This window comes from Shewanella sp. Sh95, assembly GCF_001308045.1.
GTDB classification, from domain to species: Bacteria; Pseudomonadota; Gammaproteobacteria; order Enterobacterales; family Shewanellaceae; genus Shewanella; species Shewanella xiamenensis.
Genome location: NZ_LGYY01000002.1, coordinates 1 through 55905, shown reverse-complemented (window position 1 = coordinate 55905; position 55905 = coordinate 1). Strand labels below are relative to the sequence as shown.

The following is a 55905-nucleotide window of genomic DNA, read 5'->3' as shown; positions in this document are numbered from 1 at the left end:
CTTTACCTGTGAGGCTTTTACCTGATTGCAGATCTTTAAGGGCTTGTTCGAAGTTAAAAGGTTGGGTCATGTGTCATTCCTGTTTTTGAATATTTTACTGAAATGACACAGAATTATGAACACTACCTTTGCCACCTTTATTACATTTAGTCTTCTCCTTAGTAATGGAACTTCAGCTCAGCCTCGTTAAATAAAGGCTGTGGCTGTTGTTTTTGCGCTTCGTAAATCAAGCGATAACTTAACACGGCTTGTACATATTCACGGGTTTCGGTGAAGGGAATAGACTCGATAAAACTCATCGCATCGAGTTGACCATTTGATTCCGATAACCAGCGGCGAACCCTTGATGGGCCTGCGTTATAAGCGGCTGTGGCTAATACGCGGTTTTGATTGAACTCCTTCAATAATTGGGCGTAATAGGCGCTGCCTAAGTTTAAGTTAAGTTCGGCACTGTAGAGATCTTTTGGATCGTTGTATTTAGCACCGTGTTTTTTTGCTGTGGCCTTGGCGGTCGCGGGCATAATCTGCATTAAACCGCGGGCACCAACGCCAGACGTTGCATAGAGGAAAAACGCACTTTCGCGTCGGCTAATGGCGCGGATTTCATCGATATTAACCTTGTGCTTTTTGCTCGCATGTTCAAAGCCCGATTGATGCGCCATTGGGAAGCGTAGGGGGATGTCGTCCCAAAGTTTGCCTTGAATACTGGCTTCGACGCCAAAGTCATACCAGCCTTGATCATGGGCATAACGGCCATAACGAGCACGCATGTCATTATTGCTGCGTTTGAGCAGTGCCACCCATTCATAACGGGCATCGAAATAACGATCGAGCGCCATCAGCTCCTGTACGCGCACAAAACCCAAATCATCTTCGAGTTTTGGACTGTTCCCATTGATAACCGGCTCAGGACTTTGATTTAGCGATACGGGCTTATTCAATAATTGTGAGGCGGCAAAACCGTAAAAGCCGCGCTCATTGCTAACGGCCGCTAGGGCTTTGGTGGCGCTTTCTGGGGCATGTTTGGCATTGGTGCGATACAGCCAATATTGCCAGCGTTCTTTGGCTTGAGCTTCAGGTGATAATAAATCTAAGTAGCGGGCAATATGGGTGCTGTCCTGCTCGCGAATCGCCCAACGTAAACGACGTTCGAACATATCGTCGCTTTTCATCTCTGGCAGCAGATTATCGGCCCAGTCTTTAAAATTATCATCCTGCTCAATCAATACTCGGCGCACCAGATACTTTTTCAGCTGTAGATCTTGCGCGGGACTAAAACGTTTGGCTTTTTGATACCGAGTATATAAATCGATGGCTTGGTCGAGATCTTTACGGGCAAGGCGTTTTAACCCAGCAGCAACGATATCGCCAACAATAGGATTTTTGTCTTTAAATTTTTCAGTATGGCGCAGGCTATTGGGATCTTTAAATACGGCGACTAAGCGTTTGGCTTCGGCGCTATGGACCGTAATTTTTTGCGATAGAAAGCTCAAAAGACTGGTTTGGCCTTCATCGAAGCTCACTAACATCCGTGCCCAAATTACCTCTTGAGTGCGCTTGCCTGCTTTGGTCCAGGCATTGAACAGAGGGTCACATTCTTTCGGACGGGAATCACCATAGACCCATAGCGACTGCGCGGCGGTATAGGCGGTTTGGGTTTCACCTTTGGCAAGTTTAGCCTCATAAAAATAACACTGTAGCCTGACATCGGTTGGCGCATCTTGAGCCAGCGTCAGAAAATCGTTCCAGCGCTTTTGGCTACCAGCATTCAATAAATATTTCGAACGCAGTCTTTGGTACATTGGTGTTGTTTGATATTTATCTATCAAAAACTTAGCGTCATTACCGCGTAAATCATTGAGCCGACCTATATCGATATCATGGTCTAAGTAGATCGCCAGCGGATATTCACCTAACTTAGCACGCAGGGGCTTATAGGTTGCATAGTCTTGTTTCTTCAAGGCTTTTTCAGCCTCAAGAAAAGTCTTTTGGGTCGACGTTAAAGCAAAAGCCGCAGAGGCATTAAATGCACCTGCGATAATAATTGCGCTGGATAACACCATCTTTGTGAATGGGTTGCACATGCAGAACTTGCCTCCGGGCATCAAGGTTACAATCGATTTTTCCTTATCGATTCAGGATTAATAGTGATTTAGGCGTTTTGCTGCGTTTGGGTGTTGAGTTGTTCGAGTGCGGTGGCATCCTCAATTTTTGTTACCCTGGTTTGGTGTTCAGTTGTTTTAGCTGAGCTATCGTTTTCGAACTCGCTGGTTTCATCAATATCACTGTCGTCTAAGGCTTCATTGAGCGCCTTCTCAAGTAACATCTTATCGAGTTGTTTGCTGGTATCAACACCCAGTTGCTGCATTAAATGCGCTTGACGCACCAAATTGCCTTTGCCAGAGGATAATTTATTCATGGCACTGTGATAGGTTTTCTCGGCGTTATCTAAAGCACGGCCAAGTTTTTCCATATCGTCGAGGTAGCCGCAGAGTTTGTCGTAGATCCGGCCTGCTTGTTTGGCAATGGTTTGGGCGTGTTGGTTTTGATACTCGTAACGCCAGATATTATTGATGGTACGCAGGGCAACCAAGAGGTTGGTTGGGCTGACCAGCATAATATTTTGCTCAAGGGCAAAGTTAACAAGGCTTGGGTCATGCTCTAAAGCCAGCAAAAATGCGGGCTCGATAGGGATAAACATCAGCACATAATCTAAGCTTTTAAGCCCGTGTAAGCGCTGATAATCCTTTTGACTCAATCCCTTAATATGATTTCGGATCGATAAAACGTGCTCATTGATGGCTTGCTCACGCACCAGCGGATCTTCACTATTAAAATAACGCTCGTAGCTGACAAGCGACATTTTAGCATCGATCACCACGTCTTTATTTTCAGGCAAATGCACGATGACATCGGGCTTGAAGCGTTTGCCGCTGTCATCTTTGAGATCCTGCTGGGTGTGGTACTCGTGGCCTTCGCGCAGGCCGCTTTCTTGCAGCACGCGGTCTAAAATCACTTCGCCCCAGTTGCCTTGCTGCTTATTATCGCCTTTTAAGGCTTTGGTCAGGTTAATGGCATCCTGGCTCATTTTTAAGTTGAGCTCGCGCAAGTGCTCTAATTGATGTTTAAGGGCGCTACGCTCGGATTGCTCATGGTTATAGGATTCGCGGATTTGCTGCCTAAAACCTTCTAACTGTTGCTTTAACGGCCCAAGTACGCCTTCTAATTGATTGGCGTTTTGGTGTTTAAAGTTTTCGCTGCGCTCTTCGAAAATACGGTTGGCGAGATTTTCAAATTGGGTTTGCAGACGTACTTCGGCACTTTCAAGGGTGGCGATCTTTTCCCGCAGTGATTCTTGCTGGGCATCCGCTTTGGCCTGAATGGTTTGTTGTAGGGCATTGGATTTAGACAACGCCAGTTGTAATTCGAGTTGACGGCGATGACTATCGTTTAATTGCTGCTCTAAACTCGGCACTCGCTCGGCTAAGGACTCGGCTTTGCCTAGATGTTCGATTTTTTGCTCTAGGCGCTGCTGGCATTGACGGAGTTGGCTATCTTTATCATCCACTAAGATTTGCTGCTGCGCGAGGGAAAGCTCTGCATCTTCGTTCACTTGGCGCATTTCTTGTTCTAACTCGTCCTTAAACTGTTGCCAGCGAGAACGGGTGAGACGTTGATTGAGTAGGGCACCGATTAACAGTCCTAAAAAGGCCACGGCGATTAGGCCGATGATCTGGGCGAGGGAAAAAGATTGAGAAAATGGCATCTTACTAGCACTCCTTTTGCGATGGCGCCTAGGGTCGCATGCCCCTAGAAAGGCTTCAAGTGCTTTAATAAACAATCTGTTTAGCTGATGACTCAAATGAGCAAGACTTAGTCGCTTAGGTTGATATAGTGTGAGGGATGAAATTTTTTTGCGGTTTTCTGTGTCTATATCCCTAAGCTTATCAACACAGGTTAATTTACCTGAGCTTTATGGGTGAGAGCTTAGCGTTAGCAAAAGGCGGTACATAACATTTTATTTCTGCAGAGGTGTCCATTGGCTAATCAATCACGTTTTACACCGGGTATTTTGAAAAAAGCACGCTGGCATATACAAGACAATCAAGTTACTCCTGAGTCGGTCTTTAAGGCACGCCGCCACATAGTGAAAGCCATGGGGTTAGGTGCGATTGGTGCCAGTATCCCAGGTTATGTGCAGGCTGGATTATTCGATCTGTTTGGTGATCAGCCCAAAACCAGCTTTATCACCACGCCACTGACTTTTGAGGCCAATGCGCGCTTTGGTCAGGGTGAGGTGCTTACACCATTTGATAAGGTCACAACTCATAATAACTTTTATGAGTTTGGTACCAGCAAACAAGACCCGTCTGATAATGCGCAGCAGTATAAAGTCGACCCTTGGCAATTGCGTATTGAAGGGGAAGTTGAGCGCCCCATGACACTTGATTACCAGGATCTAACCAAGCTGTTTCCGCTTGAAGAGCGTACTTATCGACTGCGCTGTGTTGAAGCTTGGTCGATGGTGATCCCTTGGGTAGGGTTTCCTCTTGCGGCGTTATTGAAAAAAGTGGGCGTAACCAGCAAGGGAAAATATGTCGCTTTTGAGACCGCCTTCGATCCCGAGCAAATGCCAGGACAAAAAAGCCGTTTAATGGGCGGTGGCATTCATTATCCCTATGTGGAAGGCTTAACCATTACCGAGGCGATGAATGAACTGACGCTGATGTCCGTCGGGCTGTATGGTAAAACCCTGCCGCCGCAAAATGGCGCGCCAATTCGGTTAGTGGTGCCGTGGAAATATGGTTTTAAGAGCATTAAATCGATTGTGCGTATTCGGGTGATGGACAAGCAGCCACCCACCAGCTGGAATCAACTCGCACCCCATGAGTATGGGTTTTATGCCAATGTGAACCCAGCTGTCGATCATCCCCGGTGGTCACAGGCGAGTGAGCGGCGCATCGGTGAAGGTGGGTTATTCTCGGCGCAGCGCATCGATACATTGCCTTTTAATGGCTATGGCGAGTTTGTGGCCTCTTTATATGACGGCATGGATTTGAGGCAGTTTTATTAACCCATTCGGCGACCGTATTCTAGGCGCAATCGATTGCGCCAGTTGCAATATCTGTCTAGCGAGATAATGGTTAGCGCCATTAAAGGGGAAAAGAGTAGGAGTCTTATGTTCAACATCACGGCGTTAAGAGTCACGCCAAAACAGCTGCTCTGGGTAAAGTTAGTTTTTCATTTGATTGGGCTTATCCCGATTACTTGGTTGGTTTTTACTGTGCTATCGGGGCGTGCGGGCGGCGACCCTGTGCAGCATATTATCCACTTTACTGGAATTGGCGCACTCAATGCGCTACTGGCAACACTACTGATTTCACCTATTGCCAAGAGATTTAAGTTAGGTTGGTTAATGCAGACTCGCAGGCTTGTCGGCTTGTATGTGTTTGCCTATGCCACACTGCATATTGTTGCGTTTTTCAGCTTAGATCTGCTGTTTGCTTGGGAGTTATTCTTCAGCGAGGTGGCGAAACGGCCTTATATTTTAGTTGGTGCTGTGGCTTATGTGATTGTGAGCGCCTTAGCGATTACCTCATTTAAGGTCTTAATGCGAAAAATGGGCCGCCGTTGGCAAACGTTGCACAATGGGGTATATCTTGTGGCGATACTGGCACCAATCCATTTTTATTGGTCGGTCAAATCCGAAATCATCGAACCGAGTCTGTATATCCTCGGCTTTGGTTTGTTGCTCGCGTGGCGCTTACCCATTTGGCAGAAGAAGCGTAGCAGTCGTATCGCGATGGCCGCCGAGGGCAAGCGATAATCTGTAGTGTTGGCATTTATCAACGAGCAAAGAAAACGGCGTTTGCATACACTGCAAGCGCCGTTTTTATATCAGACGTTGGAAGAGAATGGTTTAACCTAAACCTTGGGTTGCCGATTTCATTTGAATAAATTCAATCTTATAGCCGTCAGGGTCTTCCACAAAGGCGATTTCGGTGGTGCCACCCGCAACAGGGCCAGGCGCGCGTGTCACTTTACCGCCTGCGGCGGCAATGGCTTCACAACGAGCATAAATGTCTTCATCACCAATGGCGATATGGCCAAAGCCTGTGCCGAGATCGTATTTTTCAGTGCCCCAGTTATAGGTCAATTCAATGACCGCTTGCCCTGTTGACTCTTCACCGTAGCCCACGAAGGCTAAAGAATATTTGTATTCTGGGTTTTCTGAGGTGCGAAGTAGCTTCATGCCAAGTATTTGAGTGTAAAAATTAATACTGCGCTCTAAGTTACCAACGCGGATCATTGTGTGTAACAGTTGTGACATAGGATTATCTCGGTCAATGAATTATGCCGGCATTATAACAAAAATCATTGTTAATCGAGTCTTAATGTTAATCGAATAAGCGAATTGCTATGCCTTGATTTTTGAGTTGATGTGCGCTAGGCGAGGTTGCGTGGTGTGAGCTGTATCACGTCACCATTAAACGCGATGTGAAAAGTACAGGATAATTTAGGTCTTGCTCACAAAATAACTATCTCAATATAGGCATTTATCGCAGGCTTGATAATAATGGGTTCATACCCACTAGGAGAGTGAATATGAACACCGAACTTAAAATGGCGCTAGGTACTACAGTTGTAATTGCTTTATTTTTCAGTGCATTCTTCGTATCTATGTTCTGATACCACATTCTAATCAAATCCTGTGTTAAGGCGCTTAAATCAGTTGATTTAAGCGCCTTTGTGTTTCTAGACTCCGCCATTTTCCGTATCTGTCCGTTTTAACATCTCGTGATTGTCGGCAATATTTCTGCAAATAGTTTGAAAAAAGATTATTTTGATATTTATATATTTTGATTTTCAAACTAAAATGTTGGCAGACATCATCAAACACCACAGGTACTTTTGTCCAAATCGGTCAGATAAGGGCAGGGAACGTAGGAAAGAATAATGAAAATAACCCCTTCAACAACAATGTCGCAGCCAAGTCATGGCGTTGGACACTCCATCGCCCAATGGCAACATCCCCATGGATTCTCTACACAAAATACTGATGGCGAAAAAAATACCCGTTATGTGCTGTATTTAACGGTTATCACTATGGTGGCCGAGATTGTGGCGGGCACGATATACGGCTCTATGGCATTGCTGGCCGATGGTTGGCATATGGGCACTCATGCCGCCGCCTTTATGATTACGCTGTTTGCCTATTCCTATGCCCGTAAGCATGCCAATGATCCAACCTTTGCCTTTGGTACCGGTAAAGTGAGTGTCCTTGGCGGTTATACCAGCGCCATCGCCTTAGGACTGGTTGCACTTATCATGCTTATCGAATCAGGGATGCGTTTGATAAACCCTGAGAATATTCACTTTAATGAGGCCATTTTCGTGGCCTTGATTGGATTAAGTGTGAACGTATTAAGCGTGTTCCTGTTGAAAGACCATCATTCCCACGACCATGGACATTCACATGGGCATTCACATGGGCATTCACACGGTCACTCTCATGGTCACATTCACGCACATGATCATGATTATGATGATGATGAGAACGATGACCATAAGGCTCATCAAGATAATCATTGCTGCCATGGGCACGATCATCATGCTGCTGACCATGACCATGACCATGACCATGACCATGACCATGACCATGACCATGACCATGATAACCATTCACACAACCACGCACATGGACATTCCCATGGGCATTCAGGGCATGATCACAACCTGAGAGCGGCTTATTTTCACGTATTAGCTGATGCATTAACCTCAGTGCTGGCGATTGCCGCACTCTTATTCGGTAAATATATGGGCTTAACTTGGCTCGACCCGATTATGGGGATTGTAGGGGCAATTATTATCAGTCGCTGGTCATGGGGATTGATTCAGCAAACGAGTCCAATTTTGCTCGACGGCGGGGTAAATGCAGCGTTACAGCGTAAAGTGCGCGAAACCATTGAAGCGGTGCCAGATCACCAAGTCGCTGATTTACATATTTGGCGCGTGAGTGCCGATCACCATGCTATTATGTTATCCATAGTGTCCCACTCACCGAAAGAAGCCAGTTATTTTAATCAGTTACTGACTAAGTTCCCTGAGTTATCCCATATTACTATTGAGCTGCATACTTGTCGTCAACGTGAGTGTGTCGCTAAGGAAGCCTAATGACAGTTGCACCGCAGCATGATGCTCTATCAGCCTCGGCCGTCCATTCCACGGATCAGGCGTTAAACCATGTGATTATTGAGTTTTATGAAAAATTATCATCTTGGGAGCATGCTATCGTGCGTGATAAGGGTTTTAGCCTATCACAGGTTCACACCATTGAATTATTGGGAGTGCACGGCGCGATGCGGATGAAGGAACTTGCTGATAAGATTGGGGTAACGACTGGCACGCTTACGGTGCAAATCGATAAGATGGTCGAATCCCAATGGGTTGTGCGCCGCCCGCACGAAACCGATAGGCGCTCGATTCTGGTCGAGTTAACCGAAAAGGGCCAAGCACTGTTCCTTGAGCATGATGCGCTGCATTTGCAATTAACGACCGATCTCACCGCTAAAATGAGCGCGGAGGAGCGCAGCGTGCTGCTGAACCTGCTGACGCGGATGAACCAAGAGTTTTAATTGCACATTTATGTAGCTCATTAAGTCACGATTAAAGCGCCCCGATGGGCGCTTTTTTTATGACACAACATCTTGAATATTTTCGATTCATTCTCGATTAATCATCCGTGATTACAATACCTTATCTTTTGTTACATTCTTGTTGTATTAAAAGTTGAACTGAAAATCAATTAAGGTAATGTAGAGCAGAAATTAAGATGGAATCAATTTAAGGGCTCTGTTTAAGGACTATGTTTAAGGGCTCTGTTTAAAAAGGAATAACATGAATCGTAAATTACTGCCTTGGTGCATCGCAGGTGTGCTCACTATGACTGCTCAAGTTCACGCGCAAGAAGACCCGTATATGTGGCTTGAAGAGGTTGAAGGTGCAAAGCCTATGGAATGGGTTAAAGCCCAAAATGCCGCCTCAGCCGCCGAAATTAAAGCCTTCAAAGGGTTTGATACCTTAGTCGCAAATAGCCTCGCTATCCTCAATGACAAAGAGCGTATTCCCTACGCTACCCACATCGGCGACAAGTTGTATAACTTTTGGAAGGACGATACCCATGTCCGGGGGATTTATCGCCGCACGACCATGGAAGAATACACAAAGGCGCAACCCAAGTGGGAAACTGTGCTTGATGTCGATGCTTTAGGTAAGTCGGAATCGGTTAACTGGGTATTTAAGAGCATTGATTGCCAATATCCCGATAATCAACGTTGTTTTGTGTCTTTATCCCGTGGCGGCGCCGATGCGGTCGAAGTGCGTGAATTTGATTTAACCACCAAAGATTTTGTGCCAGCAAAAGATAAGCCATTCTTTTTAAAAGAAGCGAAATCTAGCCTAAGTTGGATAGATAAAGACCAAGCATTTGTCGGCACCGACTTTGGTGATGGCCAAAGCATGACGGACTCAGGTTATCCCCGTGTCGTTAAGTTATGGCAACGTGGTACGCCACTTGAGCAAGCGAAAACGATTTTTAGTGGTGATAAAACCTCGGTGGCAGTATCGGGTTGGGTGATGTTCGACGATAAAACTCCGCTGAGCCTAGTCACAGAAGCACATACCTTTTACACCGCCACCCAATATGTTTATCAAGACGGAAAACTGACTAAGCTGCCAATCCCACAAGATGCCGAGATTAAAGGCTATTTCCAAGGCAAATTGTTTATTGAGCTAAAAAGTGACTTAGCAACGCCTGCGGCGACATTCGGCCAAGGCGCTGTGGTGTACGCTAATGTGGCGGATTTAATTGCCCAAAAAGCGGCGTTTACTGAATTTGTGAGCCCTACGCCAACAGCATCAATAGCGCAGTTAAGTTTTAGTAAGAGCGCGATTTTTGTTAATTGGCTCGATAACGTGAAGAGTAAGCTGGTTCGCTACGAGCAAGATGAAAAAGGCGCATGGCAAAGCACGCCAGTGCCCTTTGAGGCCAACGGCGCGCTAACTGTGATGGATATGGAGCGCGACAGTGACGATTTCTTTGTCAACTACACTAGCTTCCTTGAGCCATCGAGCCTGTATACCGTCAATGCTAAGGCGCTTAAACCTCAAAAAATCAAAGGTATGCCTCAGCAGTTTGCGGCGGATAAATTTAAAACCGAGCAATATTTTGCCACCTCAAAGGATGGTACCAAAGTGCCTTATTTTGTGGTGATGGCAAAAAATCTTAAGCTCGATGGCAGCAATCCAACACTGCTTTATGGTTATGGCGGATTTGAAGTGTCTCTTCGCCCAGCGTATTCAGCTACCATTGGTAAAAACTGGTTAGAGCAGGGCGGTGTGTATGTACTGGCCAATATCCGAGGTGGCGGCGAGTATGGTCCTGCGTGGCATCAAGCGGCGCTTAAGCAGAATCGTCATAAGGCCTACGAGGACTTTGAGGCCATCGCTGAGGATCTCATCGCCCGTAAGATCACCTCGAGCAAGCATTTAGGCATTCAAGGTGGCAGTAACGGTGGTTTGCTGATGGGCGCCGCCTTTACCCGTCGTCCCGATCTCTATAATGCCGTGGTATGCCAAGTGCCTTTACTCGATATGTACCGTTTCAATAAGTTACTCGCTGGCGCAAGTTGGATGGGGGAGTACGGTAATCCTGATGTTCCAGAGGAATGGGCCTACATAAAAACTTACTCGCCATACCATAACCTGCATAAAGACGTGCATTATCCTAAGGTGTTTTTTACCACCTCAACCCGTGACGACAGGGTACATCCAGGGCACGCCCGCAAGATGGTGGCTAAGATGAAGGATATGGGTATTGATGTGCTTTACTATGAAAATATCGAAGGTGGGCATGCTGGGGCTGCAGATAATAATCAAGCTGCGGAACTAAATTCAATGGCGTTTGCCTACTTATTACAGCAGTTAAAATAATCGCACTTGTTACCGCAGTAAATTAACAAGCTGGGGTTAGTTCCCAGCAAGTCCCTATAGGTTGGGGAGTCAAAAACGGTCGAATGCCTTCAGATTCGGCCGTTTTTTTAATCTGTATTATAACTTGTTAATTATAAAGATTATTTAATTGAGGAGAATCTGACGACTTGCTAAGATGGCGCAAATTGTAGGGCATAAGATTGCCTTAAGAAAACTAAGTTAGCTTCGGCCCACTATTGATTTGAGAGACCATAACCAGTGCTGACGAGATTTAAAACCCTAACCGTGAATCGTTTCACTTTTATCACCGCAGTATTTTACGTTTGCGTTTTTAATATCCCACTGTTTGAAATCATCAAAAAAGGCATTGAAAAACAACCTGATGTCGATCCGGTTTTTATCGCCAGTATGCCGTTATTTTTGATCTTTGCGCTGAGTTTTGTGTTTTCGCTGTTTACAGTGAAGTATCTGCTAAAGCCCTTTTTTATCATTCTCACTTTATTATCATCTAGCGTGTTTTTTGCGGCCTTAAAATACAATATCGTGTTTGATTACGGCATGATTGAAAACACCTTTCAAACCAACAGCGCTGAAGCGCTGATGTATGTCAATTTTGCTTCCATACTCAATATGCTGCTTACGGGGATTTTGCCAGCCTATTTGATTTACAAAGCTGATATTCAATACAAGCCATTTTTCAAAGAGTTGCTACATAAAGTTTTGTTTATGCTGGCGATGTTAGCAGGGCTTGGGATTATCGCTTTCTTCTATTTCCAAGACTACGCTTCCTTTGGCCGCAATAATGATGAGATTAAGCGTTATATCGTGCCGACCTATTTTATTGGTGCGGCGGCTAAGTACATCAATGTGCATTACCTACAAACACCAATCAAATATGAACAGCTTGGCTTGGATGCAAAAAATGTCAGTCCCAATACCAACGCTAAGCCCAATTTATTAGTGCTGGTGGTTGGGGAAACAGCTCGTTCGATGAACTATCAATACTATGGTTATGATAAACCGACTAACGCCCATACTCAGGGGCAAGGATTACTGGTCTTTAAGGATACCCATTCTTGTGGTACGGCAACCGCAGTATCGTTGCCTTGCATGTTCTCCCGCATGGGACGCGATGACTATGATTCTCGCCGTGCCTATGCCCAAGACACGGCCGTTGATGTACTGAATCATGGCGGGATTAAGGTGCAATGGTTTGATAATGACTCGGGTTGTAAAGGCGTGTGCGATCAGGTTGAGAACATCACTATCGATTTAAAGAGCGATCCTGAGTTGTGCTCCGGTCAATATTGCTTTGATCAAGTTTTGTTGAACAAACTTGATGAAGCATTAGCTAACGCCGAGCAAAAAGATACCGTGATTGCGTTACATATTATTGGCAGTCACGGGCCGACCTATTATCTACGTTATCCGCCAGAGCACCGTAAATTTACGCCGGATTGCCCACGTAGTGATATTCAAAATTGCACTGCTGAAGCGTTAATGAATACCTACGACAACACTATCTTATATACCGATTACATTCTTAGTCAGGTTGTCAATAAACTTAAACAGCAGCAAGAAAAATTTGATACTGCCATGTTCTATCTATCCGATCATGGCGAGTCTTTGGGTGAAAAAGGAATGTATTTGCATGGCGCCCCTTACAGCATTGCGCCCATTGAGCAAACGAGTATTCCTATGCTGGCTTGGTTTTCTGAGGACTTTAGTCAAGATAATCACTTGAATATGGCTTGTCTTGCTAAAGAAGCTGAAAAGGGGGGATTTTCCCATGACAATTTATTCGATAGCCTATTGGGATTAATGAATGTTCAAACTCAGGTTTATCAGCCTGAATTGGATATTTTTGCCCGCTGCCGAGGTTGAGCCGCTTTTGGCATAACATAAAAAATTAAAGGAGGATGGCAACATCCTCTTTTTGTTTTTGCGCGCCATCATAATAATCATTTTATCCAGTATCCAAAACGAAGCAGTTGAGTTAACTTAAGTTATACAAAATTATAACAACTCATGGATGCATGATTCATGTCTTTTCCTGCAGCAAATAAAGAGCTCGATTCAGCGGCTCAAATTTTACGTTTAGCTGTACCGCAAATGTCTGCGCTCGATATACCGGTTACGCCAGAAAACTACACCGTTTGGTATGAGTATTTTGCCCAGTCGAATCTTGATTTGAATCGTGCTATCGATGGTTTTCTTGCTAACAACGTGGTATTTACCAAAGAAGTGAATACCAGCCTGTACAAGAATTTTATCCAAGAAAAGTCCCCTGAAGTCATTGAGAATGTCCAGATAGAAACTCAGATACTGATTAACTCTCTCATCAGTAAAATTACTCAGTTAACTCAAGGAACGGAAGCATTTACAAGCACCTTGGCGGATTTTGGATTGCAACTGCAATCAACGCCCGATGTGAATACGTTAAATCAATTAGTCGATGGGGTGCTTGATGAAATGCAGAGCCTATTGGTTAATAACCAAGCCATGGAGCAGAGCCTCAATGCCATGGGACAAGAAGTACAAAACTTAAAAGCTGAAATGGAAAATTTAAGTCTGGCAGCAATGACAGATCAATTGACTTCGTTACATAACCGCCGAGCTTACGAAATTGCTATTCAAGACCATATCCATCGTGCGGAGGAACAACAAACCCGTTGTAGTTTATTACTTGTGGATATTGACAGATTTAAGATATTTAACGACACCTATGGGCATCAAATCGGCGACAAAGTCTTGGCTTATGTTGCGCTGGCTTTAAAACAATGTGTGCGTGGTGATGACTTTGTCGCCCGTTACGGCGGTGAGGAATTTGTGGTGTTGCTGCCTAATACCCATTTTCATGATGCGCTGCAAGTGGCCGAGACTTTGAGGGAGCGGATCTCCGAGCGGCGCCTAGCGATAGGCAAAGATAAAAAACTCTCATTGGGCGCCATTACGGTGTCGATTGGCTTAGCCTCTTTGCAAAAGGGCGATGATGCAGAAACCTTGTTTAGCAGAGCGGATAAAGCCCTGTATGAAGCTAAATCTGATGGCCGTAATTGCGTGCGTGGCTGAGTTGTTGCTTATTATCAGTATAGTTTGAGGGCGTATGGATAATGGTTTAAGTGTTAGTAATCACAGCATCCTTATGCTTCAGTGATGCGAATCTTGGGTTCAGGATTGAGCGCCTTACGCCAATAAATGTTTAAAATGCAGTAAGCGATTGTTGGCGGGCATGGCGATATCTTCAACTAAGGTTAAGTTTTGGGCTTGGGCAAGGGTGACAATCCATTCAACATCTCGAATGCCGCTTTCACTATCTCTTTGTTTTAATAAGTCATCAAATCGCCGATTGCTGTCGCTGGTATAGTGACCTTGATAGTTAAAAGGCCCGTACAGGCATAGGGAGTTGAGCTGTGGTAAATACTCACCTAAGCCATTAAAAAATGCTTCCACCTTGGGTTTACTCATAATATGTAAGGTATTGGCGCTGAATACTGCATCGATATGGGGGCCGTTGATAGGCCAAGGTAGTGACACATCAAGTGTAATAGGTAAGCCAAGATTATGAACGCCAAGTTGATGACCTTGTTGCAAACATCTTGCACTAATGCCCTCAAGATATTGCGCTTGATCGCTCGTTTGCCAAAAAAGTTGAGGGAGATTCGCCGCAAAATAAACGGCGTGTTGTCCCGTGCCGCTGCCAATTTCAAGTACCTGTTTGGTATTGGCAAAAGCGGTTTTTAATACCGCAAGAATAGGCGTTTTATTATTTTCACAGGCTTGAGAAAAGGGCAGAACATCAGTTGTTTGAGGTTGTATATCCTGCGGCATAGTTTCTCCTGATAGGTCATTGTTAAACAAGTTATTGTTAAATAAATCTTTGTGAAATGCGTCTTTCTGATGGCGATTACCCTTGAGACAATAACGCAGGGTCAATTCTATTACCATCCTAGCGGGTGGTGCCTAGCTTAAGTCACTAACCTCGTTAATCCAATGGCTTAAGCTGTTTTGCCAAACTCGCTTATTTCCCTGTCAGGGGGCATTCTTCTGTTGACCATGATAATAGCTTCGTTATACTCAAAAATTCTGAACGTTTGTAAAAAATATTAAACGAAAAATCATAATAACATCGTGTAAGGAAACCCTATGTCAGCCAAACGCTGCGCCTCTTATTACAATGCCACTATTAAGCAAGAGTCTGATTATCCAGAACTTGAAGGTGATCTCCGTGTAGATGTTGCCATTATCGGCGGCGGGTTTACTGGTGTTGCAACAGCGGTTGAGTTGTCTGAAAAAGGCTACAAGGTCGCATTATTAGAGGCAAATAAAATTGCTTGGGGCGCCACTGGCCGTAATGGTGGTCAAGTGACCGGAAGCCTATCTGGCGATGCAGCGATGACCAAGCAATTACGCCGTCATCTTGGTCAGGATGCCGAGGATTATGTGTGGGATCTTCGCTGGCGTGGGCACGATATCATCAAAAGTAGAGTGGCGAAGTACAACATTGATTGTGATTTAAAATTTGGTCATATCCAGACGGCCTATCGCCCCACACATATGGCAGAGTTACAGCAAATGTTCGACGAGGCTAATCGCCGTGGCATGGGGGAGTTTATGACCTTAGTGCCTGAGCAGGAGATGCCCACCTATTTAGCCTCGCCCTTGTACCACGGCGGTTTAGTCAATCGGCGCAATATGCATCTGCATTCGGTAAATCTATGCCTTGGTGAGGCTCGAGCCGCGGCTTCATTGGGCGCTAAGATTTTTGAACATTCACAGGTGCTGGATATTCAGCAAGGAGAGCTTGCAACCGTGCTCACGCCAAAGGGAAGGGTAAAGGCAAACAGCGTGCTCATCGCGGGCAATGCCTACCACAAATTGGGCCGTCCCAAGCTACGGGGCATGTTATTTCCTGCCTCCCTTGGCAATTGTGCGACAGCCCAATTGCCGGCTGAGTTAGCTAAGCAACTTAATCCGCAGGATTTGGCCGTGTATGATTGCCGCTTCGTGCTGGATTATTACCGCTTAACTGCCGACAACCGTTTGATGTTTGGCGGTGGCACCAATTACAGCGGCCGCGATCCTAAAAACGTTGCCGCCGAGCTGCGCCCGGCGATTGAACGTACTTTCCCCCAGTTAAAAGGTGTCGATATTGAATTTGCCTGGGCAGGCATGGCGGGGATAGTGATTAACCGTATTCCCCAGCTGGGCAAGATAGCGCCGAATATCTTCTATTGTCAGGGATATTCCGGCCATGGCGTGGCAACTTCCCATATCATGGCCGAAATCATGGCTCAGGCGATCGATGGTCAAATGCGAGAGTTTGATCTCTTCGCCGCGATGCGCCATATCCGGATCCCACTGAATGAATGGTTTGGTAATCAGGCCCTTGCGCTAGGGATGCTGTATTACACCTTGAGGGAAAACTGGCGCTAAACAGGTGGGGCGTCTGACGACCGCGAGGTGATTGTCACTCATATTGGATTAATTGTTGTGAGTTAACTGCTCGCCAGTTTTTCAGCTAAATAATCCACTAAAACCCGCACTTTGGCGCTCAGATGACGATTTTGGGGGTAGAGCGCCCAAATGCCTTCTTTGGCTTCGCGGTGTGCGTCGAGGAAGGAGATAAGTTTGCCTGCATGAATATCTTCTTCAATATAATAATCAGGGAGTTGTACTATCCCTATGCCTTTTAACGCTGCATCCCGCAGGGCATAGCCGCTGTTGCAGATAAGGTTGCCGCGTACCTTAATATTGCGCTCGCGGCCATGTTCAATAAAGCGCCAGTAATTGTGATTCCCGATCAGACAATTATGTTGATTTAACTCCGAAAGCGTATGGGGCTCACCGTATTTTTCAACATAACTGGGCGAGGCGGCCACATAATGGGTGCGGCTGCTCAAGGGTTTGGCCATCAGGCTGGAGTCGGCGAGTTTGCCAAGGCGAATGGCCAAATCATAGCCGCCCTCAATCAAATCTAAGGTTCTGTTAGTCAAGTCGACATTAAATTCCACGCTGGGATACTGCACCATAAAATCATTGAGTAACGGCATGATAAATTTTTCGCCGTAGGCTACGGGCGCGGTGAGTTTTACCAATCCTTGGGGTGAACCTTTTAGATCGGTAATCGCCCGTTCGGCCTCCTCGAGGCCTGTTTGCAATTGGCGGCAATGGCGATAATAAATCGTGCCTTCTTCGGTGAGCGATACCTTGCGTGTTGTACGATAAAACAGCTTAGTGCCGAGGCGATTTTCCAGCGCACCGATTTGCCGACTCACGTGGGCGGTGGACACATTGAGGCGCTGTGCGGCCAAGGTAAAGTTCTCGGCCTCGGCCACTGCTACAAATTCTGATATGCCATCCCAAAGGTACATTGTTGCTTCTCAGTAAAAATGAATTGCCAAAATGCTAGATTATCAATCCTCAGGAAATAAATACAATCTAGTGACTGCATTACCGCACACTATTTTTAAGCTTATCCGTCCACCTCAATCTATGCTTACAAGCGAGTAGGGCTAGGATAAGCCGTAAATCGATAAGCCCATTGATTAAAATAAGGAAAGACAAGCATGTCGAACGAAAAACCACAGTTTATCAAGTCAAAGGCCGCCGTGGCCTGGGGGCCGGGACAGCCACTCAAGATTGAAGAAGTCGATGTGATGTTACCTAAAGCCGGCGAAGTATTAGTGCGCATCGTGGCGACTGGGGTGTGCCATACCGATGCGTTTACCTTAAGTGGTGACGATCCTGAAGGCGTGTTCCCAGCGATCCTCGGCCATGAGGGCGGTGGTATTGTTGAGCAAGTGGGCGAAGGCGTGACCAGCGTGCAGGTGGGCGACCATGTGATCCCTCTCTACACGCCTGAGTGTGGCGAATGTAAATTCTGTTTATCGGGTAAAACAAACCTGTGCCAGAAGATCCGCGCGACTCAAGGCAAAGGTTTAATGCCAGATGGCACCACGCGTTTCTATAAAGATGGTCAGCCAATTTTCCATTACATGGGCTGTTCTACCTTCTCTGAGTACACTGTATTACCTGAAATTTCATTGGCTAAGGTCAATAAAACTGCGCCATTAGAAGAGATCTGTCTGCTAGGTTGTGGTGTGACGACAGGTATGGGCGCCGTAATGAACACCGCTAAGGTGGAAGAAGGCGCGACCGTAGCGATTTTCGGCCTAGGTGGTATCGGTCTTTCGGCCGTTATTGGTGCGACCATGGCTAAAGCCAGCCGGATTATTGCCATTGATATTAACGAATCTAAATTCGAACTTGCCCGTAAATTAGGTGCAACCGATTGTATTAATCCTAAAAATTTCGACAAACCTATTCAAGAGGTGATTGTCGAGATGACCGATGGCGGCGTGGATTACTCCTTCGAATGTATCGGTAATGTCAATGTGATGCGCAGCGCGCTCGAGTGTTGCCACAAGGGCTGGGGCGAATCAGTGATCATTGGTGTTGCAGGCGCAGGGCAGGAGATTTCTACCCGTCCGTTCCAACTGGTGACAGGTCGCGTATGGCGAGGCTCAGCCTTCGGTGGCGTAAAAGGACGCTCGCAATTACCTAAAATCGTTGAACAATACCTAGCAGGTGAGTTTAAGCTCGATGACTTTATCACCCACACTATGGGACTTGAGCAAGTCAACGAAGCCTTCGACTTGATGCATGAAGGCAAGAGCATTCGCAGCGTGATCCATTTCGATAAATAATTGCGCTCTTTGTCATCACAGCAGCAGATAACCGCTAACGACTTATCTGCTGCTTATGTGTTTTAAGCTTGTGATAGGGTCTTGAACGGCAAGCTAACCGCTGAAAGTGAACAGGAAAGGGATTGAAATGACCATAGAAAATATCAGCTGTAACAAGAGTTTTGGTGGTTGGCACAAACAGTATCGCCATCAATCTCAGGCGCTGAACTGCGAGATGCGCTTTGCGATTTACCTGCCACCCGAGGCGGCCAATAAACCTGTACCTGTGCTGTATTGGCTATCGGGTCTCACCTGTACCGACGAAAACTTTATGCAGAAGGCGGGCGCGCAGCGTATTGCGGCTCAGTTGGGAATGGCTATCGTCGCCCCGGATACCAGCCCTCGTGGCGATGATGTCGCCGATGCACCGGATAAAGCCTATGACTTGGGCCTCGGCGCAGGGTTTTATGTGAATGCGACCAGAGCACCTTGGAATCGCCACTATAAAATGTACGACTATATTGTGCATGAGCTGCCAGCGCTGATTGAAGCGAATTTCCCCGTAACCGGACAGCGCGCCATCTCTGGCCACTCCATGGGCGGGCATGGCGCGTTAGTCATTGGATTAACCCATCCCCACAGATATAGCTCCATTTCGGCCTTTAGCCCTATCAGCAATCCAAGCAATGCGCCTTGGGGGATTAAAGCCTTTACCGAGTATTTAGGGGAAAATCGTGAGCACTGGCGCCAATATGATGCCTGTGAGTTACTCAAATTGGCGATCAGCGAAGTGCCTATTTTAGTCGACCAAGGCGATGCCGACAGCTTTTTAGAAACACAATTAATGCCACACACGCTCAGTGATATCGCCAAAACGAAAGGCTATCCCTTAGATTTGCGTATGCAGGCGGGCTACGACCATAGCTATTACTTTATTGCGAGCTTTATTGAAGAACACCTTAAATTCCATAGCTTGTATTTTAAATAAGGTTGCCAATCGTTAACCCCTTTCAGGATTAAACCTCAGAGTTAAAGCCTAGGGTTAAATATTAAAAAGCGCGGTGAACATCAAGTTCACCGCGTTTTTATTTTTACGGATAAGTTGCGATGTCATTCAACATGTCATGTTGACCCATGGCGCCTGAATGATTTGAATGCAGCGGCTATATCTCAAATGAGAAAAAGCTGTTAAGTGCTCGAAATTAATGATGATTCATTCTCTATATTCTCAATACAATATTGGCGAATAAATATACATAAGGATAGGAGTTCAATATGAAATGGATGTTCGTACTGTTACTGGCGACAGCGAGTACCGCTAATGCCATGATTATCAGGCATGATGTCGATGACGCGAAATATCAAGCGGCGGCGCAACGCGATAATTCGACGGTCATCTTTTTAGGACTTTATAAAGGTGATGAAATCGTGCTTGGTACAGGCAGCCTTATCGATAAGCAATGGATTGTGACGGCGGCGCATGTGGCTAACGAGCTAACGACTGGCAATAAAGTGCAATTTAAAACGGATTTTTACCCGATTAAAGATGTGATAAAACATCCACTTTGGAAAGAACGACACTTTCCCAATGATATTGCATTGGTTCAATTGGCTTCACCAATTGAAGACGCCACAGTCGCTAAATTGAATCATGCCTCAACCGAAACGGGTAAAATCGCTACCTTCGTCGGACGTGGCGATTTTGGAAATGGGCTAGTGGGCGTTGTGGCGGCCGACAAACAATTGCGCGCGGCACACAATGCCGTGGTTGGGGTGCAGGAGCAATGGCTGCAATTTATCTTTGACCGCGACGCGAATACTTTACCATTGGAGGGGATCAGTGGCCCAGGAGATTCGGGAGGCCCCGCATATCTCGTCTCGACAAATTCAGTCTGCCTTATCGGTGTCAGCTCATGGCAAAATGCTGAGTCAACCAATTGGGAAGAAGGTAAGTATGGCGTGATTGAGCATTACTCACGCATTTCCTATTTCAGAGATTGGATCGAGAAAACACTTTGGCAGATATCAGGGATATCGCCAGAAATCTGTCCTGATAGTTAAGGCATTAGATTGTACGGGATAAACAAATGCCGCGCTTAATCGTTTAGGTTTGAACGGTTAAGCGCGGCATGACAGTGCTAAAGACTTAAGTTAATTAACAGTTTGAGTGGATTAACACTCAACAATGTTCACTGCGAGGCCGCCTTTGGCGGTTTCTTTGTATTTACTGCGCATATCTTTACCTGTATCCATCATGGTTTTAATCACTTTATCCAGTGATACCTTGTGGTTACCGTCGCCGCGTAGCGCCATACGTGAGGCGTTAATGGCCTTGATTGCGCCCATTGCATTACGTTCAATACAGGGCACTTGTACTAGACCGCCAACGGGGTCGCAGGTCAGGCCTAGGTTATGTTCCATGCCTATTTCGGCTGCGTTCTCAACATGTTCCACTGTGCCGCCCATAATCTCGGTTAAGGCGCCAGCCGCCATTGAGCAGGCTACGCCGACTTCACCTTGACAGCCAACTTCAGCGCCCGAAATCGAGGCATTTTTCTTGTAAAGAATACCAATTGCAGCGGCGGTTAACAGGTAACGGGCGCAAACGTCGATATCGACTTCTTGCACGAAGGTATCGTAGTAACAAAGCACGGCAGGAATGATGCCTGCGGCGCCGTTTGTTGGTGCAGTCACAACGCGATCGCCTGCTGCGTTTTGCTCGTTTACCGAGAGGGCGAATAAATCGACCCAATCCATTGCGGTTAATGGATCGACGTTGTTACGGCCTTCGGCTTTGAGGCGACGATAGAGTGCTGGCGCACGGCGACGAAGTTTTAAACCGCCTGGCAAAATGCCTTCTTTTTGGTAACCACGTTCAATACAGGTTTTCATGGTTTGCCAGATATTCCACAGCTTGGCTTTGACCTCTTCTTCACTGGCAAGGCTAAGTTCGTTGGCCATCATTAAGGATGAAATGCTTAAGCCATGTTCAGTACAAAGTTCGAGTAATTGGGCGCTGCTGTTAAAATCATAAGGTGCTGATTCAATTTGCGATGCTGGTGAGGCATTACGTTGGTTGATTTCATCTTCATCTAAGATAAATCCGCCACCGACAGAGTAGTAAGTGCGCTCAAAAATACATTCGCCTTTGCTGTAGGCATACAGTGTCATGGCGTTCGCATGGGCGGGAAGGGTTTTACGTCTGTGGTAGGTAATGCCGTCTTCACGGGTAAACTTGACTACTTTGCCGCAGCTGAGGGTGAGGGTTTCATTTTTAGACACTTGCTCAAGAATGCCATCGATGCTGTCGGTATCGACGGTTTCAGGATCTTCACCCATCAAGCCTAAAATAACGGCTTTACCTGTGCCGTGGCCCTTGCCGGTTTGGCCGAGGGAACCAAAGAGTTCGGCTCTTAATTCATCCACTTGGGCAATCTGGCCCGAATCAGCAAGGTGCTGCATAAAAATTTTGCCCGCTTTCATGGGGCCAACAGTGTGTGAACTCGAAGGGCCAATGCCGATCTTGAACATATCGAATACGCTAATCATGATTGAAGTCCTGTTGTGTCTCGATTTTTATTTTAGTGTGTGCGGATGAACTTTGCAGTTATCGTGTTAATACGCTGGTTTTTAGGGCATCAACTCTGGCAAACTGCAGGCATTATCCACGTAAAAATAGGCTTGTGTGATACGCTTATGTTCAGTATCCCATAAATCAGTATCAAGATTCACATTAGTTTTTTTTATTAGAAAGTCTTCGGATAAGCTGAGCTTAATTAGCGGATCATTAATGTCGATTTAATGGTCTACATTATCGGTTTTGGGCAAAATTTGACGGTAAATGGCTCGCTTTTTGGGGATTTTTGTGAACCCCGTAGCCAGTATCGCTATGGTTATTTTTTGAGTATGAATAAGAAATTTTAGGGAGAATTATGAGTTATCTAATGCTGGATCTGCTGTCTTTAGAGGTCAGTGATGCTGAAGCTGAGATGCTGCGCCATCCGCAAGTGGGCGGTTTGATCCTGTTTTCCCGCAACTTTACTAGCCGTGAGCAATTAATTGCCTTGGTGCAGCAGATCCGCCAAATTCGTCCCGAGATTTTGATTGCCGTCGACCATGAGGGCGGACGAGTACAACGTTTTCGCGAAGGTTTTACGCTTATTCCGGCCATGGGGGATATTTTGCCAGCGGCTAAGGGCGAGATGGTATTGGCGAAACGTTGGGCCTGTGAGCTGGGTTTTTTAATGGCCATCGAGTTACTCGCCTGTGACATCGACTTAAGCTTTGCGCCTGTGCTCGATCTTAACGGCATTAGCCAAGTCATTGGCAAACGTAGTTTTAGTGCAAAGCCCGATGAAGTGATTGCGTTAGCGCAGAGTTTTATTGAGGGTATGGCCGAGGCGGGCATGGGTGCCGTGGGTAAGCATTTCCCAGGTCATGGCAGTGTGGCTGCAGATTCCCATATTGCGCAACCTATCGATGAACGTGAGGCTGAGGCGATTTTTAATCAAGATATTCTGCCGTTTAAGGAGTTGATCGCTCAAGGTAAATTATCAGGCATTATGCCTGCCCATGTGATCTACCCTAAAGTTGATCCCAATCCTGCGGGCTTTTCAACCTATTGGTTAAAGCAGATCCTTCGCCAAGATCTGGGTTTTAACGGGGTGATTTTCTCCGACGATCTGGGGATGAAGGGCGCATCTTTTGCGGGAGATTATATAGGCCGCGCTCAAGCTGCGTTGGATGCGGGTTGCGATATGATTTTGGTTTGTAATGATAATCCAGGTGTTATGTCACTCTTAAACGGTTTTGTATGGCCTTCTGCTGCACCGAAACATCCGGCGAGTTTACTTAAACCTAATGCGGCGCAGACTGCTATCGCATTAGAAAATAGCGCTCGTTGGGAAAATGCTAAGCAGCTGGCCGAGCAAATACAGCTCGCACAACAGGCAAAAGTTTGATGTAGCGCAAGGTTCTGCAATGAATATTTGCTAGGGTTAGTGGCATACGCCGTGTTTGGCAGATTGTTAAAAGGTCTCAATATGATTTTTTATCTTCATGGATTCGATGCGACTAGCCCTGGTAATCACGAAAAAATGCGTCAGTTGCAGTTTATTGACCCTGATGTAAGGCTTATCAGCTACAGCACTTTGCACCCCAAGCATGATATGCAGCATTTATTGAAAGAGGTCGCCAAGCAAATGCAGTATAGCGACGATCCCACGCCGTTAATGGTGGGCGTCGGTTTGGGGGCGTATTGGGCTGAGCGAATTGGCTTTTTAAATGGGTTAAAGTCGGTGTTGATCAATCCCAATCTTCATCCAGAAGAGACAATGCAAGGGAAAATTGATCGCCCGGAAGAGTATGCCGACATCGCCAATAAGTGTGTTTCAGAGTTTAGGTTGAAGAATACCCACAAAGCGATGTGCATTCTGTCTCGTTTTGATGAAGTGCTCGACAGTCAAGCAACGTCCAGTGAACTCAGTTGTTTTTACCCTATCGAATGGGATGAAACTCAACCCCATAAATTCCCCCAATTAGCGGCCCATTTGCCTAAAATCAAAGCTTTTAAGCTAAACGGTTAATACTCGTTTGCAGACTCATCATTAGACCGCGCATCGCTACTCATTTGTAGGGGAATAGGTTTGGTTTTCGTGTGATTGCCAGCCTTAGCCTTCGCTCATTTCCATATTTCAGTTCGTTATATGTACGGGGTTGCTGCTTATGCTACCGAGCGTCATGTATTGGTATATCGATATATTTCATATTTGGAATGGTTGACGGTATATATTATTGGTTTGGTTGGCTATTTCAGTAAAAAGCATTAAATAAGTACTGTAAGAGTGGATTTATCTATCATTTTGTTGAAATTTGTAATTAATTGTGTAAAGTAGCGCGTCTTAATAGTTTGTTACAAAATGCTACAAACTTTTATGCCATTAGTCCATTTATGGACAACCTTTTGCGTATGTCGCCCGACACAGCTAACAGCGGTCTTGTTAGCTGTTTTTTTATGCGTTTCATTTCATTTGTTTCACTCAGTAAATCCATCACTTAACACATTTATAACGTAACTAAGCTCAAATCTCGGCTATGCTTAAACTCGCATGAGAATAACAAGCTAACCTTGTTCAGGAGTCTTAAATGAAACGGGTGCTAATCAAATTAACGGGAACCGTACAGGGTGTGGGCTGTCGGCATGCGACACTGACAAAGGCTCGAGCCTTGGGCGTGACAGGTTATGTGACTAATTGCGTCGATGGAAGTGTCGAAGTGCTCGCACAGGGCAGTAATCCTGCTGTAGATAATCTTATTGCCTGGTGTGAGTTAGGCGTGCCTTGCACCGATGGATTAATGGTGCAGGTGGAAGAAGACCAAGGCGATGATATTTATTTGGATTTTTCAATAGTGCGCTGATTTGTTGCTAAATTCAGTCTCGATGAGTCTTGAATGGTCATGGAGCTATTGGTGATAAAAAAAGCGGTAATTACACTCGTATTACCGCTTTTTATTTAGCATTGATTGGCTGGCGTTTTATGCGCTAGGTTGCGCCATCTTACGGATCTGGATCACCATGCCCATTTCGGGATGATCGAGATAATGAATTTCATCACTTTTCACTCGGCGATTCTGTTCCAGCGGAATAGACATCAGGTAAGGCGTCATCACTTTAACAGGCGTCGCATTAGTATTTGTGCTGGTTTCATCGGTTGGCACAGGCATTAACTTACGTCCTTCTTTACGAAGATTTAAGGCCGTTTCGATATAGAGGTAGTGGCTGAGATAAATATTTAGCGTGCCATCAAGTTGCCAAACAGGAGAGGGTAGCAATGGTGCCGAACTTTCTAAAGCCATTCCTTGGGAGCTTTGAGTATTTTGCATCGAACTGTTTAACGCTTGTTGCACAATTTGGCGGCCATCGAAGTGGTAGTTGGCGGAGAAATCCTTACCAGCAAATAGGCGAACAGGCACTGAGCCGCTTTTACCCGTCATAGGTTGCTGCCATGTCATATGCAGTAGACTACGATTACCACGTTCTCTGGATAAGCTATTAACGATACTTGCAAACTGACCTTGGTTGCTTGCGAGTAATACCGGGCCACTGCCAAGTTTGGCGTAGGTTTGGCTGCTACTGCCGATTTCCGATGGGATCATGCTTGGGTAACGGTACTGGGTGGTCGTTGTGCTTGGGCCTGTGATCCTTAAGCCGCCACTAGTGCTATTATCGGTGTTATTAGTGGCATTCGTATTTGTGTTTTCTGCACAATGGCTATTGGCATCGGCATCATAAACAAGTGTGCAAGGCGCAGACTCATTACTCATGGAGACCACAGCCTGACCTACAACCGGTGAGATCAGGTCGATTGCACTATTGGTTTTCGTCTCAATTGGGGCCATAGGCCATTGTTCAGTTGACTGGCTTTGGCGTTCGAAAATATAGACTTCAACCTCGAACCACGCCTCAGCACGGGCAAGTGAACTGTGTGAAAGTGCAATAAGTGTAGCGATAGAGACCGCGAGTTGACGTAACACTATTTATCTCCAAGACGATGTTGCGATTGATGTTGAGATAGTTGTTCGAGCAAGAGCTTGACTAACGCGAGCCTCTCTTTTGCCGTTTCGGCGCTGAGCATGAACTTTAACTTATTCGGCCCGTCCATTCGATAGATTTGTGGCTGACTTTGCAGTAATCCAATGATAAAGCTTGGGTCGATATTATGATCTTGGCTAAATTCGATACTGCCACCCTTGGCGTGTACCTCAATTTTAGTCGCCCCTAGCCGAGTTGCCTGATGTTTATACAGAGTCATTTCCATCAAGTTTTTAGTGGCCTCTGGCAGCAAACCAAAGCGGTCGATAAGCTCAACTTTAAGTTCGTCTAAGGCTTCTTCGCTGTCACAACTGGCGATACGCTTGTAGAGCGACAGACGAATATTCACATCACCGACATAGTCTTCAGGTAATAGGGCCGGAATTCTGAGTTCCATTTCACATTGCTGATTGAGCATTTGCGCCAGCGATGGCTCTTTACCTTGCTTAAGCGCTTTGACCGCCGATTCAAGCATTTCCATATAGAGGCTAAAGCCAATTTTTGAGATATGGCCGCTTTGCTCATCACCTAAGAGTTCGCCTGCGCCGCGTATCTCTAAATCTTGGGTGGCGAGCATAAAACCGGCGCCTAAATCCTCAAGGGCATCGATGGCTTCGAGACGTTTGCGAGCATCGCTAGTCATACGTTTAGGATGTGGCGTCATCAAATACGCATAGGCTTGATGGTGAGAGCGACCCACACGGCCACGTAGCTGATGCAACTGGGCTAAACCAAAGGTGTCGGCGCGTTCGATAATAATGGTGTTTGCACTGGGAACGTCGATACCGGTTTCGATAATAGTGGTACAGACTAACACGTTGAATCTTTGGTGATAAAAGTCCGACATCACCCGCTCAAGATCCCGCTCACGCATTTGGCCATGGGCGACCACAACCCGCGCTTCGGGTAACAAGGTACTAATGTCTTGGGCACATTTTTCAATGGTTTCGACATTATTGTGCAGGTAATAGACTTGGCCACCACGGAGGATTTCACGCAATATAGCCTCGCGCACCGTCGCGGGATCGGATTCGCGCACAAAGGTCTTCACCGCCAAACGCTTAGCGGGAGGTGTGGCAATAATCGATAAGTCGCGCATTCCCGACATCGCCATATTTAAGGTGCGGGGGATCGGTGTGGCGGTGAGGGTCAAAATATCCACATTGGCCCGCAGTGCTTTAATTTTCTCTTTTTGTCTGACACCGAATCTGTGTTCTTCGTCGATGATAAGTAGGCCTAAATTCTCAAATTTAGCCTCGGATTGCAGCAGCTTATGGGTGCCAATCACGATATCGACTTTGCCTTCTTCGAGCTGTTTTAGCACTTGGGTCTGCTCTTTGGCGGTTCTAAAGCGTGACATCACTTCAATCACCACCGGCCAGTCGGCAAATCTGTCCTTAAAGTTTTCGTAGTGCTGCTGGGCGAGTAACGTGGTGGGTACCAACACAACCACTTGTTTACCCGCATTCACCGCCACAAAGGCGGCGCGCATCGCGACTTCGGTTTTCCCAAAGCCCACATCACCACAAACTAATCTGTCCATTGCGGTTGGCGATTGCATATCGGCGAGCACGGCATGTATTGCACTTTCTTGATCGACGGTTTCTTCAAAGGGGAAACCTTGAGCGAATTGGGCGTATTCTTCGTCATTGATTTCGCAGCTCTCACCCGGACGAGCTTGGCGACGTGCATAGACATCGAGAAGTTCTGCGGCCACATCGCGGATTTTTTCAATGGCTTTATTTTTCGCCTTAGCCCAAGTGTCGTTACCCAGTTTATTAAGATGCGTTTCCCCATCGGCGCCAACACTATAACGGCTAATTAAATGTAAATTGGAAACGGGGACATAGAGCTTATCGCCACCTGAGTACTCAAGTTGCAAATATTCAGCAACAATGCCGCCAGTATCGAGGGTGACTAAACCTTGGTAAAGGGCAACACCGTGCTCTAAGTGTACGATCGGCTGGCCAACTTTCAGCTCGGCTAAATTTTTGATTAAGGTATCGTTACTGATCTGACGCTGTTTTTCGCGGCGACGCTGCTGTGAAATCCGCTGGCCGAAGAGCTCAGTTTCGCAGATGATGCTGACGGCAGTTTGTGCGCCGAGTCCCAGTACACAACCACGGGATAAGGGCGAAACGATCAAGCCAAGTTTGGTATCAGTTTTAATAAACTCATCAAAATGACTAAATACCGTAGGCTTTAACTGGATTTTACCTAAGAGTTCGAGCAGCGCTTCACGGCGACCTTCAGATTCTGCGCTAAATAATATGCGCGGCGCCTGCTCAGCATAATCCTGCAGTGCGATTAACGGCTGCTTTAATTTGTGATTGGCGCTTACCTCAGGCAAGGCTCTGGCATCAATTTGCGCCGCAACACCATTGGTGTCAGGATTTGGGGCCACAAATTGATAGCGAGGTAGCGGCTTAAAGGCGGCAAATAATTCTTCTATCAGTAAATACAGTTCTTTAGGGGCAAGCAGTGGTCGTAGCGGATCGACCCGTCGGTCTTCATACCGTGTTTCCACTTCATGCAAATGGGCGCGAGCGGATTTTTCGATATCGCCCAAGGTGACTAACTGAGTGTCCTTCGGCAGGTAATCAAATAGCGTCGCGACCTCATCGAAAAACAGTGGCAGATAGTTTTCAATCCCAGCGGGCATCAAATTTCGGCTCACCAATTGATAAACCGACTCTGGCTCTTTAACGATCACCTCAAAACGGCGGCGATAGCGTTGTCTAAAGCCTTCGATAGCACTGCTATCGGTTGGAAATTCTTTTGCCGGTAATAATCGCACCGCATCGACGGGTGTGGATGAGCGCTGGGTCTCTGGGTCGAAATGGCGAATAGTTTCAACTTCATCATCGAAAAGCTCGATACGCAGCGGCATATTCACGCCGGTAGGGAAGATATCGAGAATTGAGCCCCGAATGGCAAACTCGCCATGTTCGTAAACTTGCTCAACTAAATGATAGCCCGTATCGGTTAATTGCTGGCGCACATCATGGAGCTGATATTTATCGCCCTTTTTAAGCACAAATACATTGGAGCTTAAATAGGATTTCGGCGGCAAGCGCATCATCAGTGTTGTCACTGGCACGATAACCACGCTGTGCTCAGCATGGGATATTTGCGATAGGGTTTCTAAACGCTGGGAGATCAAATCCTGATGGGGTGAAAAACTGTCGTAGGGCAGGGTTTCACGGTCAGGAAATAGCCGCACCTTAATGGTGGTGTTCGCTAATAAATAATTAAGCTCTAACTCGAGACTCAATGCCGTTGGTGTGTCACTGGTGACAATGAGCGTGGTGCCTGGGTGTTGGCGTATCAAGCTGGCGAGGGTGACCGCTTGACCCACTCCGGCGATACACGACAGAGTTTGCATTTGAGTGCCATTTTTTACAACGGGCGGTGTTAGGGCTGAAATATGTGTCATTGGCGTGGGATAAACGGATTCATTCACAAAAAGTTGCATTTATTGTAGTGACTTGGGCGCTAGGGTGCTAGTGAAAACTCTCGTCTTTATTGGCGTTCGTCCCTAGCTTGTTTACGCAGTTTAAGTTGTTTTTGTTGAACATTGAGGCTCGCTTTGACCAGTTGCTCCACATCCGAATCCAGTATTTGGCTAAATTCGAGGTCGATTAGATAGGGCGACGAGGCGTTGTGCTGTTGTGCTTGCTGCGCAGTTGATTGGGCTTCCTGTGAGAGCATACAAGCGGTGACCTTGGCAAAACATAAAATAGCGACCAGTTCGTCATGGATAAATAAGGTCACTTTAACATGGCGCCCTAGAGGTAATTCGGTCGTGCTGATTATGCGAATACCGCTACCACCAAACTGACAACCATCATATTTATCACCCTCTTGGACTTCTTTTTCGAGCACGTGTTGCAGGACTAAATCCACCTTGCGTGATTGTAGCTTGAGAAAATCCACCACCACCTTGGCTTCATTATCTAAATGCCGCAATTGTAACAAACAGCTCGCTTCAAGGGCTTTTACTTCACTCAATAGCTGGATCCCTAAGGATTGCATTGATCTTAAAGCCATTTCATTGGGTAGAGGTCGGTTTTCGTCCCAGAGGCTTAAGTAAGCAGTAAAGGGATGAGGCACACTAAAATACGGATTGGTGTCAGTGAACAAGGCTTGCCTCTTTATTTATAGAACCTAAACCCCTATTATCGTGCCCATCTTTATGATTTAGCAAGTTCAGCACACAGGACGCAGCCCTCTTTCAATGGATCTTCGATTCCCTCTCTACGTTGGTTACCGTTATTGGCGGGCCAGAAAAGCAAACGCATTTGCTTCTTTTATTACCTTATTTGCCGTTTCGGGCATTTTTTTAGGGGTTGCCGCCTTGATCGTGGTCAGTTCGGTGATGAATGGCCTCGAAGGGCAATTAAAGCAGCGCATCCTCGGCGCTGTACCGCAATTGACGGTTTACACTAAAGCTCCCTTAAGCAATTGGACTATTGCGGCAAAAAAGCTAACTGAGCTGCCCGGCGTGCAAGGGGTGACGCCCAGTGTGTCGACGCAAGCTATGGTGCAGTCAGCGGCCAATATCCGTGCGGTACAAGTATTTGGGGTGTTTCCTGAGCTGGCCGAAAAACTTTCCGCGGTGGCGCAACATACCTATTCAGGCGCGTTTAACGAGTTAACCAGTGGCCAGTATAAGGTCATATTGGGCAGCGAACTGGCGCGCCAGTTAAAAGTCAGCCCTGGGGATACGGTACGCTTGTTAAGTGGCGATGGCGTGGTGTACTCGCCGCTAGGCCCAGTGCCCAGCCAACGTAAATTTTTAGTGTCCGCGGTGTTCGAAATGGGGTCACAAGTGGATGCGGGCGTTGCATATATCCATTACCAAGATGCAAAGCGGTTAATGCGTCAGCCCAGTGATGAAATCAACCAGCTAAGGCTGTATTTAAACGATCCTTTTAACGCGCCTGCGCTTGCCAAGGATGTGCAGCAAATCTTAACAGAGCAGGGCATCGAGGCGACCACGAGCGATTGGCGTGACACCTATGGACATCTATTTAGCGCAGTGAAGATGGAAAAAAACATGATGTCGCTGATGCTCAGCCTGATTGTGGCGGTGGCGGCATTCAATATTGTCTCGGCGCTGGTCATGATGGTTGTCGATAAAACCACCGATGTCGCAGTGCTTAAAACCCAAGGTTTAAGAACCTCTGCTGTGATGGGCATTTTTGTGGTGCAAGGTTTATTGAATGCGGTGTTAGGTTTAGCGCTGGGCTTAGTGGTGGGGATTCTAATTACCCTTAATTTGAATGGCATTATGGCAACCCTGGGTATTTCGATTTTAGGGACTGGACAAATGTTGCCGGTAAAACTGGCGCTTGGGCAATTGTCGCTGATTATTGTCGGTACCTTAGTGGTGACCCTAGTGGCAACTCTTTACCCTGCGCTACGGGCTGCAAGGGTGCAACCAGCCACCGCGCTGCGTTATGAATAACGGTGTTTTCAACGACTAAAATAATTGCTCCATCGTAAAAGTGGAGTGTAGACGTGGCACTTTGCCATGTCATATAGAATCAATAGCGAGAATCTCAATGCAAGATGTGTTACTGCAAGTGCAGGCGGTGAGTAAGAGTTATCACGACGGCGATGTAACCACGCAGGTGTTGTCTGATGTGGATTTACAGGTATTTAAGGGTGAACAGCTGGCGATTGTGGGCACTTCAGGCTCGGGCAAGAGTACGTTACTGCATATTATGGGGACGCTTGATAAACCGTCATCGGGAAAAGTATTGTTGGCAGGTGAGGATTTATATCAAGTGAGCAGTGCGCGTCAGGCGCAGATCCGTAATCAGGATTTAGGCTTTATTTATCAATTTCATCATTTGTTGCCTGAATTTACCGCGCTTGAAAATGTGGCAATGCCGGCATTTATCCAAGGTCGTGATCGCAGCCAAGCGCAAGCCGATGCCAAGGTTTTGCTCGAGAGAGTGGGTCTTGGGCACAGAATGAGCCATATTCCTGCTGAGCTTTCGGGCGGTGAACGGCAACGGGTGGCAATCGCCCGGGCGCTTATCAACAAACCCAAACTCGTACTGGCCGATGAACCTACGGGAAATCTCGATGCGAAGAGCGGCGAGGCCGTGTATGAACTTATTCGTGAATTGGCCAATCAACTCGGTACCGCGTTTGTGGTGGTCACCCACGATCCTAAATTGGCGGCGCGGATGGACAGACAACTCACCATGAAAAATGGTTATCTACAAGTACCGGATAGCGCCCAATGAAAGGACCATTAGCCCTCTCGATTGGTTGGCGCTTTTACCGTGCGCGCCAATCCAATAGTTTTATTAGCTTTATTTCCTTTGCATCGACAGCGGGTATCGCCTTAGGCGTCGCCGTATTGATTATCGTGCTCTCGGCGATGAATGGATTTGAGCGCGAGCTGGAGCAACGTTTACTCGGGGTGATCTCTCAAGCCGATGTGGTAGGCGTGAATGAGCCGATTGCTGACTGGCGAGCTGTTGAGCAAACCGCGTTGCAGATTGAAGGCGTTACGGCGGCGGCACCTTTTATTCGTATGCAGGGTTTAGTGCAAAAGCCCGGTGGTTTTCAGGGGCTTGCTGTTGTCGGTATTGATCCTGAACAAGAGGCAAAAGTCTCTACATTGTCGCAATTTATGACTCCCGAGACTTGGCAGAGCTTGAGTGAAGATGATAATCACATCGTCCTTGGTGAAAGTTTGCTGAAAAAATTAGGCCTCGAAGTCGGCGATACGCTGGCGCTGTATGTACAAGATCTTGACCCTGAACATGCGGGAAGTTTACGGGCGGCAAAAAGCCATCGCTTTGTGGTGTCAGGTGTGTATCGCTTAGGTGGAGAGCTTGAGTTAACTACCGCGTATATTCCCATGCGTTATGCGGCAAATATACTTAATTTACATCAAGGCGTGACGGGGGTTCGCATCAGCGTGGCGCAGGTGTTTGAGGCACCAGCGAAAATTCGCGAGTTAGGTTATGCGTTGAATCAGTCAGTGTATATTAGTGATTGGACTCGAACACAAGGTCATTTATATCAAGATATTCAATTGGTTCGCACCATAATGTACCTCGTATTAGTACTGGTGATTGGTGTGGCCTGTTTCAATATTGTCTCGACCTTGGTGATGGCGGTGCGCGATAAGGCCAGTGAAATTGCGATCCTGATGACCATGGGACTGAGCCGTTTATCGGTAATGGGCATTTTTATGGTGCAGGGAGCATTAAACGGTTTAGTGGGGTGTGCGCTCGGAGGGGTGATTGGTATTGCGACAGCCATTAATCTCAGTGCTATTGCTCGTGGCATTGAGCAATTACTTGGGATCCAATTGTTATCTGCGGATGTGTATTTTGTGGATTTTCTTCCCTCCGAACTGCATATGGCGGATGCCGGTTTAGTGATTGCCACCGCGTTTATAATGAGCCTGATTGCAACCCTGTATCCTGCATGGAAAGCAAGTCAAATTGGTCCAGCACAGGCATTGGCGGGCAGATAACTGGCGCTACCGTTCTGCACTTAAAAGCTAAAAAACAAAAGGCCAGTGATAATATCACTGGCCTTTTTGGTCTTGTTTTGCGCTAAACGTGATTAACGCTTTAAGCCTTCGTTTAGTAAAGGACGCATGGTTTTTACTAATTCGGTCGTCACTTTCGGAGAACCCGCAACGATATTGCCAGAGATCAGATAGTTATGACCGCCAGTAAAGTCAGTGACTGTGCCACCCGCTTCACGACATAACAGATCGCCAGCAGCGATATCCCATGGCTTTAAGCCAATTTCAAAGAAACCGTCTAAACGGCCTGCGGCCACATAGGCTAAATCTAATGCTGCAGAACCTGTGCGACGTAAGTCTGAACAATGACCAAACACTTCGCCGAAAATGGCCATATAGGTTTCGGTATGTTGACGGGCTTTAAATGGAAAACCTGTACCGATAATGGTTGGTGCTAGTTCGTTAACATTGGTCACGCGAATACGGAAATCGTTTAATTTGGCGCCTTTACCACGGATAGCGGTAAATAATTCTTCACGAACTGGATCATATACAACGGCAACTTCAGTTTTGCCTTTGTATTGGAGTGCGATAGAAACCGCAAAATGGGGAATGCCTCTAACGAAGTTGTTAGTGCCATCCAGAGGATCGACTATCCAAATATAGTCTTTGTTTTCACCGCGGTTTTCGCCTTTTTCTTCACCCACGATAGTGTGATCTGGGTAAGATTTACGAATTTGATAGGTAATAGCGGCTTCTGCTTCCTTGTCTACACTGGTAACAAAATCGTTGATACCTTTAGCACTGACTTCAACTCGGTCAAGTTCAGTGTAGGCACGCATAATAGTTTGGCCGGCCGCGCGAGCAGCGCGAACAGCAATCGTCAGCATCGGATGCATTGCAATCCCCTGGATGTTAAAGAACGTTAAAAATAGCGTGCGGTATTATACTCGATTTGATTGTTATATCAAATACCGATTTTCATATAAGCATTCGCGCACGCCTGTGATAGTATTCGCTCCCTGTGTTTTGTGAATTAAATTAAGTCGTTTCATGCTAAGTAATATTCGGGTGATTTTAGTGGGGACATCGCACCCCGGCAATATTGGCTCAACCGCCAGAGCGATGAAGACGATGGGGTTATCAACCCTGTATCTTGCCGAACCAAGATGTGAAGTGGATGGTCAATCCATTGCCTTGGCCGCAGGCGCTTCGGACATTTTAAAACATCTGGTTAAAGTGGATTCCTTAGAAGAAGCCATCGCCGATTGCAGTTTGGTGATTGCCACCAGTGCCCGTAGCCGTACCTTGGATTGGCCTATGCTCGATCCGCGAGAAGCGGGACAAAAGCTGGTGACAGAAGGCTTAGCAGGGCCTGTCGCCATCGTCTTTGGTCGTGAAAATCATGGGTTAACTAATGAAGAATTACAGCAATGTACTTACCATGTGGCGATTCCTGCGAACCCTGAATACAGCTCATTGAACCTCGCGCAGGCTGTGCAGATCATTTGTTATGAGACGCGTGTGGCACATTTAGCCCAAACGGCGGTGTCACAAGAGGTTGAAGAATATCCACTCTCTGCCGATCTTGAGCGTTTCTTTGTACATCTTGAAAGTACCTTATCATCGACTGGCTTTATTATTAAAAACCATCCCGGCCAAGTGATGACAAAGTTACGCCGTCTATTCAGCCGTGCACGTATCGAAAGTCAAGAGATGAATATTCTTCGGGGAATTTTGACTTCGATTGATAAAGTGGTGGGTAATAAACAAAAATAGCCAAAGCAAATTTGGTACATAACGGTAATCGCGAAGGATTGAGTAATGGGTGTGATAGCTAGGCTAAAAGAAGACATTGAATCTATATATCACCGTGATCCCGCGGCGCGTAGCGCCTTTGAGATCTTGGTTAATTATCCTGGCATGCACGCCATTTGGCTGCACCGGATAAGCCATAAGTTATGGAAGCGTGATTGGCGCTTAATGGCTCGTTGTTTATCGACTTTTTCGCGCTGGTTGACGGGAGTGGAGATCCATCCTGGTGCTACTATTGGCGATCGTTTCTTTATCGACCATGGTATGGGCGTGGTGATCGGTGAAACCGCTGAAATTGGCGATGATTGCACCTTGTATCACGGCGTGACATTGGGCGGCACCACTTGGCAAGCAGGTAAGCGTCACCCAACACTGGGTAATAACGTCGTTGTTGGTGCTGGCGCCAAAATCTTAGGTCCTATCACCATGCATGATGGGGCGCGTGTCGGCTCAAATTCTGTTGTAGTAAAAGATGTGCCTAAGGATACGACAGTGGTTGGTATTCCTGGGCGTGTGGTAGCAACGCCCTCACCACAATCAAAAGAAAAATCCGAACGCCGTAGTGCTATGGCTAAGAAGTATGGTTTCGATGCTTACGCGGTCTCACCTGATAATCCCGATCCCGTTGCTAACGCGATTGGTCAAATGCTGGACCATATGCATTTAATGGACTCAAAGGTGCAGGAATTGTGTCAAGCTATCCAGCGTTTAGGTGGCGATGTCTGCACCGAAAGATTGCCAGAGCTGAATGTTGGCGATTTTAACGATGTCGAAAAGGCGGCTGCTGATAAGCGCCAAAGTGCGCTTGATGAGTTTGATCCAAGTATATAGTCCTGAAAATAGTAGAGTAGAAGCAATTTCATTAGAGTGTCACCACTCTGCTAACGCTTTTATTTCGATAGTGCAAATCCCATTGCATAGCTTTTGAACACTTTTGGCATGCGTGCTCTGCTTTCATTTCAAGATAGTGCGTTAGATCCCGATATCAGGCCAATTTGGGTGATTAATTGCCCCTTTGGCATTGAATCTTAGGGCAGAAAAAGGTTAAATACCCCACCAAGATGAAAGGGTATTGGTTAACGGCGCGCTTAAATACTTGAGTGTTTTACTAGGTTTTATACTTGACTGATTTACTCGGGTATGTTGAAATAGCTCCATACCTGTTCGGGAGCTATGGTAGTTATGAAACTTACATCTAAAGGTCGTTATGCAGTAACCGCAATGCTTGATGTGGCTATCCACTCAGCTTCAGGACCAGTTCCCTTGGCGGATATCTCTGAAAGACAAGGGATTTCGCTTTCCTATCTGGAACAACTCTTCGCAAAGTTACGCAAACATGGCCTAGTGGCAAGTGTCCGAGGTCCTGGTGGTGGTTACCGTTTAGGCCTAGAGGCAAATGATATTTCTGTTGGCATGGTGGTTCATGCCGTTGACGAGTCTGTCGATGCGACTCGTTGTCAAGGATTAGGCAATTGCCAGAGTGGAACTCGCTGCTTAACGCACTCGCTTTGGGGCGATTTAAGCAAACAAATTTCAGATTTTTTAGATGGTATCAGTCTTGCGGGCTTAATGCAGAAACGAGATGTGCAATTTATTTCGCTTAAGCAAGACACTATGCAAAAGGAGCAAAGAGTCAGCTTATAGGCTTTTTGTTATACGATAAAAATTATTTTTGTACGTTGTATGTAGCCTCGGCAGAGACTGCTAAGTACGGAGTGTGTTATGAAGCTTCCTATCTATTTAGATTATGCCGCCACCACGCCTGTTGATCCGCGAGTTGCGGAAAAAATGTTCCAATACATGACGATGGATGGCATTTTCGGTAACCCAGCATCACGTTCTCACCGTTATGGTTGGCAAGCTGAAGAAGCGGTAGATGTCGCTCGCAACCAAGTGGCTGATCTTATCAATGCAGATCACCGTGAAATCGTGTTTACCTCTGGTGCAACTGAGTCGAATAACCTCGCCATTAAAGGCGTTGCGCATTTCTACAATAAGAAAGGCAAGCACATTATCACCAGTAAGACTGAACACAAAGCTGTGTTAGATACTTGCCGTCAACTTGAACGTGAAGGTTTTGAAGTCACCTATTTAGAACCAGAATCTAACGGCATTATTCCGATGGCGCGCTTAGAAGCGGCTATGCGTGACGATACTATTCTCGTCAGTATTATGCACGTCAACAACGAAATCGGTGTGATCCACGATATCGATGCAATCGGTGAGTTATGCCGTTCAAAAGGCATTATTTTCCATATGGATGCGGCGCAAAGTGCTGGTAAAGTACCGATTGATGTGCAACGCACTAAAGTAGATCTGATCTCCATTTCTGGCCACAAAATGTATGGTCCTAAAGGGATTGGTGCCTTGTATGTTCGTCGTAAACCCCGTATCCGCTTAGAAGCGCAAATGCACGGTGGTGGTCATGAGCGGGGTATGCGTAGTGGTACTCTGCCAACTCACCAAATCGTCGGTTTAGGTGAAGCTGCGGCGATTGCAAAAGCTGAAATGGCAACAGATGACGCGCGTATTGCTAAGCTGCGTGACAAATTATGGAATGGCATCAAACACATTGAAGAAACCTATATCAACGGTGATATGACTCAGCGTGTGAGTGGCAGTCTCAACGTTAGTTTCAACTATGTTGAAGGTGAGTCACTGATGATGGCCTTAAAAGATTTAGCGGTTTCATCGGGTTCGGCTTGTACCTCAGCCAGTTTAGAACCGAGCTACGTGTTACGTGCACTGGGCTTAAATGATGAAATGGCGCATAGCTCGATTCGTTTCTCTATCGGCCGTTTTACCACCGAAGAAGAAATCGACCACGCTATTGAAGTTATTACTCAATCTATTGATAAATTAAGAGAAATGTCTCCATTGTGGGAAATGTTTAAAGATGGCATCGACCTGAATCAGGTGCAGTGGGCCCATCATTAATTCGACTAATGACAATAGATAATTTTGGAGCAGTATCATGGCTTACAGTGAAAAAGTGATAGATCATTACGAGAACCCACGTAACGTTGGTTCTTTCGATAAAAACGATCCTTCAGTCGTAACCGGTATGGTGGGTGCACCAGCTTGCGGTGACGTGATGAAGTTACAACTGAAAATCGGTGCTGACGGCATTATCGAAGATGCTAAGTTCAAAACCTATGGTTGTGGTAGTGCGATTGCATCAAGCTCACTGGTCACTGAGTGGGTTAAAGGCAAGACAATTGAGCAAGCTGCGGCGATCAAAAACACTGATATAGCTGAAGAGTTAGCTCTGCCACCCGTAAAAATCCACTGTTCTATTTTGGCTGAAGACGCCATTAAAGCGGCGATTGACGAGTACAAATCTAAACAAGCTAAGTAACATCTGGAGTTAAGATGGCAATTACAATGACCCCAGCGGCAACTGAACGCGTCAGGTCTTTCTTAGCAAATCGAGGCAAGGGAATTGGTCTGCGCCTCGGCTTAAAGACGTCAGGCTGTTCAGGTATGGCTTATGTGCTTGAGTTTGTTGATGCACTGAACGATGACGATGAAGTATATGATATTGATGGTGTAAAAATCATTATCGATGCGAAAAGCTTTATCTATCTTCAGGGCATTGAATTGGATTTTGTTAAAGAAGGACTGAACGAAGGTTTCCAATTTAACAACCCGAACGCAAAAGGTGAGTGCGGTTGCGGTGAGAGTTTCACTGTTTAATTGCCGAATTGACGCATGAATTATTTCGAGCTGTTTAAGTTTTCTCCTAGCTTCGATATTGACACCGCATTGCTTGCAGAACGCTACCGCGACCTGCAACGTGCGGTTCATCCCGATAAGTTTGCCAATGATACCGAGCAACAACGGTTGTTGTCAGTGCAACGCACCGCACAAGTCAACGACGGTTATCAAACCCTAAAAGATCCCATCCGCCGTGCTGAGCATATGCTCTCCCTGCGTGGTATTGATTTAAGTCATGAGACTACGACAGTGAAAGATACTGCATTTTTAATGCAGCAGATGGAATGGCGTGAAGCACTTGAAGATATTCGTGATAGCGCCGATCCCCAAGCCAGCATTGATGAACTGTACGATTCTTTTGCGACTTACCGCGCTCAGTTGAATAAAGTATTGGCTTCACAGCTGAGCAGTGGCAGTGACGAAGACGCCTTGTTAGCGGCAGATCAAGTTCGCAAACTTAAATTTATGGCAAAATTACACGATGAACTGACGCGTATCGAAGACGCGTTGCTCGATTAATTTTCCTTATTGCAGTTATTTTGCCGATTCCGATTGATTTGAGTCGGCGTTACTAAGTTGGATACATATGGCCCTTTTGCAGATTGCTGAGCCCGGACAAAGTGCCGCGCCGCACCAACATAGACTTGCCGTTGGCATCGATTTAGGTACAACCAATTCACTTGTGGCTGCTGTACGCAGTGGCGTAACGGCAACCTTGCCTGATGAAAACGGACAGCATTCTTTACCTTCGATAGTTCGTTACACTCATGATGGAATTGAAGTGGGTTATGTGGCGGCGTTAAGTTCAGCGCAGGATCCTCAAAACACTATCGTTTCCGTTAAACGTTTTATGGGGCGTAGTCTTGCGGACATCCAAGCTGGTGAGCAATCTTTCCCATATCAATTCGAAGCCAGTGAAAATGGTTTACCGCTGTTTGTGACGCCCCAAGGTCGAGTGAATCCGGTGCAAGTTTCTGCCGAAATTTTACGTCCTTTAATTGAACGCGCCGAAAAAACCCTTGGCGGTGACCTGCAAGGTGCAGTGATCACTGTGCCTGCGTATTTCGATGATGCCCAGCGTCAGGGAACTAAGGATGCAGCATCGTTATTGGGTATTAATGTTTTACGCCTATTAAATGAACCCACTGCGGCTGCGATTGCTTATGGCTTAGACTCTAAGCAAGAAGGTGTTATTGCCATTTACGATCTCGGTGGTGGCACCTTTGATATTTCTATTTTGCGTTTAAACCGTGGCGTATTTGAAGTACTGGCTACGGGCGGCGATTCTGCGCTCGGTGGTGATGATTTTGATCATCTTTTACAAGCACATATGCAGCAAGTGTGGCAACTGACTGATATCGACTCTCAGTTAAGTCGCCAGCTATTGATTGAAGCGCGCCGGGTGAAAGAAGCCTTAACCGATTCGAGTGATACTGAGGCTAGTCTTACCCTTGCCGATGGTTCGGTGCTCAAACAAGTGGTTACTAAGGCGCAATTTGAGAGCCTCATCGCTGCGCTTGTGAAGAAAACCATCGCAAGTTGTCGCCGCACCCTACGTGATGCGGGCGTAACGGCTGATGAAGTGCTTGAAACCGTCATGGTTGGCGGCTCTACCCGCGTGCCATTAGTACGTGAGCAAGTTGAAGCCTTTTTTGGTAAAGCGCCATTAACCTCAATCGATCCTGATCGTGTTGTCGCCATTGGCGCGGCGATTCAGGCTGATATTTTGGTCGGTAACAAACCCGAATCTGAATTATTACTGCTCGATGTGATCCCCTTGTCGTTAGGGATTGAAACCATGGGCGGTTTAGTGGAGAAAGTGGTGTCTCGTAACACGACTATCCCCGTGGCACGCGCCCAAGAGTTTACCACCTTTAAGGATGGGCAAACGGCGATGGCGTTCCATGTCGTGCAGGGTGAGCGAGAGTTAGTTGACGATTGCCGCTCTCTAGCACGCTTCACCTTAAAAGGTATTCCACCGTTAGCGGCAGGTGCTGCCCATATCCGGGTGACCTTCCAAGTGGATGCTGATGGATTATTAAGTGTGACGGCCATGGAGAAATCCACTGGTGTGCAATCGAGCATTCAGGTCAAGCCTTCGTTTGGTTTATCGGATACTGAGATCGCGACTATGCTCAAAGACTCGATGAAGCATGCTAAAGAAGATATCAGCCGCCGTATGCTGGCTGAGCAGCAAGTTGAGGCGGCGAGGGTGCTTGAGTCCTTGAATGCGGCGCTCTCAAAAGATGGTGACTTACTCACAAGCGATGAGCGTCAGCAGATTGATACTGTGATGGCAGAGCTGGTTCACGTCGCTGGCGGTGATGATGCTGATGCAATTAAAAATGCGATCGAAACTCTTGATGAACATACTCAAGATTTTGCCGCAAAACGTATGGATAATTCTATTCGAGTGGCCTTTAAAGGTCAGTCAATTGACAAGATATAGGTGATGTGATGCCCCAGTTAGTCTTTCTTCCCCATGCTGAGTTGTGTCCCGATGGCGCAGTGTTGGAAGCTGAAGTAGGTGAAACGATTCTCGATGTGGCGCTGCGCAATGGCATCAATATCGAACATGCCTGTGAAAAATCCTGTGCTTGCACTACGTGCCATTGCATTGTGCGTGAAGGATTTGATGAGCTAGAGCCAAGTGATGAACTTGAAGACGATATGCTTGATAAAGCTTGGGGACTCGAGCCTGAGAGCCGCTTATCCTGTCAGGCTAAAGTGGTTGATTGCGATCTGGTGATTGAAATGCCTAAATACACTGTCAATATGGTGAGCGAAGGCTAAGTCACTTTTGTGCTGAAATCGCCAAAAACCAGTCCTAGTGACTGGTTTTTGGCTTTTGTAGACTAGCATTTGCGCAAGCAATAATAGCCATGATTGATTTATCCTTAAGCAAGCGTATTATGCGCTCAAAATGAAATGGTTGTCGGAGACCAGAATGAGAATCGCGATCCTATCGCAAGGGCCTGAGCTATATTCCACAAAGCGACTCGTTGAGGCTGCGACATTACGTGGTCACGAAGTCAAAGTGATCAATCCGCTCGAATGCTATATGAACATCAATATGCGCCAATCGAGCATTCATATTGGTGGTGAAGAATTACCGCCCTTTGATGCGGTGATCCCACGTATCGGCGCATCAATTACCTTTTATGGCTCTGCGGTGCTACGCCAGTTTGAGATGATGGGTGTCTATGCGCTCAATGATTCTGTCGGCATTTCACGCTCCCGCGATAAGCTGCGTTCAATGCAGTTAATGTCACGTCGTGGTATTGGTTTGCCGATCACCGGCTTTGCCAATAAGCCAAGCGATATTCCTGATTTAATCGATATGGTCGGTGGCGCGCCGTTAGTGATTAAATTGCTTGAGGGCACTCAAGGTATTGGCGTTGTTCTGGCTGAAACCCGTAAAGCGGCCGAAAGCGTGATTGAAGCTTTTATGGGATTAAAGGCTAATATCATGGTACAAGAATATATCAAAGAAGCTAACGGTGCGGATATTCGTTGTTTTGTCCTTGGTGATAAAGTAGTCGCCGCGATGAAGCGCCAAGCCATGCCAGGGGAGTTTCGCTCAAACCTCCACCGTGGTGGTACGGCAAGTTTAGTTAAACTTACGCCTGAAGAACGCTCAGTGGCTATTCGTGCCGCTAAGACCATGGGCCTGAACGTTGCGGGTGTGGATTTATTGCGTTCCAACCATGGCCCATTAGTGATGGAAGTGAATTCTTCACCAGGCCTTGAAGGGATCGAAGGTGCTACAGCTAAGGATGTCGCTGGGGCGATAATCGAGTTTGTTGAGAAAAACGCAATTAAGACAAAAAAAACAACTCAAGCGTAAAGTGAGTGGTGATTAAGCTAAACTCAGGTGAAATGCGTTGAAATGTCCGTTTGCATAGGGGAAAGAGGATGTCATTAAAGTGGATTGATTCATTAGATATCGCCTTGGAATTACTAGAAAAACATTCAGATGTTGATCCCCGCAAACTGCATTTTACCGAGTTGTATGAGTGGGTGTTAGCGCTAGAGGATTTTGATGACGATCCTAAACATTGCAATGAAAAGGTATTAGAAGCTATTCAACAATGCTGGATTGAGGAAAAATAACATCAATTACTCACCTTGTTGTTGCGGCAACTTGTCCACGAAATAATTAATTTGCGTGACATCCATCACGCTTATTTGGCTGTGAAATGGGATTTTAGTCGGAGTTTGATCAGTATCAAATTCCTTTTTATTGAATAACGTACCTTGTTACTTATCGGTTAAGCAGTTAACCGCTTAATATTATTCTCGCAACGCAAGGATGTTCACATGAAACTTTTGTTTGCTATGTTATTCACACTGTTACCCGCGTTGGCATGGGCTCATCCTGGTCATGGCGGTGTCGGTTTATTCCATCATTTGCTCGATTTAGCGCCAGCGGTTATTTTGGTTGCTTTGATTGCTTGGGCTGGAATTTGGGCAAAAAATAGAAAGTAAGCTAATTTGATAATGCTTACTCCTGTATTCATCTCCTTAGAGATATCTCGATAATAAATTGCCAGTTGCCCTTAAATGACAACTGGCGTTTTTTTGTGTGATCAATCTGGTTACAAATCCAGCCAATGTGCGCAATATCTCAGACTTATGTGCTTTAAAGATAGGATTTACTTTTTAAATTTCGTATAATCCGCGCGAATTTTTTCAAACTTGCTGACAAAGGAAGCTTGTTATGGCGATCGAACGCACATTTTCTATCATTAAGCCTGATGCTGTTGCTAAAAACCACATCGGTGCAATCTACAACCGTTTTGAAACTGCTGGTCTGAAGATCGTTGCAGCTAAAATGTTACACCTGACTAAAGAACAAGCTGAAGGTTTCTATGCTGAGCATAGCGAGCGTGGCTTCTTCGGTGCTCTGGTTGCTTTCATGACTTCTGGCCCAATCATGGTTCAAGTATTAGAAGGCGAAAACGCTGTTTTAGCTCACCGCGAAATTTTAGGTGCAACTAACCCAGCTCAAGCGGCTCCTGGTACTATCCGTGCTGATTTCGCTCAAAGCATCGACGAAAACGCAGCTCACGGTTCAGATTCTTTAGCATCTGCAGAACGTGAAATTGCTTACTTCTTCAGTGCTGAAGAACTGTGTCCACGTACTCGTTAATTTGAGTGCGGACCGAAGAAGGGAGCCTTAGTGCTCCTTTTTTTTGGCTGCATTTTGCTAACTACGCCAAGGACAAAGTGTTTAATGCTAGTAACAGGTTATTTTTATTCAGTTTTTAAAAAAATTTAAAAAACTTCCTTGAAATCCGCTTTCCTATCCTTATATCTATTGCAGGATCGCTCGATGAGGATCCCAATCGATTCTGTGCCGTTAGGACAGAAGTTAATTTAGGCGAAACAAATGTGTGTTTTCAACCTGAAAACCGTTCGCCAATTTCCCATATTGCTTAAGATAAGGATATGAATATGCGTACTTATGATTTAACTCCTCTTTACCGTAGTGCTATTGGTTTTGATCGTTTAGCCCAGATGGCAGAACATGCTGCCGCCAATAATGGCAACTCAGGTTATCCTCCATATAACATTGAACTCCTCGGCGAAAATCGTTATCGCATTACGATGGCCGTGGCAGGATTCTCGATGGAAGAGCTTGAGATCAGTAGCGAAGGTGAGAAATTACTGGTTAAAGGCAATAAGGCCGAAAGCCAAACTGAGCGTAAATACCTATACCAAGGTATTGCCGAGCGCGGTTTTGAGCGCACCTTCCAACTGGCTGATTATGTGACCGTATTGGGTGCCAGCTTAGAGAATGGTTTATTGAACATTGATTTAGTGCGTGAGATCCCAGAAGCGTTAAAACCACGCAAGATTGAAATCACCACCTCGCGCTTATTAGATAGTCAATCCTAATCCAGCATCGCGCGGATAAAGAAGGGGAGCTAAATGCTCCCCTTCTTGTTATTTTTTGTCTGGCTCGAATTGGAGATGTTTTCTAAGCGTTATCTTTATAAAAGTTCTTTAGGCTTTCATCGCTTTTTCGCCGCGAGCTAAGCCGACAACGCCCGAGCGTGATACTTCAACGACTTTGGTCACTTCACCCATGGAATGAATAAAGGCATCGAGTTTTTCGGTCGTGCCCACCAATTGGATGGTGTAAAGATTGGCGGTGACATCGACAATCTGCCCACGGAAGATATCGGCGGTGCGCTTAATTTCTTCCCTAAGCTCCCCTTGGGCACGGACTTTAACCAGAGCCAGTTCCCGCTCAATATAAGCTGACTCGGTAACATTCGACACCTTAAGCACATCGACTAACTTGTGCAGTTGTTTCTCGATTTGCTCTAGCACCTTTTCGTCGGCCACCACGGTAATATTGAGGCGCGATAAGGTGTTATCATCGGTTGGTGCCACAGTTAAACTTTCGATGTTGTAACCGCGTTGGGAAAACAGGCCGACAACACGGGATAAAGCGCCGGATTGGTTTTCGAGTAATACAGATATAATTCGACGCATTAGCATTTCTCCGTTTTGCTTAACCACATTTCATTCATCGCGCCGCCGCGGATAAGCATGGGATACACGTGCTCAGTCTCATCCACCATAATGTCGATAAATACCAGTCTGTCTTTCATGGCAAGGGCTTCGGCCATCTTAGACTCAAGCTCAGCAGGATCGCTAATCGTCATGCCAACATGGCCATAGGCTTCGGCAATTTTGGCGAAGTTGGGTACCGAATCCATATAGGAATGGGAATGGCGACCCGAGTAGATCATATCCTGCCACTGCTTAACCATGCCGAGGAAACGGTTGTTTAAGTTGATAATTTTAACCGGCGTATCGTATTGCAGAGCGGTTGAAAGCTCTTGAATATTCATCTGAATCGAACCATCGCCCGTTACGCACACGACGGTTTCGTCTGGCATCGCCATTTTGACCCCCATGGCTGCGGGTAAACCAAAGCCCATGGTGCCAAGGCCACCGGAGTTAATCCAATGGCGGGGTTTATCAAAGGGATAATAGAGTGCGGCAAACATTTGATGCTGGCCCACATCCGAGGCGACATAGGCCTCACCATTAGTGAGTTTGTAGAGAGTTTCAATCACTTGCTGTGGTTTGACCCGATGACTTTCCTTATCGTATGCCAAGCAGTTACGCTCGCGCCACACAGTGATTTCTTGCCACCATTGATTGAGCGCCTCGCTATCGTTGCTCTCCTTCGATTCTTCAAGCAGGGCTAACATGCTGTCTAATACAATATCGGCCGAGCCAACGATCGGGATATCCACTCGTACGGTTTTTGAAATCGATGAGGGGTCGATATCAATATGTAAGATGGTGGCGTTAGGGCAGTATTTTTCGATGTTGTTGGTGGTTCTGTCATCGAAACGCACGCCAATTCCGAAGATAAGATCGCAGTTATGCATGGTCATGTTAGCTTCATAGCGACCGTGCATCCCCAACATACCTAAGCTGTTTTTATGGGTGCCAGGGAAGGCGCCAAGGCCCATTAAGGTGCTGACAACGGGGATATTTAACTTTTCTGCTAGGGTTAAGATCTGCTTTTCACTGCTAGAAATAATCGCACCGCCACCCACATAGAGCACGGGTTTTTTCGCTGCTAATAATGCCTGTAATCCTCGACGAATTTGACCTTTATGGCCCGATGTCGTTGGATTATAGGAGCGCATTTTTATGCTCTCGGGGTAAATATAGTCGTGCAGTAATGCCGGATTGAGGCAATCCTTGGGCAAGTCTACCACGACGGGGCCAGGACGACCCGTGGAGGCAATATAAAAGGCTTTTTTAATGATCTCAGGAATTTGAGTGGGATCTTGGACTAAAAAGCTGTGTTTGACGACTGGGCGTGAAATCCCAATCATGTCGCATTCTTGGAACGCATCGTTACCGATTAGATTGCTCGGCACTTGGCCAGATAACACCACTAATGGAATCGAATCCATATAGGCGGTGGCGATGCCAGTAATGGCATTGGTGGCACCTGGGCCTGAGGTCACCAGTACCACGCCTACTTTTCCCGTAGCTCGGGCATAACCATCGGCCATATGCACGGCGGCCTGTTCGTGGCGAACCAGAATATGTTCAATACCGGGGATAAGGTGCAGGGCGTCGTAGATATCTAACACTGAGCCGCCAGGATAACCAAATATGTGCTTTACCCCTTCATCAATAAGGGAACGCACAATCATGCTGGCGCCGGATAACTTCTCCATGTGAAACTCCTATTGCATAGTACCGTTACGGTAAACAGTATCTTGTTACAGCGACGGTAATCGCTCTAAAAATAAGCCTGAAGGGTAATTCAGACTCCGTTTGCTGAACTTGAAATCATCGATTTCAAGCGCTCATCCCTTTGGATGCAGCAGCTGTTGCAATGAACAGAATTTCATCATATTCAAAAAAGAACACATTTCAAGGGTTTTCTGTAAAAAATAACCAACTTGAGACAATTTCATATTTAGGCGCGATAAATGCTCATGAAACGGGAGTTTTTGTGTGGGATAATTTTATTTAATCACTTTAATTAGAATGGGTTAGGTGGTGTATAATGAAAAACGGCACCTGAGCGCCGTTTGTTTAGGGAAGGCTTAATTTGTTACAAATCAACCACAAAAGCGATGTAAACTATGATTGCTTCGCTTACGCGGCATAAAGGCGCAGATTATTGCTTTGGTTTGGCTTGATGAGTCTGTCGGTTAAATTGACAGAATCCCACCAATAATACCGCCGTCAACATTAATGCCGAGAAGGGCACTGCGGTGCCATTGTAAAACAGCGCGAGTAATGGTCCTGCAAGGGCACCAAAGCCAAATCTTAAGGTGCCAATCACCGCCGTTGCCGTGCCGGTTTCCTGCTTAAATTTCATTAACACAATGGCATCAGCATTAACTGACATAATGCCAAGAGAACCCATCAGTGGAATAAGCATTAATACCGTAAAGTGGTAACTGAGACCCAATAAATTCACTCCCAGTAAACCTGCAGCTGCGAGCGCTCCTAAGAAAGTCGACACGTGCAACATCCTTAACGAGCCATAACGGCCCACAATTCGGGTATTGATGATATTTGCCAGCATCAGAGCGCCCACATTGGTACTAAAGAGTAGGGCAAATAAGGATTTATCTAATGAAAAAACCTCCATATAGACAAAAGGCGATGCCGTTAAATAACAGAAAAAGGCAAAGGAGGTGAGCACTCCGCTGGCAATATTCATTTTGACGCCTGGGCGTGAAAACACAGTGGCATAGGCGCCCAAAAAAGATTTTTGGCTGCGGCTACTTTGATCTTTATCGCTGGGCATTCTCAGCAGCGTAATGACCAACATCAGTAATAACAGGGCATAGGCTGATTGGATAAAGAATATCAAATGCCATTCGCCAAGTTCGAGGATAAGACTACCAATACTGGGGGCTAATAATGGCGCTAACATCATGATCAAACTGACATAAGACATACCTTTAGCCGTGTTTTCACCATAGACTTCTTTGATATAGCCAGGGACAACCACAGTGGCCGCTGCGCCGATAAAAGCTTGTAAAAAGCGCAGGCCCAAAAACACTTCAATCTGCTCAGCTAAGCCTAACAACAGGCTAGCTAACATAAAACCTGATAGCCCCATAATCACCATGGGACGACGGCCAATACGGTCAGCAAGCGGCCCAAAGCACAGCATGCCGAGGGCATAGCCGCCTAAGTAAACACTCAAGGATTGTTGCACTAAGGTGATATCGGTATGAAAGCTATGGGCAAGTGTTGCCATAGCGGGCAAATACATGTCGATCGCGAGCGGCGTGATCGCAACAATAGCGGCGAGCATAGGGATCAGCAGTGCCAAGTGGGGAATGCTGCTCGGTTTAGTCGGATAGCTTGACGGTTGTGGGTCCACAGTTACCTCGGGTGGCGAAAGAAGGCGATATTAAGTGTTATGTAACTCGAAAACCAAAATTGTAGGGTAACAATTTTGCCTAATGGCGACTCATTTTGCCTCAATTACCATAGCGTAATTTCGCCATGAACATTGGAGGAGTATAGGGAAGAAATGAGTGGCCAGCGAAGACTCAGCCAACAGTTGAACTGAATGATAGCTCTTGTCATCGAGTATAAGGATATTAAGCCATAACATAGTAAAATGCTCGGGCAAATAAGCCAATCTCGATGACGATATCTTTACACTTAAATTGTAACCAAAATCGCTTTACTGTCCTTGTATTGCATTAATTTACCAATGTACGCCTGAGCGTCATTCATTCGACTGAGGTTGTCACCCCAGTGTCATCTGTATGTCATCTAAACGTCTTGAATGCAGATTAGTTTAATGAGCTTTAGCTTAACCCTACGACTAATAACAACACATTCAGGAATGATGCAATGAACACAAAACGACTGCCGCTGGCCGGTGCGATACTGGCAAGTTTACTCCTTAGTGCCTGTAATGGTGATGACGGTACCAATGGTGAGCAGGGGGATAACGGCTTAAATTCATTAGTTAAAGTAACCCCACTCTCTATTGGTGATGCAAACTGTCCCGCCGGTGGTCAACGTATCGATACCGGGCTTGATGCGAATCGTAATGGTAAGTTGGAAGAGACTGAAATCGATGCGGCGCAAACGCAATTTATTTGCCAACCCCAAGCAGTTGGAGTCAAGGCGGAGCTTATTGGTCGTCATCAAACGGGCGTTTATGGCCTGAGCGCTGCTGAGATTGTTGAATACCATAGTGCTTCTCAGCGTATTTTTGTGGTCAATGCGAGAAGCGGTAAAGTCGACATTATCGATGCCAACTTACTTGGCAATGCTGCTGAGGCAACTGCGCTATTAGCCTTGAATAATCTTGATAAGCTCGGCGAGCTGGATGTCGCTAAAGATGTGGGCTTGAGTTTTATGGGCAGCGTTAACAGTGTCAGTATTTATGGTAACTTGTTAGCGGCGGCCATTGAGCGCGGCGATGCAGCGGGCAATAAGACTCAAGCCAATGGCTATGTGGCTTTCTACCAACTCAATGGCAATGAGACACCGCAGTATCTCAGCGCGGTTGAAGTCGGTGCATTACCAGATAACGTAGTCTTTAGTCATGATGGCAAAACGGTACTCGTTGCGAATGAAGGTGAACCAAATCAAGACTATAGTATCGATCCTGAGGGTAGTGTAGCCATTATCGCCATTGCGGATGGTAAACCCGCAGCAACGGCGACGCTAGTGACATTCACCGAGTTTAATCAGGGCAATGCTCGCTATAATGAAATCACCAAGGACATTAAAATCAATGGCCCAATGGCCACTGTCGCGCAAGATTTGGAGCCTGAGTTTATCAGTGTCAGCCCCGATAACAGCCGAGCCTTTGTGAGCTTGCAGGAGAACAATGCCATCGCGGTGATTGATATCACCAATGCCAAAGTAACGAAGATTTTACCCTTAGGACTGAAGGATTATGGTCTTGATGTGAATAAAATTGATGCAAGTGACCAGGATGATATGGTCAACCTTCAGGCCTATGCGGGCGTGTATGGCATGTATCAACCCGATACAGTTGCGAGTTACCGTTGGAATAATGCTGATTTTATTGTTACCGCAAACGAAGGGGATTCCCGTGATTATGCTGGGTTTTCGGAGGAAGCCCGTGCCGGTGACTTAACTTTAGATCCTAATCATCCACAATTTGCTGCCGCAAAAGATAAGACCCAATTAGCCCGTTTGAAAGTGACTAAGAGTATGGGGGATGACGATAACGACGGCGATTATGACAAAATTGTGAGCTTCGGCGCGCGTTCTTTCTCAATCTGGACCGCCGATGGTCAACAGGTGTTTGACAGTGGCAGCGATTTTGAGCGGATCACCGCAGCCTTGTTAGGCAATAACTTCAACAATAACAATGAAGAAAACAAAGGCGATAGTCGCAGTGATGATAAAGGACCCGAGCCAGAAGCCTTAGTTCTAGGCAAAATTGGCCAAAAACGCTATGCCTTTATCGGGCTTGAACGTACCTCTGGTTTTATGATTTACGACGTGACAAATCCCTTTGACGTGCATTTTGTGGATTATGTGGTAAACCGTGATTTTGACGCGAGTTTCAGCATTAATACAGATACGGGTGAAGTGAAAGGTGATGCCAGTTTAGCGGGCGATTTAGGGCCAGAAGGCATGAAGTTTGTGAGTGCCGAGAAGAGTCCTAATGGTCAGCCTCTGTTGATCATTGGTAATGAAGTCAGTGGCACAACCAGCGTGTACCAGATCAAGGTGCAATAGCCATAGCTTCTGTTCAAGGTGCGATAACTTTAGATCTCAACATCTTAAATGCTTGTAAGTAAGCTTAAAACGCCAGAGCACCACTCTGGCGTTTCTTTTTGCTTCTTTCTCGCGATAAAAATGCAAGGTTAAACGACTGAATAGGCGTTTTGCTTGAGTGCGTTAAAGGTGGATTCGATGCATTCGAGCGCAAGCTGGAATTGGGTATCGTTTTCGGCGCCACCTAAACTTAAACGGATAAAGTTATCATGACAGTTAAAGTCATCCCCATTGCGGATCAGTACACCTTTTGCTGCTAAGGCGGTCACCAGATGATGGGCTTTAATGTCTTCGGGTAACTGGATCCAGCCATTTAAACCCCGCCAGCGCTGAGTTAACCCTAGCTTGTCGCCCAATGCTATGCATTGCTGCTGACGCGCGCGAATAATCGCATCGCGATTGGCCGTGATGTGCCCGCGTTTGATTAGCTGACAGGCGAGCTCCACATTGAGCGGCGAAACCATCCAGCATTGGCTATGAATGGCGAGGCGCAATGGTGCGATAAGCGGCTCGGGTACGAGGATAAAACCTTGCCTTAAGCCCCCAGAAAACAGCTTAGAAAGGCTTGAAATGTAAATGACCCTCGGTACATTCAGCGTCTGTGCTAACTGCCACAGTGGAGGGTGCCATTCCTCGGGGAGAGAATAATTCACATCATCTTCAATGATATAAAACTGGTACTGCTCCGCGAGTGCCAACAGTTTTTCTCTCTGTGGCTCACTGTATTGAATGCAGGTGGGGTTTTGATTGTTGAGGGTTAAGTACACCAATTTAGGTTGATGAATTTGTACTAAGGCCTCGAATCTTGCCAGATCGACCCCGTCAGCGGTTAACGGCACGCCAATACTATTGATACCCAATTGTTTCGCGCAAATACGCACACCGGGATAGCTGTACTGCTCGTGCAGGAGCACCTCGCCCTTGGCTAGGAAGGCATTAAGGCAGGCAAAAATGGCCTGTTGCCCACCATGGGTAAAGATCAGTTGCTCGGGTTGCTGTTCAATACCGCGTAGTAAAAGCCAGTGGTGAAATACCTGTTGATGTTGATCTAAGGGGCTGGCGCGATAGCCAAGGAGTTGACTCAGTTTCGCTGGATCCTTAGCCAGTTGGCTTAGGCAATCACTCAGCGTACTTATTTGATCCGTCAACGGTTGCTGACAAGTCGCCATATTGAGCTGCAAATGACTGAGCTCTGGCACGGGAGAGGCGTTGACATAGGTACCATCACCAATACGCGCTTCCACATAGCCACGCTGCTCTGCAAGGGCATAGGCTCGTGTGACTGTGCCTATGGTCACTCCAAGTGCATCGGCTAAACGCCGCTGTGGTGGGAGTTTTGTGCCATGGGGCAGGGTCTTACACAAAATGCCTTGTTCGATCGCACTGACGAGACGTTGATATTTAGGACCTGTAAATGCCTCTAGATCCGGTGTCCAAATTGTACCCATGACAATAAATCCATTGATCTCCGCTAATCTCCCTATATTATTTATTGTATCTTTTATTGTCAAGTGTTGTATGCATACAATTTAGGTGTTTATGGATATTCAACTTTTAAATGATCCACAACTCTGGACATTAATGGCCTCAGCAGCACTCTTTTGTGCAACCATGACCATGACTCCGGGGCCTAATAATATTTTACTCGCCAGCTCCGGCGCTCATTTCGGGGTGATGCGTACCATTCCACATATTGCAGGGATCCGCTTAGGTTCGACCTCTTTGCATCTGTCGGTGTTACTGGGTCTTGGCGCTTTATTCGAGGCGTTTCCCGTGTTGCATCAAGTGCTAAAGTACGCAGCGTTATTGTATTTGTTGCACCTTGCCTATCGATTAGCCACCTCTCCTGTTAAGGCGGCACATTTGGATGACGGGCGTCAGCCGATGAGTGTGATCGAGGCGGCGCTGTTTCAGTGGATTAATCCTAAATCTTGGATGTCGACCATTACCCTTTGTAGTGCGTTTACCTTAGGGGGCGATGGTTTTTGGCTCAGTGCATTACTAGGCGTGTTAGTGTTTAATCTGGTGGGATTTCCCGCGTCCTTCACTTGGGTGTTTGTTGGTGCAGCAATCAGTAAAAAACTGAATACGGATAAACGTCGACGCCATTTTAACTGGTTTATGGGCAGTTTATTGTTAGTTTCATTGCCGATGATCCTGCGGTAAGCAGAGCTAATTAGGCTAAAAGCTTAAATATTCTGGGATACTGACTCGCTTAATGATTGGCTTTATGCCATAACCAACATAGTATTGATGACTTTTTTAGATAACGGTTTTATATACCTAAACAAACTGAAGAAGTTGGTTCCATGGGTATTGCACCGATATAAGGTGAGTTATCTAACCATAACAAGTTAGCAATTGACTTGGGAGTATATGGAGGTTAGCGCGTGAAGTTTCCCAGTTTAGTATCATTTATGCCTGGTTTGGCGCAGATGCTGCAGTACGAGAAGCAATGGCTCAGGGATGATGTTCGAGCCGGATTATCCGTGGCGGCGGTCGCTTTACCTGTAGCCATTGCCTATGCACAACTTACAGGGGTTAATGCCGCTGTCGGTTTATACTCCTGTGTGCTGCCAATGTTAGTGTATGCATTGTTTGGTACTTCTAGACAATTAATCGTTGGTCCCGATGCCGCGACTTGTGCCGTGATTGCCGCAGTTGTGACGCCACTTGCTGCTGGCGACAGCATGAAGCACTGGCAACTCGTGATGACCATGACGGCCATGACCGGTTTTTGGTGTTTAATCGCCAGCCGTTTTCGCCTTGGCGTCTTGGCGGACTTTCTCTCAAAACCGATTTTAATGGGGTTACTAAATGGTGTGGCGATCACTATTATCGTCGGTCAATTCTCAAAGATTTTTGGTTTCACCTTCGATGAGCGTTATTTGATTGAGCGCTTATCCGGTGCGCCTTCCTATCTTACCAAAACACACTGGCCCACCTTATTGATGGGACTGGTGACCTTAGCCACCTATGCCTTAATAAAACGTTATCGCCCACAATGGCCTGCTTCAATGTGTGCAATGGCAATGGCTGCATTTTTGGTGTGGGCCTTTAACTTAACCAGCTTCGATATCAATGTGGTGGGCGAGGTGAGTGCAGGCTTGCCTTCGTTTCAAGCACCGGTTTTTAATATTGGTATTGCCCGTGAACTAGTTGTGCCTGCGCTTAACTTAGCCATGGTGAGCTTTGTGAGTATGATGCTTACTGCACGCAGTTTTGCGGCTAAAAATGGCTATGATATCGATGCGGACAAGGAGTTTCGCGCCCTCGGTATTGCCAATATTGCTTCAGCTTTATCACAAGGTTTTGCGGTCAGCGGTGCTGATTCGCGTACAGCTGTCAATGATGCTAACGGCGGTAAAAGTCAGCTCGTATCAATCATCGCGGCGTTATTGATTGCGATCGTTGCGCTGTTTTTTACTGCACCACTGAAATATATCCCCAGTTCAGCTCTTGGTGTGGTCTTAGTGATTGCCTCTATTTCGTTGATTGATTTAAAGGCGCTATGGAATCTGCGCGTCAGAGACCGCTCAGCCTTCTTGCTTGCTTGCACCACATTGTTTTCAGTACTGTTTATTGGTGTTATCCCTGGGATTACCTTTGCGGTGTTACTCGGTTTATTCCAGTTTTTAGCGACTGTGATGCGGCCAACGGATCAAGTGTTAGGGCTTGATCATAAAGGGGTTATCCGCAGTGTAGATGATTCGGGCAAGGCTAAGTCTGTGCCAGGGGTGTTTATCTACCGCTTTAATTCACCCTTAACCTACTTCAATGCCACTTACTTTAAACGTCGGTTACTGGAGAAGTTTATCCGTGAGCCTGAACCCGTCGATTGCATCATTATTGATGCCGTGCCGTGTTTTACCCACTTGGATTTAAGTGTGATGGCCATGCTTGCAGATCTCCATCAATTATTGAAGAAGCGTGGGATACGTTTAGTCTTGGCGGGGCGTAAAAGGCAGATGCTTGGCTGGTTTGAACAGGCGGGGATCCCGTCAGGCGAAGGCGGCATTTTAATTCGGCCAGATTTATATCTTGCGCTGAAAATGAACCAAAGTTACAAGCAAGCACTAGCTGAAGGCCAAGCACCTGTTATCAAAAAAGCGCCTGAGGATGATGTGCTACTTCATAGTCATTTATAGGATACTATTTTAACGAAAAGTGCGGTAATGTCCGTAATGCCGTTCACTTAAGAGTGAACGGCATTTTTCTTTGGTCTAACCGGAAACTTGTTTTTGCTCATTTTAAGGACTCGTGGATATGCCCTTTCCCGTTTACCATCCAGCTTCAATTGCCTTGCA

General features: G+C 46.3%; 48 protein-coding genes. 34 read left to right on the top strand and 14 right to left on the bottom strand.

Annotation, left to right across the window (positions count from 1 at the left end):
- Window positions 1–158: 158 nt before the first annotated feature.
- Together AEA42_RS00270 and rmuC are read right to left on the bottom strand one after the other, a co-directional pair.
- Complete coding sequence (locus AEA42_RS00270) at window positions 159–2084, bottom strand: transglycosylase SLT domain-containing protein (RefSeq protein ID WP_055646634.1); 1926 nt, start codon at window positions 2082–2084, stop codon at window positions 159–161.
- Window positions 2085–2152: 68 nt separating this feature from the next.
- Window positions 2153–3766: a DNA recombination protein RmuC gene (gene rmuC / locus AEA42_RS00265; RefSeq protein WP_055646633.1), complete on the bottom strand. Its 1614-nt coding sequence runs from the start codon at window positions 3764–3766 to the stop codon at window positions 2153–2155.
- A 273-nt stretch (window positions 3767–4039) separates the two neighbouring features.
- Here rmuC and msrP point away from each other — a divergent pair, with 273 nt between their 5' ends.
- Window positions 4040–5074, top strand: coding sequence for a protein-methionine-sulfoxide reductase catalytic subunit MsrP (msrP, locus tag AEA42_RS00260; protein WP_055646632.1), 1035 nt, complete (start codon window positions 4040–4042; stop codon window positions 5072–5074).
- Window positions 5075–5179: 105 nt separating this feature from the next.
- Window positions 5180–5827, top strand: coding sequence for a protein-methionine-sulfoxide reductase heme-binding subunit MsrQ (gene msrQ / locus AEA42_RS00255; RefSeq protein ID WP_055646631.1), 648 nt, complete (start codon window positions 5180–5182; stop codon window positions 5825–5827).
- 93 nt (window positions 5828–5920) lie between these two features.
- On the opposite strand, the gene gloA is transcribed toward msrQ, so the two are convergent.
- Complete coding sequence (gene gloA / locus AEA42_RS00250) at window positions 5921–6331, bottom strand: lactoylglutathione lyase (protein WP_037417829.1); 411 nt, start codon at window positions 6329–6331, stop codon at window positions 5921–5923.
- 626 nt (window positions 6332–6957) lie between these two features.
- Between gloA and dmeF the strand changes: the two genes are divergently transcribed.
- The 5 genes from dmeF to AEA42_RS00225 all read left to right on the top strand — a co-directional run bounded on the left by dmeF (window position 6958) and on the right by AEA42_RS00225 (window position 14064).
- Entirely contained in the window at window positions 6958–8175 is a 1218-nt protein-coding gene (gene dmeF, locus AEA42_RS00245) for a CDF family Co(II)/Ni(II) efflux transporter DmeF (protein WP_055646630.1), read from the top strand.
- Complete coding sequence (locus AEA42_RS00240) at window positions 8175–8636, top strand: MarR family transcriptional regulator (RefSeq protein WP_037417825.1); 462 nt, start codon at window positions 8175–8177, stop codon at window positions 8634–8636. Before dmeF ends, AEA42_RS00240 begins: the two co-directional genes overlap by 1 nt.
- A 262-nt stretch (window positions 8637–8898) precedes the next feature.
- Window positions 8899–10992 (top strand): prolyl oligopeptidase family serine peptidase, encoded by a 2094-nt coding sequence (locus tag AEA42_RS00235; protein WP_055646629.1) that lies wholly within the window; start codon window positions 8899–8901, stop codon window positions 10990–10992.
- A gap of 258 nt (window positions 10993–11250) precedes the next feature.
- Complete coding sequence (locus AEA42_RS00230; RefSeq protein ID WP_055646628.1) at window positions 11251–12876, top strand: phosphoethanolamine--lipid A transferase; 1626 nt, start codon at window positions 11251–11253, stop codon at window positions 12874–12876.
- 159 nt (window positions 12877–13035) lie between these two features.
- Complete coding sequence (locus AEA42_RS00225; RefSeq protein WP_047539657.1) at window positions 13036–14064, top strand: GGDEF domain-containing protein; 1029 nt, start codon at window positions 13036–13038, stop codon at window positions 14062–14064.
- Window positions 14065–14178: 114 nt separating this feature from the next.
- Here the strand turns inward: AEA42_RS00225 and AEA42_RS00220 are convergent, their stop codons facing one another.
- Window positions 14179–14823, bottom strand: a complete 645-nt coding sequence (locus tag AEA42_RS00220) for a DUF938 domain-containing protein (RefSeq protein WP_055646636.1) — start codon at window positions 14821–14823, stop codon at window positions 14179–14181.
- A gap of 315 nt (window positions 14824–15138) precedes the next feature.
- On the opposite strand from AEA42_RS00220, the gene AEA42_RS00215 reads away from it, so the two are divergent.
- The gene (locus AEA42_RS00215) at window positions 15139–16428 is read left to right on the top strand and encodes an FAD-binding oxidoreductase (RefSeq protein WP_037417874.1); all 1290 of its coding nucleotides are present in this window, start codon (window positions 15139–15141) and stop codon (window positions 16426–16428) included.
- Window positions 16429–16490: 62 nt separating this feature from the next.
- Here AEA42_RS00215 and AEA42_RS00210 read toward each other — a convergent pair whose 3' ends face one another.
- The gene (locus AEA42_RS00210; protein WP_055646627.1) at window positions 16491–17366 is read right to left on the bottom strand and encodes a LysR substrate-binding domain-containing protein; all 876 of its coding nucleotides are present in this window, start codon (window positions 17364–17366) and stop codon (window positions 16491–16493) included.
- A 195-nt stretch (window positions 17367–17561) separates the two neighbouring features.
- Here AEA42_RS00210 and AEA42_RS00205 point away from each other — a divergent pair, with 195 nt between their 5' ends.
- The 3 genes from AEA42_RS00205 (at window position 17562) to AEA42_RS00195 (ending at window position 20741) form a co-directional block, all read left to right on the top strand.
- The gene (locus AEA42_RS00205) at window positions 17562–18701 is read left to right on the top strand and encodes an S-(hydroxymethyl)glutathione dehydrogenase/class III alcohol dehydrogenase (protein ID WP_037429804.1); all 1140 of its coding nucleotides are present in this window, start codon (window positions 17562–17564) and stop codon (window positions 18699–18701) included.
- Window positions 18702–18828: 127 nt separating this feature from the next.
- Window positions 18829–19668: an S-formylglutathione hydrolase gene (gene fghA, locus AEA42_RS00200; protein ID WP_037429803.1), complete on the top strand. Its 840-nt coding sequence runs from the start codon at window positions 18829–18831 to the stop codon at window positions 19666–19668.
- 287 nt (window positions 19669–19955) lie between these two features.
- The gene (locus tag AEA42_RS00195; RefSeq protein ID WP_055646626.1) at window positions 19956–20741 is read left to right on the top strand and encodes a S1 family peptidase; all 786 of its coding nucleotides are present in this window, start codon (window positions 19956–19958) and stop codon (window positions 20739–20741) included.
- Window positions 20742–20852: 111 nt separating this feature from the next.
- Here the strand turns inward: AEA42_RS00195 and AEA42_RS00190 are convergent, their stop codons facing one another.
- A complete protein-coding gene (locus tag AEA42_RS00190; RefSeq protein ID WP_037429797.1) occupies window positions 20853–22229 on the bottom strand; it encodes an L-serine ammonia-lyase in 1377 nt (458 codons plus the stop codon).
- 383 nt (window positions 22230–22612) lie between these two features.
- Between AEA42_RS00190 and nagZ the strand changes: the two genes are divergently transcribed.
- The 3 genes from nagZ to AEA42_RS00175 all read left to right on the top strand — a co-directional run bounded on the left by nagZ (window position 22613) and on the right by AEA42_RS00175 (window position 25097).
- Window positions 22613–23641, top strand: coding sequence for a beta-N-acetylhexosaminidase (gene nagZ, locus AEA42_RS00185; RefSeq protein ID WP_055646625.1), 1029 nt, complete (start codon window positions 22613–22615; stop codon window positions 23639–23641).
- 81 nt (window positions 23642–23722) lie between these two features.
- Window positions 23723–24265: an alpha/beta hydrolase YcfP gene (ycfP, locus tag AEA42_RS00180; RefSeq protein ID WP_055646635.1), complete on the top strand. Its 543-nt coding sequence runs from the start codon at window positions 23723–23725 to the stop codon at window positions 24263–24265.
- A 559-nt stretch (window positions 24266–24824) separates the two neighbouring features.
- Window positions 24825–25097 carry an acylphosphatase gene (locus AEA42_RS00175; protein ID WP_037418308.1) on the top strand — a complete coding sequence of 91 codons (273 nt, stop codon included), beginning with the start codon at window positions 24825–24827 and terminating at the stop codon, window positions 25095–25097.
- A gap of 117 nt (window positions 25098–25214) precedes the next feature.
- On the opposite strand, the gene AEA42_RS00170 is transcribed toward AEA42_RS00175, so the two are convergent.
- The 3 genes from AEA42_RS00170 to AEA42_RS00160 all read right to left on the bottom strand — a co-directional run bounded on the left by AEA42_RS00170 (window position 25215) and on the right by AEA42_RS00160 (window position 30414).
- Window positions 25215–26213, bottom strand: a complete 999-nt coding sequence (locus AEA42_RS00170) for a peptidoglycan binding protein CsiV (protein WP_055646624.1) — start codon at window positions 26211–26213, stop codon at window positions 25215–25217.
- Window positions 26213–29707 carry a transcription-repair coupling factor gene (mfd, locus tag AEA42_RS00165; RefSeq protein ID WP_055646623.1) on the bottom strand — a complete coding sequence of 1165 codons (3495 nt, stop codon included), beginning with the start codon at window positions 29705–29707 and terminating at the stop codon, window positions 26213–26215. Before mfd ends, AEA42_RS00170 begins: the two co-directional genes overlap by 1 nt.
- Window positions 29708–29793: 86 nt before the next feature.
- Window positions 29794–30414, bottom strand: coding sequence for a hypothetical protein (locus AEA42_RS00160; protein WP_055646622.1), 621 nt, complete (start codon window positions 30412–30414; stop codon window positions 29794–29796).
- Between the two features lie 94 nt (window positions 30415–30508).
- On the opposite strand from AEA42_RS00160, the gene AEA42_RS00155 reads away from it, so the two are divergent.
- The 3 genes from AEA42_RS00155 to lolE all read left to right on the top strand — a co-directional run bounded on the left by AEA42_RS00155 (window position 30509) and on the right by lolE (window position 33778).
- Window positions 30509–31741 (top strand): lipoprotein-releasing ABC transporter permease subunit, encoded by a 1233-nt coding sequence (locus tag AEA42_RS00155; RefSeq protein ID WP_055646621.1) that lies wholly within the window; start codon window positions 30509–30511, stop codon window positions 31739–31741.
- 97 nt (window positions 31742–31838) lie between these two features.
- Window positions 31839–32531 (top strand): lipoprotein-releasing ABC transporter ATP-binding protein LolD, encoded by a 693-nt coding sequence (lolD, locus tag AEA42_RS00150; RefSeq protein ID WP_037418293.1) that lies wholly within the window; start codon window positions 31839–31841, stop codon window positions 32529–32531.
- Window positions 32528–33778 (top strand): lipoprotein-releasing ABC transporter permease subunit LolE, encoded by a 1251-nt coding sequence (gene lolE, locus AEA42_RS00145; protein ID WP_055646620.1) that lies wholly within the window; start codon window positions 32528–32530, stop codon window positions 33776–33778. The genes lolD and lolE overlap by 4 nt, the downstream gene beginning before the upstream one ends.
- A 92-nt stretch (window positions 33779–33870) precedes the next feature.
- Here lolE and suhB read toward each other — a convergent pair whose 3' ends face one another.
- Window positions 33871–34674, bottom strand: a complete 804-nt coding sequence (gene suhB / locus AEA42_RS00140; protein WP_011072272.1) for an inositol-1-monophosphatase — start codon at window positions 34672–34674, stop codon at window positions 33871–33873.
- A gap of 154 nt (window positions 34675–34828) precedes the next feature.
- Here suhB and trmJ point away from each other — a divergent pair, with 154 nt between their 5' ends.
- The 14 genes from trmJ to AEA42_RS00075 all read left to right on the top strand — a co-directional run bounded on the left by trmJ (window position 34829) and on the right by AEA42_RS00075 (window position 45208).
- Window positions 34829–35554 (top strand): tRNA (cytosine(32)/uridine(32)-2'-O)-methyltransferase TrmJ, encoded by a 726-nt coding sequence (gene trmJ, locus AEA42_RS00135; RefSeq protein ID WP_055646619.1) that lies wholly within the window; start codon window positions 34829–34831, stop codon window positions 35552–35554.
- Between the two features lie 45 nt (window positions 35555–35599).
- Entirely contained in the window at window positions 35600–36421 is an 822-nt protein-coding gene (gene cysE / locus AEA42_RS00130) for a serine O-acetyltransferase (RefSeq protein WP_037418369.1), read from the top strand.
- 351 nt (window positions 36422–36772) lie between these two features.
- The gene (gene iscR, locus AEA42_RS00125; protein ID WP_006081858.1) at window positions 36773–37234 is read left to right on the top strand and encodes a Fe-S cluster assembly transcriptional regulator IscR; all 462 of its coding nucleotides are present in this window, start codon (window positions 36773–36775) and stop codon (window positions 37232–37234) included.
- 78 nt (window positions 37235–37312) lie between these two features.
- On the top strand, window positions 37313–38527 hold the full coding sequence (locus AEA42_RS00120; protein WP_037418361.1) for an IscS subfamily cysteine desulfurase: 1215 nt from the start codon (window positions 37313–37315) through the stop codon (window positions 38525–38527).
- A 37-nt stretch (window positions 38528–38564) separates the two neighbouring features.
- Window positions 38565–38948, top strand: coding sequence for a Fe-S cluster assembly scaffold IscU (gene iscU, locus AEA42_RS00115; RefSeq protein WP_011072277.1), 384 nt, complete (start codon window positions 38565–38567; stop codon window positions 38946–38948).
- A gap of 14 nt (window positions 38949–38962) precedes the next feature.
- Window positions 38963–39286: an iron-sulfur cluster assembly protein IscA gene (gene iscA / locus AEA42_RS00110; protein ID WP_011072278.1), complete on the top strand. Its 324-nt coding sequence runs from the start codon at window positions 38963–38965 to the stop codon at window positions 39284–39286.
- A 15-nt stretch (window positions 39287–39301) separates the two neighbouring features.
- Window positions 39302–39826, top strand: coding sequence for a co-chaperone HscB (hscB, locus tag AEA42_RS00105; RefSeq protein WP_055646618.1), 525 nt, complete (start codon window positions 39302–39304; stop codon window positions 39824–39826).
- 67 nt (window positions 39827–39893) lie between these two features.
- Entirely contained in the window at window positions 39894–41756 is a 1863-nt protein-coding gene (gene hscA / locus AEA42_RS00100; protein WP_055646617.1) for a Fe-S protein assembly chaperone HscA, read from the top strand.
- 8 nt (window positions 41757–41764) lie between these two features.
- The gene (gene fdx / locus AEA42_RS00095) at window positions 41765–42100 is read left to right on the top strand and encodes an ISC system 2Fe-2S type ferredoxin (RefSeq protein ID WP_037418353.1); all 336 of its coding nucleotides are present in this window, start codon (window positions 41765–41767) and stop codon (window positions 42098–42100) included.
- A 154-nt stretch (window positions 42101–42254) separates the two neighbouring features.
- On the top strand, window positions 42255–43154 hold the full coding sequence (gene rimK, locus AEA42_RS00090; protein WP_037418350.1) for a 30S ribosomal protein S6--L-glutamate ligase: 900 nt from the start codon (window positions 42255–42257) through the stop codon (window positions 43152–43154).
- Between the two features lie 68 nt (window positions 43155–43222).
- A complete protein-coding gene (gene iscX / locus AEA42_RS00085; protein ID WP_037418347.1) occupies window positions 43223–43420 on the top strand; it encodes a Fe-S cluster assembly protein IscX in 198 nt (65 codons plus the stop codon).
- A gap of 207 nt (window positions 43421–43627) precedes the next feature.
- Entirely contained in the window at window positions 43628–43795 is a 168-nt protein-coding gene (locus tag AEA42_RS22060; RefSeq protein ID WP_037418345.1) for a hypothetical protein, read from the top strand.
- A gap of 232 nt (window positions 43796–44027) precedes the next feature.
- A complete protein-coding gene (gene ndk, locus AEA42_RS00080; RefSeq protein ID WP_011072285.1) occupies window positions 44028–44459 on the top strand; it encodes a nucleoside-diphosphate kinase in 432 nt (143 codons plus the stop codon).
- Window positions 44460–44764: 305 nt separating this feature from the next.
- Entirely contained in the window at window positions 44765–45208 is a 444-nt protein-coding gene (locus AEA42_RS00075) for an Hsp20 family protein (protein ID WP_037430809.1), read from the top strand.
- A 108-nt stretch (window positions 45209–45316) separates the two neighbouring features.
- On the opposite strand, the gene ilvN is transcribed toward AEA42_RS00075, so the two are convergent.
- The 3 genes from ilvN to AEA42_RS00060 all read right to left on the bottom strand — a co-directional run bounded on the left by ilvN (window position 45317) and on the right by AEA42_RS00060 (window position 49133).
- Complete coding sequence (gene ilvN, locus AEA42_RS00070; protein ID WP_055646616.1) at window positions 45317–45811, bottom strand: acetolactate synthase small subunit; 495 nt, start codon at window positions 45809–45811, stop codon at window positions 45317–45319.
- Complete coding sequence (locus AEA42_RS00065; RefSeq protein WP_055646615.1) at window positions 45811–47529, bottom strand: acetolactate synthase 3 large subunit; 1719 nt, start codon at window positions 47527–47529, stop codon at window positions 45811–45813. The genes ilvN and AEA42_RS00065 overlap by 1 nt, the downstream gene beginning before the upstream one ends.
- 449 nt (window positions 47530–47978) lie before the next feature.
- Entirely contained in the window at window positions 47979–49133 is a 1155-nt protein-coding gene (locus AEA42_RS00060; protein WP_224022150.1) for a multidrug effflux MFS transporter, read from the bottom strand.
- Between the two features lie 551 nt (window positions 49134–49684).
- Here AEA42_RS00060 and AEA42_RS00055 point away from each other — a divergent pair.
- The gene (locus AEA42_RS00055) at window positions 49685–51559 is read left to right on the top strand and encodes a choice-of-anchor I family protein (RefSeq protein WP_055646613.1); all 1875 of its coding nucleotides are present in this window, start codon (window positions 49685–49687) and stop codon (window positions 51557–51559) included.
- A 128-nt stretch (window positions 51560–51687) separates the two neighbouring features.
- Here AEA42_RS00055 and AEA42_RS00050 read toward each other — a convergent pair whose 3' ends face one another.
- Complete coding sequence (locus AEA42_RS00050; RefSeq protein WP_055646612.1) at window positions 51688–53046, bottom strand: PLP-dependent aminotransferase family protein; 1359 nt, start codon at window positions 53044–53046, stop codon at window positions 51688–51690.
- 91 nt (window positions 53047–53137) lie between these two features.
- Between AEA42_RS00050 and AEA42_RS00045 the strand changes: the two genes are divergently transcribed.
- On the top strand, window positions 53138–53764 hold the full coding sequence (locus AEA42_RS00045; protein WP_055646611.1) for a LysE family transporter: 627 nt from the start codon (window positions 53138–53140) through the stop codon (window positions 53762–53764).
- 224 nt (window positions 53765–53988) lie between these two features.
- Window positions 53989–55746 (top strand): SulP family inorganic anion transporter, encoded by a 1758-nt coding sequence (locus AEA42_RS00040; protein ID WP_055646610.1) that lies wholly within the window; start codon window positions 53989–53991, stop codon window positions 55744–55746.
- Window positions 55747–55905: the final 159 nt, after the last annotated feature.

Bases quoted from the DNA above. Each gene is read 5' to 3' on its own strand.
- AEA42_RS00205 (WP_037429804.1), top strand. From the start codon at position 17,562: ATGTCGAACGAAAAACCACAGTTTATCAAGTCAAAGGCCGCCGTGGCC.
- AEA42_RS00190 (WP_037429797.1), bottom strand. From the start codon at position 22,229: ATGATTAGCGTATTCGATATGTTCAAGATCGGCATTGGCCCTTCGAGT.
- iscU (WP_011072277.1), top strand. From the start codon at position 38,565: ATGGCTTACAGTGAAAAAGTGATAGATCATTACGAGAACCCACGTAAC.
- iscR (WP_006081858.1), top strand. From the start codon at position 36,773: ATGAAACTTACATCTAAAGGTCGTTATGCAGTAACCGCAATGCTTGAT.
- rmuC (WP_055646633.1), bottom strand. From the start codon at position 3,766: ATGCCATTTTCTCAATCTTTTTCCCTCGCCCAGATCATCGGCCTAATC.
- AEA42_RS00065 (WP_055646615.1), bottom strand. From the start codon at position 47,529: ATGGAGAAGTTATCCGGCGCCAGCATGATTGTGCGTTCCCTTATTGAT.
- AEA42_RS00270 (WP_055646634.1), bottom strand. From the start codon at position 2,084: ATGTGCAACCCATTCACAAAGATGGTGTTATCCAGCGCAATTATTATC.
- AEA42_RS00060 (WP_224022150.1), bottom strand. From the start codon at position 49,133: ATGCTCGCCGCTATTGTTGCGATCACGCCGCTCGCGATCGACATGTAT.
- dmeF (WP_055646630.1), top strand. From the start codon at position 6,958: ATGAAAATAACCCCTTCAACAACAATGTCGCAGCCAAGTCATGGCGTT.
- AEA42_RS00240 (WP_037417825.1), top strand. From the start codon at position 8,175: ATGACAGTTGCACCGCAGCATGATGCTCTATCAGCCTCGGCCGTCCAT.
- AEA42_RS00215 (WP_037417874.1), top strand. From the start codon at position 15,139: ATGTCAGCCAAACGCTGCGCCTCTTATTACAATGCCACTATTAAGCAA.
- iscA (WP_011072278.1), top strand. From the start codon at position 38,963: ATGGCAATTACAATGACCCCAGCGGCAACTGAACGCGTCAGGTCTTTC.
- suhB (WP_011072272.1), bottom strand. From the start codon at position 34,674: ATGCATCCGATGCTGACGATTGCTGTTCGCGCTGCTCGCGCGGCCGGC.
- hscA (WP_055646617.1), top strand. From the start codon at position 39,894: ATGGCCCTTTTGCAGATTGCTGAGCCCGGACAAAGTGCCGCGCCGCAC.
- trmJ (WP_055646619.1), top strand. From the start codon at position 34,829: ATGCTAAGTAATATTCGGGTGATTTTAGTGGGGACATCGCACCCCGGC.
- AEA42_RS00220 (WP_055646636.1), bottom strand. From the start codon at position 14,823: ATGCCGCAGGATATACAACCTCAAACAACTGATGTTCTGCCCTTTTCT.
- AEA42_RS00155 (WP_055646621.1), top strand. From the start codon at position 30,509: ATGGATCTTCGATTCCCTCTCTACGTTGGTTACCGTTATTGGCGGGCC.
- mfd (WP_055646623.1), bottom strand. From the start codon at position 29,707: ATGACACATATTTCAGCCCTAACACCGCCCGTTGTAAAAAATGGCACT.
- iscX (WP_037418347.1), top strand. From the start codon at position 43,223: ATGTCATTAAAGTGGATTGATTCATTAGATATCGCCTTGGAATTACTA.
- AEA42_RS00210 (WP_055646627.1), bottom strand. From the start codon at position 17,366: ATGTACCTTTGGGATGGCATATCAGAATTTGTAGCAGTGGCCGAGGCC.
- fdx (WP_037418353.1), top strand. From the start codon at position 41,765: ATGCCCCAGTTAGTCTTTCTTCCCCATGCTGAGTTGTGTCCCGATGGC.
- AEA42_RS00225 (WP_047539657.1), top strand. From the start codon at position 13,036: ATGTCTTTTCCTGCAGCAAATAAAGAGCTCGATTCAGCGGCTCAAATT.
- cysE (WP_037418369.1), top strand. From the start codon at position 35,600: ATGGGTGTGATAGCTAGGCTAAAAGAAGACATTGAATCTATATATCAC.
- ilvN (WP_055646616.1), bottom strand. From the start codon at position 45,811: ATGCGTCGAATTATATCTGTATTACTCGAAAACCAATCCGGCGCTTTA.
- AEA42_RS00075 (WP_037430809.1), top strand. From the start codon at position 44,765: ATGCGTACTTATGATTTAACTCCTCTTTACCGTAGTGCTATTGGTTTT.
- AEA42_RS00195 (WP_055646626.1), top strand. From the start codon at position 19,956: ATGAAATGGATGTTCGTACTGTTACTGGCGACAGCGAGTACCGCTAAT.
- ndk (WP_011072285.1), top strand. From the start codon at position 44,028: ATGGCGATCGAACGCACATTTTCTATCATTAAGCCTGATGCTGTTGCT.
- AEA42_RS00055 (WP_055646613.1), top strand. From the start codon at position 49,685: ATGAACACAAAACGACTGCCGCTGGCCGGTGCGATACTGGCAAGTTTA.
- ycfP (WP_055646635.1), top strand. From the start codon at position 23,723: ATGATTTTTTATCTTCATGGATTCGATGCGACTAGCCCTGGTAATCAC.
- lolE (WP_055646620.1), top strand. From the start codon at position 32,528: ATGAAAGGACCATTAGCCCTCTCGATTGGTTGGCGCTTTTACCGTGCG.
- AEA42_RS00050 (WP_055646612.1), bottom strand. From the start codon at position 53,046: ATGGGTACAATTTGGACACCGGATCTAGAGGCATTTACAGGTCCTAAA.
- AEA42_RS00175 (WP_037418308.1), top strand. From the start codon at position 24,825: ATGAAACGGGTGCTAATCAAATTAACGGGAACCGTACAGGGTGTGGGC.
- AEA42_RS00045 (WP_055646611.1), top strand. From the start codon at position 53,138: ATGGATATTCAACTTTTAAATGATCCACAACTCTGGACATTAATGGCC.
- fghA (WP_037429803.1), top strand. From the start codon at position 18,829: ATGACCATAGAAAATATCAGCTGTAACAAGAGTTTTGGTGGTTGGCAC.
- rimK (WP_037418350.1), top strand. From the start codon at position 42,255: ATGAGAATCGCGATCCTATCGCAAGGGCCTGAGCTATATTCCACAAAG.
- msrQ (WP_055646631.1), top strand. From the start codon at position 5,180: ATGTTCAACATCACGGCGTTAAGAGTCACGCCAAAACAGCTGCTCTGG.
- lolD (WP_037418293.1), top strand. From the start codon at position 31,839: ATGCAAGATGTGTTACTGCAAGTGCAGGCGGTGAGTAAGAGTTATCAC.
- nagZ (WP_055646625.1), top strand. From the start codon at position 22,613: ATGAGTTATCTAATGCTGGATCTGCTGTCTTTAGAGGTCAGTGATGCT.
- AEA42_RS00235 (WP_055646629.1), top strand. From the start codon at position 8,899: ATGAATCGTAAATTACTGCCTTGGTGCATCGCAGGTGTGCTCACTATG.
- AEA42_RS22060 (WP_037418345.1), top strand. From the start codon at position 43,628: ATGAAACTTTTGTTTGCTATGTTATTCACACTGTTACCCGCGTTGGCA.
- gloA (WP_037417829.1), bottom strand. From the start codon at position 6,331: ATGTCACAACTGTTACACACAATGATCCGCGTTGGTAACTTAGAGCGC.
- hscB (WP_055646618.1), top strand. From the start codon at position 39,302: ATGAATTATTTCGAGCTGTTTAAGTTTTCTCCTAGCTTCGATATTGAC.
- AEA42_RS00120 (WP_037418361.1), top strand. From the start codon at position 37,313: ATGAAGCTTCCTATCTATTTAGATTATGCCGCCACCACGCCTGTTGAT.